A 57,671-nucleotide genomic window follows, 5' to 3' on the forward strand; every position below is an offset into this window, starting at 1 on the left:
AATTGCGCGCAACAACGGTTCAAGTCCATTTTCGCGCGCAATCATAGCACGGGTGCGTCGTTTGGGTTTATAGGGTAAATAAATGTCTTCCAGCGCAGATTTCGTATCGGCACTTGCGATGAATTTGGAAAGTTCCGGCGTGAGTTTGCCTTGCTCTTGAATTGACGATGCAATGGCACTGCGCCGTTTTTCAAGCTCGCGCAAATAGGTCAACCGCTCGGCCAAATTACGCAATTGCGTATCATCTAAACCACCAGTGGCCTCTTTGCGATACCGCGCCACAAACGGCACAGTCGCGCCGCCATCCAGCAAATCGGTCGCTGCGACCACCTGATTGGGGGCTGCCCCAATTTCAGTGGCGATGGTGCGGGCAATCTTTGTTGCGGTCTGATCCAAATCAACTCTCCTCATGACATCGGAAGACTGTGATAACCGCCCCGTTGCAGCGCGCCAAGTCGATTTTGTCTTTATGCTATAGGGACACGCGCAAGTTCACGCATCAATTTTGGCACATAAAGCACCAAGCAGCATTGCCTGACGTGGCTGAAATGGTGCGCTTGTGACCAAATGCGCCGCGCGGCACAAGTATCCCCTTTGCCCTCTTGCACAAATTGGGGCAACCTTCGACAAAACGCGGCACCAGACCGCGATTGAGGCAAAACCATACGGTTAAGGGAGAGCGGGCAGTGCACGAAACAAGTGATGAAACCCTGATGCTTGCAGTGGATCTTGATGGGACCTTGCTCTGCTCAGATATGTTGCATGAAACATTTTGGAATGTCGCTTCAAAAGATTGGAGCTCTGCCATCACTGCAGTGCGGGCGTTGCGCGACGGCAAAGCGGCGCTCAAACACCAGCTTGCGCAAGCCAGTGATGTGGATGTGACCACCCTGCCCTATGATGGTGACGTTTTGGATTACATCTCTGATTGGAAAGAAAAAGGTGGAAAAGTCGCTTTGGTGACCGCCGCAAACCATGAAATTGCAAGCAAAATTGCCGCACATTTGGGCGTATTTGATGCGGTCCACGGATCAACTGAGAGGCTCAATCTCAAGGGGCCAAATAAAGCGGAATTTTTAACCGAGACCTATGGCGCAGATGGGTTTGCGTATATGGGCGACACAGATGCGGATCTGCCTGTCTGGTCTGCAGCGCAAAAAATCATCACCGTGAAAGCCCCAAGAAATCTGCGCGACAAGGCAGAGGCCATGGACAAAGACACCGTGCACTTGGGAAGCGTAAAGGTCGACTACACCCCCTATATAAAAGCCCTGCGTCCGCACCAATGGGTGAAAAATATTTTGATTTTTGTGCCGATCTTATTGGCACAGCATCTTGATTTAACGACACTATTCATGGGGCTTTTGGGGTTCATTGCATTTAGTTTAGTTGCATCGTCTGTCTATGTTATCAATGACTTGCTTGATCTTGACGCAGACCGCGCCCACCCTCGCAAATGCAAACGCCCCTTTGCGGCTGGCACAGTCCCTATCCAGCATGGCACCGCAATCGCCGCCGTTCTTTTGGGGCTTGGCACAGCCGTTTCACTGTGTGTTGGGCCTGTCTTTTTGCTAACTTTAGTATTCTATTTTGCGGCAACAATAGGCTATTCACTTTATTTCAAACGCCGCATCATCATCGACATTTGTGTTTTAGCGGGACTTTACACAATGCGCATCATCGCAGGTGGAGTCGTGGCGAACGTCATGATTTCGGTTTGGCTGTTGGCTTTTTCCATATTCTTTTTCTTTGCTTTGGCCGCCATCAAACGCCAAGCTGAACTGGTAGACAACGCCAAAACAGGTAAGTTGGCCCCCTCAGGGCGCGGCTACCGCGTGACAGATTTACCTGTCGTGTCGCAAATGTCCATCGCCTCTGCCTATGTGTCTGTTTTGATTTTGGCGCTGTACATAAACTCGCCGACGGTCACCAGCCTTTATGCCAATCCCCCTGCATTGTGGGGTATTTGCCTCGTGCTGTTGTTTTGGGTTTCATGGATTTCCATAACCACGCATAGAGGGGAAATGCATGATGATCCTATTGTTTTTGCAGTCAAAGATCGTATCAGTCGCATATGTGGTTGCTTTGTTATTGTCTTTGGGTTGCTCGGAACTATCGCACTTTAGCCTGATAAATCGCACAAGATCCCGTCTCAGAGTAAAAAGGTGAGACATCGTGCTTGACGCCCCACCCCCTATGAAATAATCACTGAACTCACAGAGCGGGCGTTGTGTAATGGTAAGACCTCAGCCTTCCAAGCTGATGACACGGGTTCGATTCCCGTCGCCCGCTCCAGTATCCCCAGTGATAATATTCAAGCTGATCGAAATGCCATCAATGCTGGATTTTTTACCTGTGGCTAAACTGGTGCAATCAAGTGCGGGCCAAACGCGCGATTTGAATTTACATCTTTGCTGACACGGTGAAACTGCATGACGGATTCTGCCGCTGGTCGCATCAACGCGGCAGCACCGTGACCTTGTTCGCCCAGCCACAACCCCCAGTCTTTTTGCGCCAAAAACACTGGCATACGATGATGGATTTTGCCCATCGCGGCGTTGGCCTGTGTTGTTACCATAGCGCAGGTTTTCAGCCGTTCGCCGCCAAAGTTCCAATCTTGCCAAATGCCCGCGAAAGCGAACAGATCGGCTTTGGCCGGGCTGATATACCATGGTTGTTTTTCATCACCGGACCGATCCCATTCATAGAACCCAGACATCATAATAACGCAGCGCTGTGTGCGGCAAGCATCGCGAAAGGCGGGTTTATCTGCGATGGTTTCTGCCCGCGCATTGATCAACAAAGGCCCATCATTTAGCGCCTTGTACCAAGAGGGTGCAAACCCCCAACGCATCGCGCCAAGGCGGCGAATATCCCCCGCGCTGTAAACCACATGTATCTGATTTGTTGGGCAAACATTGAAGTTCGGCACGTCAGGTAAATCGTTTGATGCCACGGCGCCAAACATCTGGCACATGGTATCATTGCGCTGCGTGATAGAGAAACGGCCACACATGTTTCAACGGGTGAATTGTTTGCGCGCGATGTCAATCTTGGCTTCCATCATCGACATCTCTTTCATAATTTCGTGGCGTCTTGTGCGATCACCCGTCTCACGTAATTCTGCGCGCATCTGGGCCAATTCACGCCCCAAAACAACAAACTCTGGCGCACCACCATGATTGCGCACAACCTTTGAAAACAAGATGTTTTCCGGGTCATCGCAAGGTTCAAGCGGCTTGCCCATGCCCACCAAATTGTCAAAAGCACCCTCTTTTTGAGCCTCAACAATTTTGGCTTCGATTAGATCTTCTAACGGGTGTTTCATCGATCATTCCAAACAAAAAGCCCCCACAGTGTAGCGGGGGCTTGATCGTGTTTCTAGTCCGTAGCATCAGGTGATTATTTCACCGTGATACGACCATCCAAGTAAGGTGTGTAAGGCGCATGTGCTGCAAGATATTCAGCAGTCACATCAGCCAGATCAGGGCCAAAATCATATACATTTTTAGCTTCGCGGAACATTTTGTAACCATCACCACCTGAGCGCACAAAGTTGTTGGACACGACGCCGTAGTCTTTGGACAAATCAAGTGGTGTCCAAGTGCCGTCCATGTCGATCATGATCTCAGTCACACGTTCGCCCGTGGCATTGCCACTTTGGACAACGTATTTGATGCCTGCCACCTGAGGGAAACGACCATCATCTTCTGGATCGTCGAACTGCGCCATGCCATTTTCAAGAGCAGCTTTCAACGTCGCCCCATCCACTTGGAAGGTCGCCAAAGTGTTTTGAAATGGCAACACTGTCAGCACTTCGCCTTGAGTCACTTCGCCTGCATCGATAGACGCACGCAAACCACCACCGTTGGCCAAAGCCACTTGGATACCCTGTTCTTTCACACGTGCAAGCATCGCGTCAGCGACAAGATTGCCCATTTGGCACTCTGTGTAACGACAATTTTCACGTGATCCATCAATGGCTTCAGCTGTGTTTGCCACGATTTTGTTACGGATCTCATCCAAAGGCAGCGCAGCCTCTGCGATGCGTGCAACAGTTCCTTCGTCTTCATGAACATCTGCGTCCATGATGATTGGCTCGCCCACGGCCTCTGTGACAACACCGTTATCATCAAAAGTCACATTCAGCTCGCCCAAGAATTTACCATAAGCGTATGCGGACAGAATTTGAGTTCCGCCCACGACAGTCGGGTATGGTCCTGCAGCGCGTTCATTGGTGTTAGACAAAAGCGTATTGGTGTGACCGCCAACGATCACATCGATGCCATCAACGGCCGCTGCGATTTCTTGGTCTTTGTTATAACCCAAGTGGGACAACACGATAATCTTGTTCACGCCCATTTCGGTCAGTTTGGCAACTTCGCCTGCAACTGCTTCGATAGGATCAGAAAACACGACGGTGTCACCAGGTGATGACAATTCAGCAGTGTTTTGTGGCGTTGCTCCAATCAGGCCAAGCTTTTCGCCACCACGTTCAATCACAGTGGATTTCGCCAATTTGTCGTGCAAAAGCGGTTCACCTGACACGTCCGCATTGGACATAAGCACAGGGAAATCAACAGCATCCATAAAGCCGCGCAGCACTTCAGGGCCATCGTCAAATTCGTGGTTGCCGACAGTCATGCCATCGTAACCCATTTTGTTCATCATCTCAGCGGCAAGTTTGCCTTTATAGTATGTGTAGAACAGCGTACCTTGGAATTGGTCCCCGCCATCGACAAGGATGGAGTTGTTGGACCGTGTGCGTGCTGCTTCTACAGCAGTCACCAAACGTGCAGAACCGCCGAAACACTTGCCTTCAGTATTATCCTCAGCTGAACAGCCGGAATCATACTTTGAAACAGGTTCAAAGCGGGCGTGAAAGTCATTGGTGTGCAAAATCGTCAGAGAATAGTCGGCCGACGCGGCCCCTGCAGACAGAGCCAATGCAGCGGATGTGGTAAGGATTCGTTTGAGCATAAAACTGCCCCCCTAGTTGATTGATAGTGTAACCTTCGGCAACTCTGACCTTTGAGTCAAAGATTCCATTGCGGCAACGTCTCGCACAATTCGGCAACGCTTATATGACAGGCACCTATCTGCCCTTCAAAATGCCAGAGGCGACAATCCGCGCAAGATCAGCTCCTTTGGCATCAAGTCGATCTATCAAAAGGTGCTGCCAAGCCAAGGCGATGATGACCTCAGCAATCTGCTCGGGGGCAATATCATTACTCAATTCCCCTCGCGCATCCGCCCGCTTGAGCACAACCAACCAGTCATCAATCCGATCGCAACGATATTGACGCAAAGCCTCTGCAACTTCGGCATCGCCCTGCGCTTGCGCAATGATCTGCGCAAAGACACGCCCCGCATCCCCTTGCCAAAAAGCGAATACATGGTCGAAAAACGCTGAAATATCAGTTTCAAGTTGCCCTGTGTCCGCATGGGCATGAGGGCCCTTGATGCGTCCATATATTGCCAAAAGCAAAGCACCGCGTGTTGGCCACCATCTATATATAGTCGCTTTTCCCGCTTTGGCCTTGCGCGCCACGGCATCCATTGTCAGCCCCTTGGGCCCCTTTGTTAGCAAAAGATCTAAAGCCGCATCCAGAATAGCGGATTCCGTGTCTGGGTTTTGGCGTGCCCCTATTGAGCGACGCGATGTCCCATCTGTCTTTATATTTTGCGACATATATTGGCCCTTTACCTAACGAAACGAATCGTTCATATAGATAGAGACGATCCGTTCCATTAAGGGTATCCCATGACAACGCACCTTCGTAAACCCTCCCGTATTCGATTTTCCGGCTTTGTGTTTCTCTTTGTCTATCCGCTGGTCACAGCATTTTCTTATGGCCTCAGCCCCCTCACACAAGGCTGGCCTATCTGGCTTCGCACCTTGGTCATGGTGCCCTTCATTGTTGGGGCGATGGTCTATTTGATCATCCCACTCATCCAAAGACGCCTAACCAACTGGCTCTGATTTATATTGACCCCTTTGCTGCGCACTGGCATCACGCAGTCATGTTGATTTACAAAATATTTCGTGCAGACGAATGGGCCGCAATGCAGGCGCAAGGCGAAACTGCAGGGGCCCCCGTTGATCTGGCCGATGGCTATGTGCATTTTTCAACGGCAGACCAAGCCGTTGAAACAGCAGCCAAATGGTTTGCAGGGGCTGAGGGGCTTGTACTTTTGGCCTGTGAAACAGACCGCATGGGCGCAGACCTAAAATGGGAACCATCACGCGGCGGGGCCTTGTTTCCACATCTATACCGCGCCTTGAACATGCGCGATGTGACTTGGTCCAAGCCTTTGCCCCTCGACGCGGGCACACATGTTTTTCCAAAGGAAATGCTATGAGCCTGACAGAACAACTCGGCCTCAAGGTTTTACGCAAAATCAATCCCGAAAAAGCACATCACTTGGCGCTGACTGCCTTGCGCGCGGGCCTTGCGCCCTTACCCGGGCCGATCACATCCTCGCGCCTGAAAACCACATTTGCAGGACTCGAGATGCCCAACCCAATCGGGCTGGCCGCTGGGTTTGATAAAAATGCTGAAGCCATCGCACAGCTGTCGCGCGCGGGGTTTGGTTTTATCGAAGTGGGTGCTGCCACCCCACATCCGCAGTCGGGCAATCCAAAACCGCGCCTATTTCGCCTAACCGAAGACCGTGCTGTGATCAATCGGTTCGGGTTTAATAACGAAGGCATGGAGGCCATTGGCGCGCGTTTGAAAGCAAACAAGCCAAGCACAGGAACGCGGGCTGTCCCTGTTGGGCTCAATCTTGGGGCCAATAAAGACAGCAATGACCGCGCTGCCGATTTTGCTCGGGTTTTTTCTCATTGCGGCAATCATATCGACTTTGCCACCGTCAACGTGTCATCACCCAACACGGAAAAGCTGCGTGACCTGCAAGGTCCAGAAGCGCTCGAAGCACTGCTTCTTGGTGTTTTGGATGCGCGCAAAGCACTTGACCATAAAGTGCCTGTCTTTTTAAAAATCGCACCTGATCTTGAACAATCAGAGATCGCAGAAATTGCAGAAGTCGCCAAGATATCTGGCATCGATGGCGTAATCGCAACCAACACAACACTGTCGCGAACAGGTTTGAAAAGTGCAAGTAAAGGCGAAATGGGCGGGCTTTCCGGTGCGCCTTTGTTCGAAAAGTCCACTAAGGTGCTGGCGCAATTATCGCATATTTTACGCGAAGACGTGCCGCTGATTGGCGTTGGTGGCATTTCATCTGCGTTGGATGCCTACACTAAAATCCGCGCAGGCGCATCGGTGGTTCAGCTTTATTCTGCCATGGTCTATGGCGGACTTTCTTTGGCCCCGCGTATTGCACAAGGGCTGGATAACCTGCTCAAAGCCGATGGGTTTGACACCGTGTCAGATGCGGTCGGCACGCGACGGGACGCTTGGCTTTAAGCCGCCTTAAGCGTGTTTTAATCTCAAGAAAATCAGCTGCGGTGCGCGTCGCGTTCTAATGCAGGGTATTTCCACGCAAGCGTCGCTCCGCGAGCAATGTAACTGATCAACAGCGCCGCCCAAAGCCCATGCGCGCCAAACCGCGGCATCAACACATAAACCGCAGCCAAATACACAACCAAGCTAACGACACTCATATTGCGCATATCGCGCGTGCGCGTCGCACCAATGAAAACTCCGTCTAACATCCAAGCGGCCAGCCCCACCAGCGGGACGCTGACCATCCATGGCAAAAAGCGCCGCGCTTCGGCTTGAACATCTGGTGCTGTGGTCATGATGTCAACAATCACCCCGCCAAACACAGCGAATGTTACGGCCAAAACTGTACAAACCAACAGCCCCCAAAATGATGCCATCAATGCGCCACGGCGCAACGCCAATGCAGACCGCGCGCCCAAAGCTTGCCCCACCAAAACTTCTGCCGTGAACGCAAATCCATCCAGCGCATAGGCCGTAATTTCAACGAATTGCATCAAGATATGATTGGCCGCCAAGGTCAGATCACCAAAGCTCGCGCCAAAAAAGGCAAAACTCACCATTATCGCCAAAAGCAAAATAGACCGGATCATAATATCCGTATTCACACGCGCCATGTTGAGCAAACGCGCAGGATCAAACACCTTAGGCCAAGCTTTCCAAGCGGGATGCGTCAGCGCAGAGCGGCATAAAAATAGGCCAAGCCCAGCCCCCGTCACTTCCGCAATCACCGTGGCAATGGCAACGCCTTCAATCCCCCAACCGAGCCCAAGCACGAACCACAGGTCCAGTAAAATGTTCAGTCCGTTCATCCACAACTGCAACACCAATACAGCGCGGGTGCGTTCACCCGCAATCAGCCAACCAGTCAAACCAAACCCCGCAATCGCAAAAGGCGCGGACCAAATGCGAATGCCAATATAACTGCGCGCGAGAGTTTCAACTTCGGCAGATGCAGGCGCGAGTTTGAACGCCGCCCAAAGAATCGGCACTTGCAGCGCAATAAGCGCCACGCCAGCCACAACTGCGATCATCATCACACGCGTCAATAGCGCAGAGACTTCGCCCAGATCCCCTGCCCCACGCGCCTGCGCCACCAGCCCTGTTGTGCCCATCCGCAAAAAACCGAACAGCCAGTAGACGGAGGCCAAAATGACGGCTCCGATGCCCACGGCCCCAATCGGCGCAGCAAGACCAAGCTGGCCAACAACACCCGTATCAACCGCGCCAAGGATCGGCACCGTTGCATTCGACAAAACGATTGGCACGGCGATGGTTAAAACCCGTTTGTGAGTGATTGTATCTTTGGAGTGCATCGTTTTAGCCATTATTTTGCATCAAGAAATGTCCCGTCGCCATTGCGATGGGTCGGGCGTGATTGTCTTGCCACGCTTCAACTTGAACGGATGCAAACCGACGTCCTGCGCGCGTCACTTTGGCCCGTGCATAGGTATCGCGCGGCAGGCCTGAACGCAGGTAATCTACAGTAATATCAATCGTTTTAGGCAAAGCAGGCAAGGTTTCAATCGCGCCTTCCTGTTCAAAAATCGGCCAAATCACGGACCAACTCAGCGCCACCTGCGCGGTCACTTCGAGAAAGGCAGCAATCGCGCCCCCATGCAGAGCCGGCAAAATGGGGTTTCCCAGTAAATCTGCACGAAACGGCATCGTCGTAGTTAATTCGTCGCCACGCCGTTCAAAAGAAACCCCCAAATACTCAGCATAAGGCACGCGTGCTTTGAGCGCCAACAAAGCGGAATCTCGGCGCGTTTTTACGACATCAACGGGTTCAGGCGAGCGTCGTGTCATATTGTGCGCTCCACAGCAAAGGTTCCAGTTGCGGTTGCCACAGGGGTGTCTGACGTCCCATCTGTCGCAGTGGCGCGCACAAAGGCGACGGAACTAGAGACGTGATAGCACTGTGCTGTCGCCGTGATTGTAGCTTTGGGCACGGCAGCGCGCATGTAATCGATGCGCAAATCTATGGTGGCCGTGGCCAAGCCTGCTTTGGGATGCGACATAACGGCTGCACCACAACAGGTATCCATCATAGCGGACACCGCACCACCATGAATAACGCCTGTTTCAAGATCTCCAATCAGCGCGGTGCTATAGGGCATTGAAATCTGAGCTTTGCCGGCCCCGATATCATCAAGCACCAACCCCAAGGCTTTGGCGTGCGGCAGCGCCAATATAAATTGGCGGGCATTGTCTATGATATTTTGTGTCATTTAAACCAATTCATATTTTAAGCATATCTATCAGTAGAGTACGAGAATAGCAGATCGCAAACGCCAATTCTGCACAAGTCCTGTAACGTAACAGCAAGAAAGTGTCGGATGACCGCTTATGACGCATCCACAACCGCACAATGATCACCAAACCAAGTTGCCAGACAGAGCTGAAGGGTTTAGATTCCCATCAAGGAGAACTTGCATATGACCACTGAGCGCCTGACCTTCAAAGAAATGTGTTCCACCTTTGATGTGACACCGCGCACATTGCGTTATTATGAATACATTGAACTTCTGTCCCCTGAAAAGGAAGGGCGGACACGGTTTTATACCACTCGCGAGTTGGGGCGGATGAAACTGATCCTGCGCGGGCGAAAATATGGATTTTCGCTTGAGGAAATCCGCCAATGGCTACTTTTGTACAATGAAGAAGGCACGCAAGCACAGTCTGATGCGTTTGTTGCTTTGGCCGATCGCCAGCTTGCCGCATTGAGCAAGCAAAAAGCAGAAATCGAATCTGCGATTCTAGAACTCACTCATCTACGCGAAGACGTCACTAAAAAACCGTAAGCCCATTTGGCCGTACGATATGACATCGCACCCCACACATCAGACGCGAAAGACGCAACGTCTTGACGCGTTATGTCTGTATTCTCCCCGCAATTTCGACACCCCGGCAGAGCAATTCCGAAGAGTGTTTGCATTTGACGAGTCAATCGCGCCAAAGCGCTTTGATGGCTTAAAATAGGGGAAAAATCCTATTTATTCCCCGCAAAAATCAAATCGCTTTTGTTTACGAGAGGGGAATAATATGTCTCGTGGTCCCTACGTCAGGGGTCGATAGTTTTACAAAACCCGAGATGACGCCACGTTACATTTACATGTATGTGCGCTGAGCTTGTAGAGTTGGGGTGAAGAACTCATTTCGCTCGGTACAACGGCACAAGCCGACCTGACGCACAGCCGAACTGGAGTGAATTCAAAATGACAAACGAGGTGATGACCATTCGCCAAATGTGTGACGCGTACGATGTAACACCACGCACTTTGCGATTCTATGAAGCGAAGGAGCTTCTTTTTCCCATCAGAGAGGGACAAAAGCGGCTTTTCACGCGACGCGACCGAGCGCGATTAAAACTTATCCTTCGTGGGAAACGTTTTGGATTCGCCTTGGAACAAATTCGCCAACTTTTGGATCTTTACGATGTTAAAGACTCCGGAAGAAAACAACTTCAAGGCACGCTTGCCGCTTACAAGGCGCGCAAAAAGAACTTGGAGCAACAGGTCCTAGATCTTCAACAGATCATGGCTGAGTTGGATGTACAAATGGAGTGGGTGCAGAGCGCACTCATTCAAAAGACCGCGCAGGGAGAGCTCAACGAACTCTCCCACACATAAAGTTTAAGGGAGAGCCCAATGCCAAGCTACACAGCACCAAACAAGGACGTCCAATATGTCCTACATGACGTTTTGCAGATTTCCGAAGCCACAACCCCGGGTTACAGCGATCTCGATGTTGAGTTTACAGACGCCATTCTTGAGGCTGCTGGCGCGCTTGCCTCCGACGTGTTGGCCCCGCTGAATGCCGTGGGCGACAAAGAAGGCTGCACCTTAGAAAACGGTATCATCACAACGCCTACAGGCTTCAAAGCCGCGTTCGAGCAAGTCAAAGAGGGCGCGTGGCCCGGTCTTGATATGCCCGAAGAGTTCGGCGGTCAGGGGCTTCCTTATGTGATTGGGACTGCCGTTGGTGAACTGTTTTCTGGCGCGAACCAAGCCTTTACCATGTATCAAGGGCTGACCCACGGTGCAGCGTCTGCGATTTTGGTGCACGGCACGGACGACCAAAAAGCCACCTACCTGCCAAACATGGTGTCTTGCGAGTGGACAGGCACGATGAACCTGACCGAGCCTCACTGCGGCACCGATCTGGGATTGATGCGCACCAAGGCTGAACCACAAGACGATGGGTCTTACAAACTTTCAGGCCAAAAGATTTTCATCTCTGCTGGCGATCACGACATGTCGAGCAATGTCATTCATCTTGTGCTGGCGAAGGTCCCCGGTGGGCCAGACGGCATCAAAGGTGTGTCGCTCTTTATCGTTCCGAAATTCAATGTGAATGATGATGGCAGCCTTGGCACCTCAAATGGCGTGTCTGTTGGCTCCATCGAGGAAAAAATGGGCATCCACGGCAATTCAACTTGCGTGATGAACTACGATGACGCGACGGGTTATTTGTTGGGTGATCTGAACAAAGGCATGCGTGCCATGTTCACGATGATGAACGAAGCGCGTATTGGCGTGGCGATGCAGGGCTTGGCGCAAGCGGAAGCCGCCTACCAAAACGCAGTGATTTACGCGAAAGACCGCTTGCAAGGGCGCGCTGTCACAGGCGCTGAAAACCCGAATGGCCCAGCTGATCCTTTGATCGTACACCCTGACATTCGCCGCAACTTGATGGACCAAAAATCATTCATCGAAGGCGCGCGTGCGTTCATGTTGTGGGGCGCATCCTTGATCGATGCGGGACATCGCGGTGGCGATAAAGACGCCGAAGGTCTGATTTCTTTGATGACCCCTGTGCTCAAAGGTTTCTTGACCGACAAAGGCTATGAAGCGACTGTGAACGCGCAGCAAGTCTATGGTGGTCACGGCTACATCGAAGAATGGGGCATGTCTCAATTCACGCGTGATGCCCGCATCGCGATGATCTATGAGGGCGCAAACGGCGTTCAAGCCCTTGATCTTGTTGGCCGTAAATTGGCACAAGATGGCGGGAAGCATGTGATGGCCTATTTCGATATGGTCAAAACATTCTGCAAAACCTCTGATGCGCCCGAGATGGAAGAGTTCACAACACCTCTCAAAGCCGCATCAAAAGATTTGCAAGCTGCAGGTATGTACTTCATGCAAAATGGCATGAAAAACCCCAATGCTGCGCTGTCTGGATCGTATGATTTCATGCATCTGTTCGGCTATGTGTCACTTGGTTTGATGTGGGGCCGCATGGCGGATGTGTCGTTGAAAGCACTGGCAAATGGTACGGATGATCCAGAATTCCATAAAAACAAACTGATCACCGCACGCTACTACATGGCCCGTCAACTGCCGATGACAGGCGCGCTTTTGAAACGAATTGAAAGCGGTGCTGATCCTGTGATGGCCTTGTCTGCCGAAGCATTCTAAACTGACGCAACCTCGCGCAATTGGCCCTTCGCCCCATTTGTGGGCGGAGGGCTTTTTTGTGACCAAACCAGAAAAGCTTTTACACTTATGACGGAGCGTAATCATGCCCAAACGTTTTAGAATGACGCGGCGTTTTCCTGTTTCGATGACAGAAGAAGGCTATCGTCGTCTCAAATCATTCTCGCGGGAGGCGGGTCTTGATGAGGGCGAGGCGCTGTCTTTCCTTTTCGAGAATTTCTCTTCCGTGACGCATCAAGAAAAACTGGAACACCGCTTGCGGTTGTTCAATTCGGATTTGGAAAACAGGAAAAAATGACACATTCCGCGCCCCACACCCTGCAATCGGTACAAGCACTTGGGGCGCGCCGCATCTATTATCGCCAAACTCAATACAGTCTCTTAAAAGCACAGTGTTTTTTCTTGACGCAAAACACTGCAACGCGCGCTATCGTCCCTATGTATTATTCAACGGAGGAAACGATATGACGGCGAAACTCTATTGCTTTGGCGAAAGTGGCAATTCTTACAAAGCTGCGCTGACGCTCACTTTATGCGACATCGACTGGACGCCTGAGTTCGTCGATTTCTTCAACGGCGAAGCGCGCTCAGACACCTTTCTCGCGATGAACGTCATGGGCGAAGTGCCGTTTTTTATCGATGGCGACACCCAGCTTAGCCAATCTGGTGTGATCCAACTTTATGCCAGCGACATCTCGGGCAAGCTGGGCGGCACCACGGCAGACGACACACGTGAAATTTTGCGCTGGGTGCTGTGGGACAATCAAAAGATGTCCGGCCAAGCGGGACCAACACGGTTTTTGAACAACTTCCTAGACCCATCCAAACGCCCCACCGAAGTGATCGGGTTCAACATGGGACGCGTCAGAGCAGCGCTGGCCGTTTTGGACCGCGCCCTTGAGGACCGTGACTGGCTTGTGGGCGATAGCATTACCATCGCAGACACCGCGTGTTGCGGTTACTTATTTTACCCCGAACCCTTTGGGTTTGAGCGGGCCGATTGGCCCAATATTGATCGCTGGCTTGGCAATATCGAAACCCTGCCAAACTGGAAACACCCCTATGATATGATGCCCGGATCCCCTGCGGATCGGGCCTGAGGAGGAAAAAGATGACTGAGGCATATATTTACGACGCGGTGCGCAGCCCGCGCGGCAAAGGACGCAAGGACGGGAGCCTACACGAGGTCACCGCCGCACGTCTGTCAGCGCAGATGCTAAACGCCATCAAAGAGCGTAGCGGACTTTCGGGTCATGCGGTCGAAGATGTGATTTGGGGCAATGTCACCCAAGTCGGCGAACAGGGCGGCTGCCTTGCGCGGACTGCCGTTTTGGCCTCAGATCTTGATGAGCGCATTCCTGGCCTTGCGATCAACCGTTTTTGTGCCTCGGGTCTTGAAGCCGTAAACCTTTCCGCCAACCAAATCAAAGGCGGCGCGGGCATGGCCTACATCGCCGGCGGCGTGGAAATGATGGGCCGCGTGCCCATGGGATCAGACGGCGCAGCCATTGCGGTTGACCCAAGCATCGCCATGAACACCTACTTTGTGCCCCAAGGGATTTCTGCTGATATCATCGCCACCGAATATGGCTTTAGCCGCGATGACGCAGATGCGCTGGCCGCGGAATCACAAAAACGCTCTGCTGCGGCATGGGCTGACAACCGCTTTGCCAAATCCATTGTTCCTGTGCTCGATCAAAACGGCCTGACCATTTTGGACCGCGACGAATACATGCGCCCCGGCACTGACATGGCAGCGCTTGCCAAGTTGAAACCGGCATTCAAAGACATGGGCGAAGTGATGCCCGGCTTTGATAAAGTCGCCTTGATGAAATACCCGCACCTGGAAACGATCAACCACATCCACCACGCAGGCAATTCCTCTGGCATCGTTGATGGATCAGCTGCGGTTTTGATTGGCAACAAAGAGTTCGGTGAAAAATACGGGATCAAGCCCCGCGCCCGCATTCGCGCCACCGCCAAGATCGGCACAGACCCCACAATCATGCTGACGGGCCCCGTACCTGCGACGCAAAAAATTCTGGCTGACAGCGGCATGAGCATTTCAGACATCGACCTGTTTGAAGTGAACGAAGCTTTCGCATCTGTGGTCTTGCGCTTCATGCAAGCGTTTGATGTGGACAGCTCGAAAGTCAACGTCAACGGCGGATCGATTGCCATGGGTCACCCACTGGGTGCAACAGGCGCGATCATCATCGGTACCCTGCTGGATGAACTTGAACGCACAGGCAAAGGCACAGGCCTAGCCACGCTTTGCATCGCCTCTGGCATGGGCGCTGCAACAATTATTGAGCGGATGTGAGGACACTGACATGACTGATTTTACATATGAAGTAGACGCAGACGGCGTGGCCGTTATCACGTGGGATGTCACCACCAAAAGCATGAATGTGCTATCGCTTGAGGGCTTAGCCGAACTAGACGCCCACATCGATACTGCGCTGGCGGATGAGGCTGTCAAAGGTGTCGTTTTGACCTCTGGCAAAGATACATTCGCTGGCGGGATGGATTTGAACATCATCGCAAAAATGAAAGACAGTGCAGGCGACAATCCAGCACAAGGTCTGTTTGACGGCATTATGGGCATGCACACCACGTTGCGCAAAATTGAACGCGCTGGCATGGATGCAAAAACCAACAAAGGCGGCAAACCGATTGCAGCCGCCTTGCCCGGCACAGCGCTTGGCATAGGGTTGGAAATTCCACTGTCGTGTCACCGCATTTTTGCCGCCGACAATGCTAAAGCCAAAATTGGCCTGCCCGAAATTAAAGTCGGCATTTTCCCCGGTGCTGGCGGCACCACACGTATTTCGCGCAAACTCGGTGCGATGGCCGCTTCGCCCATTTTGCTTCAAGGCCAAATGATGGACCCGAAAAAGGCGAAATCCAGCGGCGTGATTGATGAAGTCGTCCCTGCAGATGAGCTGTTGAGCGCTGCGAAAGCTTGGGTTCTTTCTGCCAAAGATGCTGACATTGTGAAACCTTGGGACACCAAAGGATGGAAAATGCCCGGCGGCGCGCCTTATCATCCGGCTGGTTTTATGACATTTGTCGGCGCCTCCGCGATGGTCAATGGCCAAACCCAAGGCGTCTATCCTGCTGCAAAAGCATTGCTGTCGTCTGTCTATGAAGGCGCGCAAGTGCCGTTTGACACGGCCCTCAAAATCGAGGCGCGTTGGTTCACCAATGTATTGATGAACCCATCGTCAGGCGCGATGATCCGGTCTTTGTTCATCAACAAGGAAGCTTTGGAAAAGGGCGCAAACCGTCCCGATGTTGCTGATCAAACTGTCAAAAAAGTCGGCGTGATTGGCGCAGGCATGATGGGGGCTGGCATCGCTTATGTGTCGGCAACTGCAGGCATCGACGTGGTGTTGATCGACGCGAAACAAGAAAGCGCCGACAAAGGTAAATCTTATTCCGAAGGCATCTTGGACAAGGGCATATCACGCAAAAAAGTGACGCCTGAGAAAAAAGAACAGGTGCTGGCACGGATCAATGCCACGACAGATTACGCCGCTCTTGCGGATTGTGATTTGATTGTCGAAGCTGTGTTTGAAGACCCAAGCGTCAAGGCCGAAGTCACCGCCAAAGTTGAGGCTGTCGTGGGCGAAACATGCGTGTTTGCCACCAACACCTCAACGCTACCGATCACTGATTTGGCCAAGGCGTCATCGCGCCCAGAACAGTTCATCGGCATTCACTTTTTCAGCCCTGTCGACAAAATGCTTTTGGTGGAAATCATCAAAGGCAAGCAAACGGGCGATGTGGCTGTGGCCAAAGCGCTTGATTTCGTGCGCCAAATTCGCAAAACGCCGATTGTCGTCAATGACGCGCGGTTCTTTTATGCCAACCGCTGCATCATTCCCTACATCAACGAAGGCGTGCGCATGGCGGCAGAAGGTGTCGAACTGCCTTTGATCGAAAATGCTGCAAAGTTGTTGGGCATGCCTCTTGGACCACTGCAATTGATCGACGAAACGTCTGTTGATTTGGGCGTCAAAATCGCCAAAGCCACCAAAGCGGCCATGGGCGACGACTACCCTGACGCGGCTGTGGACGAAGTTGTGTTTTGGTTGGCAGAAAAGGGTCGTTTGGGCCGCAAAGTAAACGCGGGCTTCTACGATTACGACGAAAAAGGCAAACGCGGCGCACTTTGGACAGGGTTTGCTGACGAATACGCAGTGGCCGAAAGCCAACCTGAGTTGGACGAAGTGCAACACCGTTTGATTATGGCGCAGGTTTTAGAAGCCGTTCGCGCGCTTGAAGCTGGTGTTTTGACAGACATTCGCGAAGGCGATGTTGGCGCGATCCTTGGCTGGGGCTTTATGCCGTGGTCTGGCGGGCCGTTCAGCTGGCTTGACATCATCGGCGCGACGCAAGCTGTGGATATGTGTGACAAACTGACCGCAACGCATGGTCCACGGTTTGAAGCGCCCGCATTGCTGCGTGACATGGCTGCTGCAGGCGAAACTTTCTATGCACGGTTTGGATCAGGCAAAGACCAACGCGCAGCGTAAATCTTTGCAACGTAAACTTAAAAACCCCCGCGCCCAAAAGTGCGGGGTTTTTTGCATTGAAAACCAAATATGCGCCGACCTACAGATCGTCTAAAGGGTCTCACGCAGACCAGAGGGTGTGAAATCATATCCGAATTGAGCGATATCCGTAGCACATAATTTGGCGACTGTGTCTTGATCCGCGTCAGTATAATAGCCCCGAAAATCGCGCGCACGTTTCGACGTATTGACCCGCGCGATAGGCCCCAGATTAAAACCAAGATGGGTCCAAAGCGGGGCCAAATCTGCCTCTAATGTTTCGATCCGCATATAGGCTGTACTGCGATCCCGCCCGGCACCATCTTGCATATAAAAGGCAGACGGCACGGACAAAGAACGCAAGGTTTCAGGCGTATTTAGGAAGTTGCTGAAATCCTTAGATTTCGCCAAATGCACTGCACTGTGATCCCAGTTTTGCAACTGCAGCCAGTGATAATAACTGACGATGCGATCCCAAGGGTTGCGCACCAAAGTGAAGATAAAGAAATCCTCAAACGCATCCCGTGCAACAACGCCTTCGATATCGGCCAAGCGTGCGTGTTTCCAAAGCCGCCCAGCGGATTGTAGTGTTTTCACCCGCGCCCGTCGTTGCACCGCTTTAGGTGTATCGCCAATCAAAATATCATCTGCCATGGCACGCGTCTCTAGCGCCAAACTGAGCGCCGAGCCCCCCGTCTTGGGGATATGAACAAAGATGTATTTGCGGCCATGCGATATGATCATGCGACCACGCTACTAGAGCTGCGCCGTGTCGAAAACAGGCAATTCAATTTTTACAGGTGCAAAGAGGTGCCGCGAAGATTGTGAAACCCTACAATTCAAGATAGATTGCGGTAAAGAAACAACAAAGAGCAGCCCGCGCATGACAGCGCTATCCGAATATGACCGACTTGAGGCTTCTGCGCTTTGGCGTCCTGAGGGGGAAACCCAAAGGATCGAAGTTGTGCTGTCTATGGGCAAGGCCACTCTTATTATCTCTGACACCAATGATAAAACACTCTCGCATTGGTCGTTGCCCGCCATCGAGCGGGTGAATGGCACCAACGAACGTTTGGCCATCTATGCCCCCAGTCTCGACACAGACGAGCGACTTGAAACCGAAGACGAAACGATGATTGCCGCCATCTTGCGCATTCAGCGTGCTATTGAACGCGGCACACCACGCCCCGGGCGGCTGCGCGGCGGCATCTTGGCTGCTGCCTGTATTGGCGCTTTGGCACTTGGGGTGTTTTGGTTGCCCGGTGCGCTTGTCAGCCAAGCGGTCACCATTGTGCCCGGTGTGACGCGTACTCAAATTGGCGAGGCTTTGCTCACCCGCATTGAGCGACTATCGGGGAAACCTTGTGACACCGTGCATGGCGCGCGTGCGCTTCAAGCCCTTAAATCGCGCCTGTTGGCCTCCGGCGTTGGCGATATTATTGTGTTGCGCAGCGGTGTTAACAGCACACAGCACTTGCCCGGTGGAGTCATCTTGCTCAACCGCAGCATCATCGAAGACTATGAAGATCCCGACGTGGTGGCAGGTTATATATTGGCAGAGCAACAACGTGCGGCTGAGGTTGATCCGTTGGAGCATCTCTTGCGCAGCGCTGGGTTCATGACCTCTATGCGACTGCTGACCAGCGGGAAAATTCCAAAAGACACGCTTGATACCTACGCAGAAGACCTGTTGCGACAAGCCCCTGCCCCAGTTGACATAGATCTGTTGATCGAACGCTTTGCTGCAGCCGAAGTGCGCCCCCTGCCCTATGCCTATGCCAAAGACATCACGGGCGTCACGACCTTGCCCCTGATCGAAGCGGACGCGATCCGCCTGCAATCGGCCCGCCGCGTTTTGGCGGATGGGGATTGGGTGGCCCTACAAGACATCTGCGGCACCTAAGCTTCCCACGATATCTTAAATCTGCACAGTCTAAAAAGACGAAAGCCCCCAGATACCTGAGGGCTTTGTTAATTTCATATGTTGTCAGATCAAAAGTCTGACTTTATTTTCGCGCAAATGCATCACCGTATCCAGCAGAGCGTGCTTGCGCCAACGCCTGCATCGTTTGCTGTGAGGTCGCGAAAGGCCCAGCAAGAACCATCTTAAGCGGCTTGCCATTATTCCGCATCATCTGTGCGGAAACTGGCAACCCCAAAGATGACAGGCGGGCAATGGATTTATCTGCATTGGCAGGCACGCCAAAGGTGCCAACCTGCACATAACGCAGCCCCTGTGCAGGCGCAGTTTGCGATACCACAGGGGTGCTTACAGGCGTAACAGATTTTGTCGACACACGCGCCGGAACGTTTGCCTGTACCGCGACAGGAACCGCAGCGCGTGTCTGCGGATGAGAGCCAAACAATTTCTGCCAAAACGTCAAATGTGGTTTTTGATCAACGGCATAGGCTGGTACTGTATTGGTCCAAATCTGCGCCTGCTGATAATCACCTGTCAAAGTCCGCGGACCGCGATTTGGGTTCAAACGACCATCATCGAATGTTCGGGTATAGCCTTTTGGGGTGCGTACTTGTTTTGGTGCGATGTAAGCAACCCCAAGCTCGCGCCCAGTCTGCATCGTTTGGGAAATGGTCGTATTGGCCTGTGCTGCACGTTGGTTTTGACGTTGTATATATGCTGATGGATGCTCAACTTGCGGCCCGCAGCGCACGACAAAACGATTTGAAGTTGCCATGTATTGCGCGGTATTTGGGCTCAAGCCAGTGCAGTTTGCGACACCAGCGGCCTGATCCACAACGCTGCGCGGTGCAATTTGGGTCGGAGGCGTTACAACAGCAGACGCTGTGCGTGATGGTTTGATTGCAACACGTACCAAAGTTGGTTCCGTTGTCGTCAAAATGCCACCGTCTGCTTTGCGCACAGTGATGCCCGCAGGCAGACGTTTCAAAATATAATCAGCGGGCTGCGTCGATGTCGGCGTACAGCGCACAGAGCGTCCCGCAACACCGGTGCCACAGGTTTGACCAACGATTTCAGCATCCGCAAGCGTTGGACCGTTCCCTTGAAGTGGTTTCGATGGCACAGACTTAGGCACAACTTTTGCGGGCGTCGCAGTGATACTAGCAACAGTGTCAAGCGGCGCGTTGGTCTGTGCTGGCAGAATTGGATCTGGGGTCACTGGCAGTTTGGTTTGAGCCTGCACCAATGAGGGTTTGAAACCGCATAAAACCTTGCGATCACGCGATACACGCGGCACCCAAGTCACACTACCATAGCCGCCGGTACGCACATAGGCACAGCCTTCGCTGTCCACATATTGCGCGGCTTTATAGGTCACGGGTGGAAATTCGGCAGGCGCACTCGCATCGCGCATGGATGTCTTTGCAGATACACTAGAGATACTGAGCATCGCAACCAAAGCCGCGACAGAAATTGTTTTAACAGTTGGCATGAAGTGCCCCCACGCAAAATATAGGCCCCAAGGGTAACCCAGAACCGTACTTTTGCCTAGGGGCAAATCGCCTATTTTGTGCCAAACATGCGGTCACCCGCATCCCCTAGTCCTGGAACGATATATCCTTTGTCATTGAGCCGTTCATCGACAGACGCCGTAACGATAGGCACATCAGGGTGCGCAGCTTTCATTGTCGCGACCCCTTCAGGTGAGGCCAAAAGACACAAGAAACGAATGTTCGTTGCTCCAGCTTTTTTCAACAAATCAATTGCAGCGACCGATGAATTGCCCGTGGCCAACATCGGATCGACGGCAATCACCAGCCTGTCGTCAAGCGACTCTGGTACCTTGAAATAATACTGAACGGGCTCAAGTGTCTCTTCGTCGCGGTACAGGCCGACAAAGCCAACACGCGCAGAAGGGATCAACTCAAGCACCCCATCAAGCAAGCCGTTACCGGCCCGCAAAATTGAAATCAACGCCAGCTTTTTACCTGCCAAAACAGGGGCATCCATTGGCTGCATTGGGGTTTCGATCCGCTTGGTCGTCATCTCAAGACCACGCGTGACCTCATACGCCAACAACTGCGAGACCTCGCGCAAAAGTTTGCGGAATTCAGCAGTCGACGCGTTTTTATCGCGCATCAGTGTAAGTTTGTGCTGCACCAATGGGTGCGTGACAACGGTCAGGTGTTCAAGCATCGGGGAGTTCCAATTTCTGTTTCAGTTCTGCACGCGTTGCCGCATCGCAAAAAGCGGCATCCAGCGCGGTTTGATTGAGGGCTTTAAAATCTTGCGCATCCCAGTCAAATGTCTGGGACAAATCGTCGAATTCTTTGCGCATTGTGGTGTGGAAAAAAGGTGGGTCGTCGGTTGAAACCGTGACTTTGACACCGCGTTCGCGCAGCTTGGCAATCGGGTGATCGCTCAAATTTTTATAAACTTTGAGCGCCACATTCGAGCCAGGGCACACTTCAAGCACCACGTCTTTTTCCAAAATTTCTTGGATCAAAGCGTCATCTTCAATCGCACGCACGCCATGCCCAATGCGTGTTACGCCCAGATCACGGATCGCATCGCGCACGCTTTCGGGTCCGCCCCATTCCCCAGCATGGGATGTCAATTGCAGCTTAGCTTCGCGCGCCATATCAAAGGCATAGGTGAAATCACCCTGCCGACCAAACGCTTCATCACCGCCCATGCCAAAACCAGTAATAAAACTGCTGGCTGTTTCCGATGCACAAATCGCTGTCTTTTTGGCCTGATCCGGTCCGAAATGGCGCACACAAGTCGGTATGCCTTTGAGAATGATACCCGTCTCGTCACGCATTTCAGTTGCAGCTTGCTCAATGGCCGCCAAATAGTCTTTCCATGCAATCAGATCACCGCCACCACAAAAATCGGGCGCCAAAAATGTTTCGGCATAGATCACCTGATTGGCGACGCATTCTTCCAAGACCGCGCGGGTCAGGCGGTAGAAATCTTGTGGGCTTTGCAGCACCGTTGTGGCCGCTTCATAGACTTTGAGAAAATCCCAAAAATCTTTATATTTATACGCGCCTTTTTCATCGAAAATACCGCTGATATCAATCTTTTTCTCTTTGGCCAATCCGCGAATAAACGCAGGTGGAGCAGCGCCTTCGAGGTGCAAGTGCAACTCAATTTTTGGTAGGTCTTGTACAGTCATAGGAAACTCCTTCCGGGGCCTTGCGCCGGTACGCCAAGATGGTGCGCGATGGACGCAGCGACATCTACGAAATTCACGTCTCCTATGGACTTTACACCAATTCCTGTACCCAAAACAGGTACTCTTTCGCGTGTGTGATCCGTGCCAACCCAAGTGGGGTCATTGCCGTGGTCAGCCGTCAGCATGATAAGGTCACCGTCTTTCATCAACGGCAAAAGACGCGCGATTTGCGCATCAAACCATTCCAAATGCCGCGCATAGCCCGACACATCGCGACGATGCCCATACAGGCTGTCAAACTCAACAAAATTGGCAAAAACAAAAGCTCCATCAGGCGCTTCAACCATCACATCACACAGGTGATCAAACAACACAGCATCATTGCCTTTGCGCAAATCATCCACACCGCGCATCGAAAAAATATCACCTATCTTTCCAATGGCATAGGTCTTGTGCCCTGCCTCTTGCGCCCAATCCAAAAGCGTAGGACTTGGTGGGGAAATCGCGAAATCTTTACGGTTTTGTGTGCGGGTAAATCCATCCTGCGCTGAGCCTGTAAACGGGCGCGCAATCACACGTCCAACTTTCATACCATGCAGCAAGGGCGACAAGTCTTTGCACAATTTCAACAAGCGCTCTAACCCGAAATGGGTCTCATGCGCCGCGATCTGCATGACGCTGTCAGCCGAGGTGTAAATGATAGGCCACCCAGTTTCGACATGCTCTGCGCCAAAGCGTTCGATCACTTCGGTGCCAGAGGCATGACAATTCGCCAAGGTGCCGCCCGCGTTACACAATTGTGCAGCCTTCAGCATGATATCATTTGGAAAAGCGGGCATTTCATCGGGGAAATAGCACCACTCCCACGGCACGGGCACGCCGGCAAGCTCCCAATGCCCCGAAGGCGTATCTTTGCCGCGCGAGACCTCGGTCGCAGTGCCGTATAGCCCTTGGGGAGGGGTATTATGATCCCCTAAGTCCAATCCACTTTGTGCCATAGCAGCGCCAAGCCCCATGGCCTCAAGATGCGGCACCTTTAAGGGGCCTGAGCGCCCTTCTTCAGCGCGACCATCACGGCACGCTTGCATGATATGCCCCAAAGTGTTGGCACCGGTATCAGGCACATCGCCATTGAAAAACGTATCCGCATCCGGCGCGCCACCGATGCCAACAGAATCCACCACAATCAAAAATGCACGCGTCATGCCGTTACCTTTTCTAATATCAATTCTGTTTTGGTTGGGGCTGTATCGTTAATGGAAATAGCCCCAAGCAACGCCGCTTCGGCTGCATCCGCATCACTTGATGTGCGCGCATGGATCGTGGCGATCAAGACATCTGAACCGACAGGATCGCCAAGATGACAAATGTTTGAAAGCCCAACAGCGGGATCAATGCGTTCACCGCCCTTGGTGCGCCCACCGCCAAGATGCACAACCGCCATGCCCATCGCCTGACCATCCATTGCAGCCACAAAACCTGCACGCGGCGCCATCACATCGCGCACCACAGGCGCAGATGGCAGACGATCACGCCAATAATCCACAAAATCCGAGGGGCCGCCAAGCGCGCTGACCATTTGCCCAAACCGCTCCGCCGCAGAACCATCTATCAGCGTATCTCGAACCGCCCAGCGCGCTGCATCTATATCATCTGACAGACCGCTTAAAACCAACAGTTCCCCACCCAATGCGCAGGTTAAGTTGCACAAATCATTGTCAACTTCGCCAGAGGTCAAGGCCTTCATCACCTCCATCACCTCAAGCGCGTTGCCCATCGCATCGCAGCATGGCTGGTTCATATCGGTGATCAAAGCGGATGTTTTGCACCCTGCCCCGTTGGCTGTGGTCACAAGGCTTTGCGCTAAAACTTGCGCCTCGCGCAATGTTGTCATGAACGCACCAGAGCCGCATTTGACATCTAAAACCAACGTATCCAATCCCGCAGCCAGCTTTTTTGATAGGATGGATGCAGTTATTAAATCGATGCTTTCAACCGTGCCCGTGACATCGCGGATTGCATACAAACGCTTGTCAGCTGGCGCGATGGCCCCTGTGGCTGACACAATCGCGCACCCTACTTTGGTGACAACATCGCGAAATTTATCCTCGGACACTTCTGTTTTTAGGCCCGTTATGGATTCCAATTTGTCCAGCGTCCCGCCCGTGTGGCCAAGCCCCCGCCCAGACACCATAGGCACATAAGCCCCCAACGCCGCCAATGCAGGCGCCAAAAGCAACGACACACAATCACCAATGCCCCCAGTGGAATGCTTATCAATCGTGGGGGCAGGATAATCCCAATGCATCACATCTCCGCTGTCACGCATCGCAAGCGTCAAAGCCACGCGTTCGGGGTCAGACATACCATTGAGCAACGCGGCCATGGCAAAAGCCCCAGCCTGAGCATCGCTCACAACACCAGATGCCAACCCAGCGGCGAACCATCTTAACTCATCCGCACTCAGCTCACGTTTGTCGCGCAGCTTTGCAATAATGTCGCGCGCATCCGCCATGGTCACATGTCCAATTGGTCTTTGCTAAAGGCGCCGGGTAACAATTCGGCCACGGTCATTGTCACCTGTTCACCGCTTAAATTTGCCATAGTCACCACCACATCCGGCGCTGAAAATTCTTTGAGCTTTTGACGACATCCCCCGCAAGGTTGCACGGGCGTTGGTGCATCTGCAATCACCGCGACTTCGGCAATTTGAGTGTCGCCAGCGGCAATCATCGCAGCAATCGCGCCAGCTTCGGCACATGTGCCCTCAGGATAAGCCGCATTTTCGACATTCACGCCGACAAACACAGCGCCAGAAGTGCTACGCAGCGCAACCCCAACCTTAAACTTCGAATAGGGTGCATAAGCTTGTTCGCGAATGTCGCGCGCTGTTTCCAATAGGGACATCTGTCACCTCATAAATTTGACTGTTTGGTCTAGAGTGCGCTGGAGCTTAAAGGGATGCAAGAGAGATGCGTTGATTTGCAAGGCACTTGGAAGCAAATTACACGAGTTTGCTCGAAATCGACAATCGTTTGCGCTAACATGAGGTAAATTCAACCTCTAGGGCTTGATCGTAAGTGTCGAGCAGGCGTAGAGCCATGATCGAAGATGTGGCGCATATGCGTCGCGATAAAATTAGTTTAACGCTAAACTAAAGTTTTTGGAGGCACATATGGCGGACAATACACGTAAAGAGGCGCTGCGCAAAGCGGCGCTACATTACCACGAATTTCCAAAACCTGGGAAACTGGAAGTCCGCGCCACCAAACCTCTTGCCAACGGGCGCGATCTATCTTTGGCGTATAGCCCCGGCGTTGCTGAAGCTTGCTTGGAAATCAAAGCAGATCCAAGCACTTCCAGCCGCTACACCTCTCGCGGAAACCTTGTGGCAGTTGTGTCAAACGGTACCGCAGTTTTAGGACTTGGCAACATCGGCGCTGCGGCTTCAAAACCCGTGATGGAAGGCAAAGCTGTTCTGTTCAAAAAGTTCGCCAATATCGATTGTTTTGACATCGAAGTGAATGAAAGCGACCCTGAGAAACTGGCTGATATCGTCTGCGCGCTAGAGCCGACCTTTGGCGCGATCAATCTAGAAGACATCAAAGCGCCAGATTGCTTTATCGTTGAACAATTGTGCCGCGAGCGCATGAACATCCCCGTGTTTCACGATGATCAACACGGGACAGCCATTGTTGTTGGTGCTGCTGCGACCAATGCTTTGCTGGTACAAAAGAAGAAATTCGAAGACATTAAAGTCGTGTCCACAGGCGGCGGAGCTGCAGGGATTGCCTGTCTCAACATGCTTTTGAAACTTGGTGTGAAACGCGAAAATGTATGGCTGTGCGACATTGCTGGGTTGGTTTATGAGGGCCGCACCGAAGAAATGACGCCACAAAAAGCTGCCTACGCGCAAAAAAGCGACCTGCGCACGCTTGATGATGTGATCGATGACGCGGACCTGTTTCTCGGCCTGTCTGGCCCCGGTGTTTTGAAACCTGAAATGGTAACGAAAATGGCAAAAGCGCCGATCATTTTCGCGCTGGCCAATCCGAATCCTGAAATAGACCCCGCTGATTTGGCCGAGGTTGCCCCTGATGCAATCATCGCGACAGGCCGCTCTGACTACCCGAACCAAGTGAACAACGTGTTGTGTTTCCCGTTCATTTTCCGCGGGGCTTTGGATGTCGGAGCATCAGAGATCAACGACGAGATGAAAATCGCCTGCATCGAAGGCATCGCGGCTCTTGCGCGCGCCACAACATCTGCAGAAGCCGCCGCAGCTTACAGCGGCGAACGTATGACGTTTGGCCCAGAGTACCTGATTCCAAAACCATTTGATCCGCGCCTTATGGGCGTTGTTGCCACGGCTGTTGCGCGTGCTGCTATGAAAAGCGGCGTGGCGGCTCGCCCCATCGAAGACATCGAAGCCTACAAAGCGTCACTTGATCAATCGGTCTTTAAGTCAGCCATGATCATGCGCCCCGTTTTCGCTGCAGCGTCACAGGTTGAACGCCGCATTGCCTTTGCCGAAGGCGAAGACGAGCGCGTTTTGCGCGCCGCGAATGCGATGATCGAAGAAACCACAGACATGCCGATCTTGATTGGTCGCCCTGACGTGATTGCGATGCGGGCCGAACGGGCTGGTTTGAAAATTCGCCCCGGCGTTGATTTTGAAATCGTAAACCCCGAAAGCGACAGCCGATACAAACAATACTGGCAGGCTTATCACGGGCTCATGCAGCGCAAAGGCGTCACACCTGATTTGGCCAAAGCGATCTTGCGCACCAACACCACGGCAATTGCAGCCATCATGGTTCAGCAAGACCATGCAGACAGTTTGATTTGCGGCACTTTTGGTCAATACCTTTGGCATCTCAAATACTTGAGTGAAATTTTGGGCACGCCAGACCTACACCCTGTAGGGGCGCTGTCTTTGATGATTTTGGAAGATGGCCCTCTGTTCATCGCCGACACTCATGTGCATCCAGAACCGACCCCGCAACAAATTGCCGAAACCGTGATTGCAACAGCGCGCCACATTCGACGCTTTAGAGCAGAGCCGCAAATCGCGCTGTGTTCCCATTCACAGTTTGGCAATCTTGATTGCGACACTGGTCGCCGTATGCGAGCAGCGCTTGAAATCTTGGATTCCCAACCCCGCGATTTCTTATACGAAGGCGAAATGCATGTTGATGCCGCTCTCATCCCTGAACTTCGCACCCGTATTTTCCCGTCATCCCGTTTAACGGGTTCCGCGAATGCTTTGGTGTTTGCCAATGCTGATGCCGCGTCTGGCGTACGCAACATTTTGAAAACCAAAGGCGGCGGGCTTGAAGTTGGGCCCATTTTGATGGGCCTCGGCAACCGCGCGCATGTGGTGACACCGTCCATCACGGCACGTGGTTTGTTGAACATGTCAGCCATTGCGGGCACACCTGTGTCACACTACAGTTAAGCTATCAGCGTCTTCTGTGCGGATCGTCGTACAGAAGATGCCACGCCTTCCAAGGAAGGACATGCACCAGTTTTGTGCAAAATAGTGGCCCATTTATGTGCTGAAATCCGCCACGCCCCGCGAACTGCAAAGTTTGCAAACCGCTTTGCTACACAGATTTGCAGAATTTCCATCAACATTTTGGCTCGTTTTTGCTAAGACTGTCTCAAGTGCAGCGAGCACGCGATAAAGTTTGATCCCTGAGGAGGGCACCAGTGGCCTATTGTGACCGCTGAGCGAGACAACTTTTTGCGACTCCACATCTGTGCACAGCAGCGAGGAGAGACAAGATGGACCACAAGGGCAGCTACGCGGACGTTTATAACGCTTGGAAGGCAGATCCTGAAGCTTTTTGGATGACCGCAGCACAAGACATCCACTGGTACAAAGCACCAAGCAAAGCCCTATTTGACGAAAACGCACCAATATACGAGTGGTTTTCAGACGGTCTCACAAACACCTGCTACAACGCCGTCGACCGGCACATCGAAAACGGACGCGGCACGCAAACTGCCGTGATCTATGACAGCCCCGTAACAGGCACCAAGCGTGCGATTTCTTACAATGAGTTGCGCAATCGTGTGGCTGGATTGGCTGGCGCTTTACGCGCAAAAGGCGTGGAAAAAGGCGACCGCGTGATCATTTATATGCCCATGGTCCCCGAAGCGCTGGAAGCCATGCTCGCCTGTGCGCGTCTGGGAGCTGTGCATTCGGTGGTATTTGGGGGCTTTGCCGCAAGCGAGCTTGCCGTGCGTATAGACGATGCTAAACCCAAAGCGATCATCGCGGCATCCTGCGGGATCGAACCAAACCGCGTAGTGCACTACAAACCCTTGCTCGACAGCGCCATCGCGCAGGCCACACACAAACCCGATTTCACAGTCATTTTTCAACGTGACCAAGAAGTTGCGCACTTATCAGAAGGCCGCGATTTTGATTGGCACGGATTTCAATACGGTACAGACCCCGCTGACTGTGTACCAGTTGAGGGCAATCACCCAGCTTATATTTTGTATACCTCTGGCACGACAGGCGCCCCCAAAGGCGTGATTCGCCACACTGGCGGACAGCTGGTTGCGCTAGAATGGACCATGACGAATATTTACAACATAGCCCCCGGCGATGTGTTTTGGGCCGCATCAGATGTGGGCTGGGTCGTAGGGCACTCGTATATTTGTTACGGCCCGTTGATTCACGGCAACACCACTGTGGTGTTCGAAGGCAAGCCCGTTGGCACACCCGATGCCGGCACATTTTGGCGGGTGGTAGAAGAACACAACGTCAAAGTTCTGTTCACAGCCCCCACCGCACTGCGCGCAATCAAACGCGAAGACCCCAAAGGGCTATTGGTCAAAGACTACGATCTCAGCGGTTTACAGGCTCTGTTTCTAGCTGGCGAACGTGCCGACCCAGATACAATCGAATGGGCGCAAAAGCTTTTGAACAAACCGGTGATTGACCATTGGTGGCAGACTGAAACAGGTTGGGGCATCGCGGCAAATCCGCTTGGCATCGAAGCACTGCCCGTCAAAATCGGTTCGCCATCTGTCGCGATGCCCGGCTATGACATCCATATTTTAGACGAAGCGGGCCACGAAGTTCCCGCTGGTGAACTTGGCGCGATTGCCATCAAACTGCCATTGCCACCGGGGACATTTCCAAATCTTTGGAATGCCGAAGATCGATTTAAAAACAGCTATTTAAATCAGTTCCCTGGCTTCTACGAAACTGGGGATGCGGGGATCAAAGACACCGATGGATACCTGTACATCATGGCGCGTACAGATGACGTGATCAATGTTGCAGGCCACCGTTTATCGACGGGCGCTATGGAAGAGGTTCTTGCATCGCATCCCGACGTCGCGGAATGTGCAGTCATCGGGGTTGCTGATGCCCTAAAGGGACAAATGCCGCTTGGTCTCTTGTGCCTCAACGCGGGCGTTGATCGCCCCCATGACAGTATCGTACGTGAAGTCGTAGCGGATGTACGTGCAAAAATCGGCCCTGTCGCGGCCTTTAAATTGGCCTGTGTCATTCAACGTTTACCAAAGACGCGCTCAGGCAAAATTCTGCGTGCGACCATGGTCAAAATTGCCGATGGCACAGAGTTCAAAATGCCCGCGACCATTGATGATCCCGACGTTTTGACCGAAATCAAAACAGCCCTTCAAGAAATCGGATACGCCAAATGATAAAATTTTAACTTCAAGGCCTGTTTTAGTCCGCGCAACTGGTTAAAAAAGTACTAACCAGAGAGGTCAATCTGTTCATCAGGTGCCCTCGTTGCTTAGGAATAAAAGCGTCGTGACAGAACAGACAAAAAAACCAGAACAAACCACAACCGTGCAAGTCGCGGACGCGGGTATGTTCTCATTCCTTTCCCATGACATTAGATCAGCCTTTTCCGAAGTCTCAGATGGCCTGAGCGCGCTATCTCAAACATCGCAAGACCCGCAATCGCGTGAAGCCGTGCGCAGAATGATTGCAGCAAATGATCACTTGGGACGTCTCTTGCGAGATGCATTAACGCTGGTGGTGGGGGAGCACGCCATCCAGCCGCAAGAGTATTCTGACACAAATATCAAAGATTTCTTGACCGTTCTCATTGCGCGATGGGGTAAAACCGTCGCAACGCAGGGCGCAGCGCTTGAATTCAAGGCAGAGACATCATTACCCGAAGTCATTCAAATTGATGTTTTGGCGCTGGAACGTATTTTGTCCAACATTGTGTCGAACGCCGCGCGCCATGCGAATGGCAAAAAGATCGAAGTGGGCGCGACCTATACCCCATCGCAAGGTTTGTGCGTGCACGTGCGCGATCACGGTGCGGGGTTTTCACAGGAACAATTGCCCATACTATTCGATTTCCCCCCTGCCCCTGTTGGAGCGGGCGAACCTGGGTCAGGCTACGGGCTGCGCATTGCCTACAGTTTGAGCCAGCGTATTGGCGGCACATTGACCGCCGAAAACGCCGCTGATGGCGGGGCAATTTTAACGCTCGAAATCCCGCTCGAAAAAATGCTAGAGCAGTCCCCGCTGATGGCTGTTGAAACGCTACAAGTGCTGCTCAAAGGACGCAAAGCCTTGGTCGTTGATGACGGTGCGGTACACCGGATTGCATTGCGGGCTCAACTTGAGGCGATAGGCGTGAGTGTTACAGAGGCTGACTGTGGGGCAGACGCGATAGAGGCCCTTGAGAACCAGCACTTTGATTTGCTTTTTCTCGACATTGAAATGCCTATTATTTCAGGCTTAGACCTTTTAAGAATTCTAAAAGACCGCACCATTCCTGTGCCGCCGACAATCGGTGTCACATCGCACGCCTTTGAGCGCAATCACCGTGTTATCAAAGATGCTGGGGCTTTCATGGTGTTGAACAAACCCGTGTCCAATGCTGCCTATTTACACAGCACAATTTTATCAGCTTTGCACCTTGGCGCAGCTCCTGATGAAAGCACATCGTCCGCAGAGATCCTTCATCAACAACACGACCCAATCTCTGGTCTCAAAACATTGGTTGAAACGCTAAACCCCAGCGTTCGCAAGCCTTTCTTAGAACAACTGGACACCGATTTAACCATGCGTTTGCAAGATGCCACGGCTGCGGCGTCCCATAATTTGTCCCAACGCGAAAGGATTGAGTTGGCCCGAACCGCACATGCGCTCGCGGGGCTATTTGCCACCTGCTATGCCCATGAAGCACATCAAATGGCGTTAACATTAGAATACATCGCCCTGACAGAACCACGTGCTGAGGTCATTGCGCTTTTATCCTTACTCAGCCAAGATGCCGAACATATTAAGAAGAAAATTCATTTACTCAAACAAGAGAAATAGGTTGGGATGCCACACACGCCAATTTTAATCATTGATGACAATGAGAGCCACATTATGTTGTACGGCTCTGTCCTAAATGATGCAGGTTTCTCTACGATTTGCGCACGCACCAGTGCGCAAGCAATAGAACTTGCACGTCAGCACAATCCTCAAATTGCTTTGGTTGACTTAGTTTTACCTGATGGCACAGGGAATGATCTGGTGGCAACTTTACGTGACCAAAATCCAGAGCTTAGAGCAATTGTAATCACGGCCTATGCTTCTGTTGACCGGGCCGTTGCTGCGATGCGTTTGGGTGTATCTGACTTTCTTGTGAAACCTGTCGATCCGCAAACCTTGCTCAATGCCGTGACCAATGCGCGATCGGATAGGAACCATTCTCTTGACCCGTCTTTGATGACCCGTGACGCCCCGCCTCTTGGTGGCTTGATCGGATCAAGCAGGCCCATGAAACGCGTTTATGCCACTATCAGAGCTGTTGCTGGCTCTGTGGCAACCGTGTTTGTAACAGGGGAAAACGGCACAGGCAAAACCCAATGTGCCGAAGCTATTCACGCACTTTCAAGTATTTCTGATGGACCATTTGTGCCTGTAAACTGCGGCGTACTGTCTCAAGGTGATCTTGGTTCTGCAATATTTGGCTATGCTTCCGATGCCCAATCTGAGCGCGATCAAGAAAAAATTGGCGCCGCTCAAATGGCAAATGGCGGCACCTTGTTTCTGGATGAGGTCTGCGAACTTGATGCCATGTCACAAGCGCGACTTTTGCAATTGCTTCAAACCTCATCTGTTATTCCTTTCGGCAGCGTCGACGCACATCCTGTCAAAATTCGCATTATATGTGCCTCGTCCACTGATCCATTAGAACAAGTGAAATCGGGCAAGTTTCGGGCTGATTTATATTACAGGCTGCATGTGGTGCCGATCCATCTGCCCGCTTTGCGCGAGCGAGGAACGGATGTGATCGAAATTGCTGAAGCCATGGTGATTCGTTATGCAGCGAAAGAAAAACGGCCCACACGCACCCTATCGCATGACACGAAAACATTGCTGCAAAACTACACATGGCCAGGCAATATTCGTGAACTGATGAACTTGCTGTGGAACTGCGTTATGGTGAGCGATGGACGCGCCATCGAACCGCACCATTTGCCAACGCACATGCGTGAAAATATACCGCTCGCGCCCATTCATACCCCACAGATCTCGCTTCCAACCAGTTTGCAGGACTATTTACAAGGCAAAACCTTGTCCCAAATCGAACGCGAAATCATTGAAGTGGCAATTGCGCAAGCCAATGGTTCGATCCCCCAAGCGTCATTGGCTCTTGGCGTGTCACCATCGACCATTTACCGAAAACTGGAAACATGGGGCCTTCCAGCGCGCAGATCGCGAAAAGTATAGACCTTTGATCTAAAGTAAAAAATAACTCTTTAGACAAATTGCTCGGTCAAAAGTCGTTCTTCAAGACCGTGACCTAGATCGAAAAGGATGCGGTGTTTGATCGTGGGGTCCGAGACAATCTCGACCCAAGATACATTGCGCACCGACCGGCTGTCAGCGTCAGCCATAACGGGGCGCTTGGCGTGTTCCAGCACATCAAATCGCACCTTGGCCTTTTTGGGCAACAAGGCCCCCCGCCACCGTCGAGGTCGAAAGGCGGCCAAAGCGGTGAGCGCCAAAACATCAGATCCGATGGGCAAAATCGGCCCTCGCGCGGAATAGTTGTAAGCCGTCGATCCCGCAGGTGTCGCCACCAAAGCCCCGTCACAGACAAGCTCTTCCATCCGAACCTTGCCATCAACAGACACGCGCAATTTGGCCGCTTGCGGGCCCGCGCGCAGCAAAGACACTTCGTTGATCGCCAACATTTCATGGCGTTGACCGTCCACATCTTGGGCGACCATAGACAGCGGATTTATGACTTCTTCTTCTGCCGCCATAAGGCGGGCAGGCAAATCGTCTTCGTGGAATTCATTCATCAAAAAGCCGACAGTGCCGCAATTCATCCCGTAAACGGGCGTGTCCAAATGCATGGTGCTGTGCAGCGTGTTCAACATAAATCCATCCCCCCCCAAGGCCACAATGACGTCGGCCTCTTGCGCCGGCACGTTTGGGTACTGCGACGTCAGACGTTCATAAGCGCGTTGGGCGATTTGAGCATCGCTGGCTGCAAAAGATATTTTGACCATGGGGTGTGTATCCGTTTTCAAACTGATCTGTAACAGACCTTAGATCGTGCCTAACAAATCACGGCCAAGGTTTCACGTGGTTTATTAATCGCATGCGCAGGTCCGTGTTCAGCGTGTGATCTGCATCGCCTGACGCAAAAGGCAATATTCATCTGAAATTTCGGCCGTCTGCGGGGCGTCAATAGGGCCTCTGTGCGATTTTCATTATCATTATGCGCATGTCGAGGGTTCCCCAAGTGTAACGATTTGGCTAAACATTCTGCAACATTCCCCTGCTGCCAAGGAACACACCATGACAACCAATGTCCGCGACGCCGGTTTTTTCACTGAAACCCTGTCTTCCCGTGACCCTGAGCTTTTTGGCTCAATGCAACAAGAACTCGGGCGTCAGCGCAGCGAGATTGAATTGATCGCCTCTGAGAACATCGTCTCAGCCGCCGTCATGGAAGCTCAAGGTTCCGTTCTCACCAACAAATACGCCGAAGGCTACCCCGGACGCCGGTACTATGGCGGGTGTCAATATGTCGACATTGCAGAAAATCTTGCCCGTGACCGCGCCAAAGAACTGTTCGGTTGTAAGTATGTGAATGTACAGCCAAATTCAGGATCTCAAGCCAACCAAGGTGTGTTCACAGCGCTCTTGCAACCCGGTGACACGATCCTCGGTATGTCTTTAGACGCAGGTGGTCACCTGACGCACGGCGCCAAACCAAACCAATCCGGTAAATGGTTCAACGCCATTCAATACGGCGTGCGCATGCAAGACCAGCGCATCGACTACGATCAAATCCAAGAGCTTGCCAACGAACACAAACCCAAGATGATCATCGCGGGTGGGTCTGCTATTCCACGTCAGGTTGATTTTGCCAAATTCCGTGAAATCGCCGATTCCGTTGGTGCGATCTTGATGGTCGATATGGCCCACTTTGCAGGTCTCGTGGCAGGCGGCGAACACCCCTCGCCCTTCCCTTATGCAGACGTGGCAACAACAACGACCCACAAAACTCTGCGCGGACCACGTGGTGGCATGATCCTGACCAACGATGTTGAAATCGCCAAAAAGGTCAACTCTGCGATTTTCCCCGGCATCCAAGGTGGTCCCTTGATGCATGTGATCGCGGCCAAAGCTGTGGCCTTTGGCGAAGCTCTGCGCCCAGAATTCAAAGTCTATGCCAAACAAGTAATCCTCAACGCGCAAGCGCTTGGCGATCAGTTGATGAAAGGTGGCCTTGATATCGTCACTGGCGGCACCGACACGCACGTGTTGCTCGTCGATTTGCGCCCCAAAGGGGTGAACGGCAAGATCACAGAAGCCGCCCTTGAACGCGCGCACATCACCTGTAACAAAAACGGCATCCCATTTGACCCAGAACCACCGATGATCACATCTGGCGTGCGTCTTGGCACCCCTGCGGGCACCACACGCGGCTTTGGTGAGGCCGAGTTCCGCTTGATCGGTGACTGGATTGTCGAAGTCGTCGATGGCTTGGCGGCCAACGGCGAAGAAGGCAATGCAGAAGTCGAAGCGGCCGTGCGCGCCAAAGTTAAAACACTGGCTGATAAATTCCCGCTTTATCCAAACCTATAAACCACAGAGTTTACGATATTATTAAAGGGGCCTACGGGCCCCTTTTTCATGTGACCACCATCTCAAAACAGTCTTAAAGCAATCCGCGCCACACCAGAATCGCCACGCTCGTGCCAAAAATCACAACTGCGATCAGCGCGAGCAATGCCAAAAAGTCGAGAAACCGTCCCATACGCCGCTTAAACGGATCAATCGCTTCAAAATGCTGCGTCAAGTTTCGCACAGCCCTATCCACACCTTTATGATCGATCCTTAGCGATAATTTCGGGTGCGTTTCCAGTGCCATAGCCCGAACAATCACGGCACCATCTCTACGAGCCCAACGCGGTAAAGCGCGCCCCGCCTTGGCCAATTTCGCCTCAAACCCAGTGCCTGCATGAATGCCAAGTCGGTCGGCCATAAGCGTGGCTAGATGTTCGGATTTTTGGGTCACACTGTTTTCCATATGCTCGTTTTAGGGGGTTTTCGTCACCTCGCCAAGCTTGTATCAACAACATATGTTAAACACTGTATTGACCGGACAACCTACTGATAAAACACCGCTTTTAATTGTGCATGGACTATTTGGATCTGCGCGCAACTGGGGCGTTATTGCCAAACGCATGTCGCAAGATCGCCAAGTGATCGCCGTAGACATGCGTAATCATGGCACAAGTTTTCGCGCAAATTCAATGTCTTATGCTGATTTAGCTGGCGATTTGGCCGAGGTACTAGAGAGCCACGGCACACCAAGCGACGCTGGCGGCACCCATGTTTTGGGGCACTCAATGGGCGGCAAGGCGACGATGATGCTGGCATTGATGCGACCCGAACTTGTTAAGTCATTGATTGTTGCGGATATTTCGCCTGTCGCCTATGACCACACCAACAAACCTCTGATTGATGCGATGCAAGCTTTGGACCTGTCGAAAGTCGATAAACGATCCGATGCGGATGCAATGCTCGCCGCCGATGTTTTTGATGCAGGCGTGCGCGCGTTCTTGCTGCAAAGCCTTGTTGTTAAAGACAAAAAATGGCTTTTAAACCTACAGGTTTTGGAAGATGAAATGCCTAAAATCGTGGGCTGGCCAGACGATGTGAACGCCGTTTTCGACAAAGACACGTTCTTTTTGTCAGGCGCCGAGAGCAGCTATGTGTCGCGCGACCACCGCGCAGCGACCAAAGCATTGTTCCCAAAGGCAAAATTTGCATCCCTACCCGATACAGGCCACTGGTTGCACGCCGAAAAACCACGCGAATTCGAAGCCGCGCTGCAGGCTTGGCTGGCCCGCTACGACGCCTAAAACCCCTGTCTGCGACCCGTATGGCGGACGTATGGCACGCGTCTGGCATGTGTCGGCTTTGCGTCTGACAAACTCACAGCACAGATCACGCGCCTAAAGTTGATCGACGATCTTTTTCGACACGATCCACGTCACAGGAATGGCCACAACAAAGCCAATCGCCGCCGCGATCAAAATCGGGTTCAGCGTGTCATTGCCAGACACCAACGCGATGATGATGCCAATGCCCATCAAACTTGTAGAAATAATCGAAAACAAAATACCAGCCAAACGGGTCATCGGACGCTCCTTATATTCAGATGTTTGAGTATAAATATCGCCCCCGCCCCACCCGCGCTTTGATCTGGGTCATGAGCGGCGTTTGTAACGTGAGCGGGTCTGTATGAGCTTGGCAGGCGGATCTTTAGGAATTGCTAAGGTCAGCGACTGACCCTGGGTGGAGGCGTAAGCGCCCTCCCGTGGGGAGGGTCAGGCGCTGGCCGACGGTGTTGGGCTAAAGCAGTTGTACTTTGTGAAGATCAGGTTCAACGCCATCGGTGTGCCATTTTTCGACAAAATCATGCGTGTCACAATCAAAGTCAACACTATGACGCTTGAAAACTTTGAAGCCAAATTCACCAACCGTTTCAGTTTCCTCGTCCGCAAAAAACAACTTTTTAAGTTCCCTTAAATATCGTTGCTCTGGAACCCCGAAGTTTGCTGCTGAAGAGTTTATCGCGGCAGCTACTGAAAAAGCCGTTAAATCTGCAAATGACAAAAGCTCATCATCATGTTTTCCAAGAGCTGAAATTCGTTGTGGATCAATAGGAGCAAGATAGAATCCAAGCCGAACATCAAGAGGTGTGCGTTTTATTTTAGAAATGTAATTTCTGAGTTTGTCGTAATCGTGGTTATCTCTCTTTTCAAATACGATATCCACACACTCACTTGGAATTTTATTCTCCAGCATAAAGTTGCCTAGCCGTTCCAAAAAATACGAAACGCACTTATTATAGTATCTTTGATCTTGTCCTTTGCCTTCAATGCTTTTCCTATAATCACCCATTGTTGATTTGTGAGAGACAAAGCCAAATAGCTTTATACGAGCTTGGTCACGGACCATCCTTGCGTATTTTGCCGTGCGTATATGGCTTAGGTCTGAGCAATGCAGCTCATCTTTCCCGACCTCAGTTTTCACCTTGGACAATAAAACGCTCAACTCTTTTTTTCTTGAGTTAGGAATAAGACATCCGCCCAGCACAAGAAAAGGAGACGCTCCTCGCTCCTTGACGCCTGAACGAATTTTATTGAGGCCTGTGTCGCCAGTTTCATCAATATAAAAAGTATATTGGGACATAAGTATCCCACCCTCTAAATAAAAAAATCCCCACCAGCATGGCGAGGATTTCTCTAAGCGTCCAGCGCTAAACTTAATACCCATCCCAGTTCTAAAAGCCCCCACCGCTCTCGCCAATTTTCTTGCAGAAAAAAGGCTGCCACGGTGGGGTCTTTCGCCTCGAAAATGGACGATTAACGTAGTTAATCGTCCATTTTCAATGCGTTAATAAACGCTTGTTGTGGGATTTCGACGCGGCCGAATTGGCGCATCTTTTTCTTACCCTTTTTCTGCTTTTCTAGCAGTTTTTTCTTACGCGTTGCATCGCCGCCGTAACATTTGGCGGTCACGTCTTTGCGCATGGCGGCCAAGGTTTCGCGGGCAATGACTTTGCCGCCGATGGCCGCTTGGATCGGAATTTTGAACATGTGACGCGGGATCAGCTCTTTCAGCTTTTCGCACATCGCGCGACCGCGTTGTTCGGCCCGTCCACGGTGGACCATAATTGACAAGGCATCGACGGGTTCGTCGTTGACGAGGATCGACATTTTGACCAATTCGTCTTGTTGATAGCCGTGCATCACGTAATCGAAAGACGCGTAACCTTTTGTTACGGATTTTAGGCGATCATAGAAATCAAACACGACTTCGTTGAGCGGCAGATTGTAGACGACCATGGCGCGGGTGCCCGCGTAGGTCAGATCGATTTGCACGCCACGACGATCTTGGCAGAGTTTTAGAACATCGCCCAAGTATTCATCGGGCACCATGATCGTGGCTTTGATGCGGGGTTCTTCGATGTGATCGACATAGGTCATGTCGGGCATGTCTGCGGGGTTGTGCAGGTCGGCTTCTGTCCCGTCTTTCATGTGCACATGATAGATCACGGACGGCGCGGTTGTGATCAGATCGATGTCGTATTCGCGCTCTAGACGGTCGCGAATAACTTCGAGGTGCAACAGGCCGAGAAAGCCACAACGAAAGCCAAAGCCAAGTGCGGCAGAGGTTTCCATCTCGTAGCTAAAGGACGCGTCATTCAGGGCGAGTTTTTCAATGGCGGTGCGCAGATCTTCGAACTCGGCGGCATCGACGGGAAACAGCCCACAAAACACCACTGGCTGCGCGGGCTTAAAGCCGGGCAAAGGCGTTTCGGTTTGGCGTTTGTCATGGGTAACAGTGTCGCCGACGCGCGTGTCGCGCACCTGTTTGATCGACGCCGTAAAGATGCCGATCTCGCCGGGGCCAAGCTCTGCGATGTCGACCATTTGCGGTTTGAGCACTGACAATTTGTCGATGCCATAGGTTGCACCAGCGCGCATCATGCGAATTTTGTCGCCCTTTTTGACCACGCCATCAATCACGCGGATCATCACGACGACGCCAAGATAGCTGTCGTACCAACTGTCGACCAGCATCGCTTTGAGCGGCGCATCGCGGTCGCCTTTGGGCGCGGGCAAACGGGTGACGATGGCTTCCAAAACATCAGGAATACCCAGCCCCGTTTTGGCCGAAATTTCAACAGCGTCAGAGGCGTCGATGCCAATCACGTCTTCGATATTTTGGCGCACACGTGCGGGTTCTGCGGCAGGCAAATCGATCTTGTTGAGCACGGGCACGATTTCGTGGTCGGCATCCAACGCGTGATACACGTTGGCCAATGTTTGTGCCTCAACCCCTTGCGATGCATCGACGACCAACAATGACCCCTCGACCGCTTGCATAGAGCGCGACACTTCGTAGGCGAAATCCACGTGACCGGGGGTGTCGATGAGGTTGAGAATATACAATTCGCCGTCTTTGGCCAAATATTCGATCCGTACAGAGTTGGCTTTGATGGTGATGCCACGTTCGCGCTCGATGTCCATGGAATCAAGCATTTGCGCTTTCATATCGCGCTCGGCCACTGTGTTTGTGGACTGGATCAACCGATCCGCAAGCGTCGATTTTCCGTGGTCAATATGCGCCACGATAGAAAAGTTACGGATCAGATTTAAGTCGGTCATTTTGACAGGGCCCACATGCGAGAATTAGCCTGTGTCTATGAGGGAAATGGGGGGGATTGTCTAGGGTTGAATGAACTTCGGGAAAGCTACAATATCAAACCAAATATTAGGAATTGAACCATTATGTCGAGCTACCAGAAGCTGAAAAAACTAGGATGGCTGTCTGCTTACTCTCGGCAAGTTCTGCTGACTCGTTACCTGGCGAGAACGTGCGCTGACCGCGGCCGTGATCGATTTGAAAAAAATGCTCCGAACGAATCTTTCCTATTTCTTGCTTTCAAGCTCTGTGTTCGTTGCCCACAATCGAATATTGGTGCCGATTCAAAACTGAGCGCACCTTACCAACCAAGTAATAGGCCCGATACCTTCACACTAAAATCAAAACACTCGAACAACTTGTTTATGTCATTGAAAACTTCACCCGCCGACAAAACAGATTTTTTTCTCAATGAGGGTTACGACCCTAACCAATTTTCTTGGATCCCAAAACCGTCCGAGCGCGCCTTGATCAACAAGGGCCGTACCAGCTTCGGGGATTCGGCGGGGTCAAAAACTTCGCGACAACACGATTCCTATCTTTTTGACGAAGTGTCCCGTGTTGGAAAAGGCATTTCTCTTAGCAACAAAGCCCTTGCGGACACTCGATGCGAAAACCTGTGGCGTGAAGGATTATTTAGGAAAATGCCACTTTCCGTTGAGGTCCGCGAATTCATTAAGGCCCTAGAGAGCCACCCAAAGGATTCATTCTTATCGTTATTTCTAACATGGTACAAAGGCCTGATTGACGGGGTTGTTGACTGGGAATTATGGCAAAACCTGTCTGAAATTCCTGAAGACATTTGGGAGGCCGGTCCCGCGGCCTTGGTGCGCGAGTTTGAAGTCATTCAAGCAAAACTGCTCGCAAAGCGTGCTGGCCAAGCCACAGATGTGGTGTTTGATAGTACTGCCAATAAATTTCGGCTTGAATACTCAGCCCCTAACAAGCCCGATCTATTGGGCGCGACCCTGGACCAGATTTCTGATGCTCTTGATGATGCTTTGGCCAACCCCAGCAACGGGTTGCATGAACGGTCACGTGAGACAAAGGTTTTGTGGCGTGCTCTGGCTAAATATGCCAACAACGCTCAACGCTTGGAAATGGATTTCACTTCAGTACATGACAGCATAACGCGCCAAATCGCCAACGAAGAACTGCCCCCATCAGAAGAAAACTTAGCCCTTTTAAAAGCAACACAAGAGGGCGCTCAGGGCATCCGAGCGACACATTCAGACATTGCTGAAAACCGCGAAATACTGACAAAACGTGCCCTTGCAGAGTTAACCATAGAGCAAGTTCAAGCAGTGTCAGACGCAAAAGCTATTTTGCTAGACATCTCAATCGACGAACTGGCCGATGATTTTGCCCATGATATTGATGAAATTATCGAACAAGAAGCCGAAGCCGTGGCGTATCGCAGCTTAGGCGGACAAGAACGCAATCCAGCCTCTGTCGCACGTGATGAAAAAGTGCGCCTGTTTAGCTATGCGGCGAAAATATTGCTTCTGATCAGGAAGACACCTCAAGTCATTGACAAGATCGTCAATTCTAGGGCCGCCAAACTTGCTAGTTTGGGTACAGTTGTAGAAACCTTTGCACCAGGAGCAATAGTGGACACCTTAAAACGGCTCGTTGAAATCGGCATTTCATTGTTTTAGCGGCGTACGAGGTCGTAGGCCATCCTTTGCCTGCCCTTATTCAACCACCTAAACTCAAAATTGAAATCCAAAAAAAAATCAGGCATACTGGACTTTAGGTTAACCATACGCAGACCCCGCGCAAAGACGGGGCGGTATTGGCGAAAAGGCAGAGATATGAAAAAGACAGTTTTGATTTTGGCGGTGTCCATCGCATTTTCGGGGCCAATGATGGCGCCTTCCACAGCCTCCGCAGGCGTGATCGAGCGGGCATGTAATGCCTCAGATCGCAAGGCATCCAGTCGCGCACTATGTGGCTGCATTCAGCAAGCTGCTGATTTAACGTTGAAAAACTCAGACCAACGCAAAGCGGCAAAGTTTTTCAAAGACCCCCACAAAGCGCAAGAACTGCGCCAAGCTGACGGGCGTGCGAATGAAACCTTTTGGTTGCGTTACAAGAATTTTGGCACCACGGCCGCACAGCATTGCGCCAGCTAGATGACTGTGCTGTACGAGCCGCTTGGCACGCTCAAGCAAATCGGCCCTGAAATTTGGATCGCAGATGGCCCGCCCGTACAGTTTTATGGTGTTAACTTTCCCACGCGCATGACCGTGATCCGCATCACTGCGAGCACGGGTGACGTCGGGCTGTGGGTGCATTCGCCCATTGCGATTGACGCCAATTTGCAAACCGAACTTGACGCGCTTGGCCCTGTGCGTTGGCTGATTGGGCCAAATCCGCTGCACTATGTGTCTTTGGCTGAATGGAAAAAACACTACCCGTCCGCCGACGTTTTCGCGGCCCCTGGGGTAAAAGCACGGGCGAAAAAGTATAACATTTTTGTGCCACAGCATCAGGTTTTAAGCGACGAAGCCCCTCAAGATTGGGCCCAGTCTATCGACCAGCGCGTGGTGCATGGGCACAAGTTTTTGCACGAAGTGGTGTTTTATCACGCCTTGTCCAAAACGTTGATTTTGACCGATTTGATTGAAAATTTTGAGGCGCATAAAGTCGGTAAATTCAAAGCCTTTATGTTCAAACTTGCGGGCAATCTTGACCCTGATGGCAAAGCCCCAGCGGATATGCGGATGACGTTTAAGAGCAAAGCTAAAGCCCGAAAAGTGATTGAGGAATTGATCTCTTGGGGGCCAGAAAAAATTATTATTTCGCATGGTCGTTGGTATCCTGAAAATGGTGTGAGCGAATTGAAACGCGCGTTTCGTTGGCTGGGGCTTGAAGCCGCTCAGCCCCCTTCACAAAGTTCCAAGACAGAATGATAGGCGGCATTTTCATACTCTCTGGCGCAGGGTTGTCCGCCGAAAGCGGATTGCGCACATTTCGCGCTGCAGATGGGCTATGGGAAGACCACCGTGTCGAGGATGTGGCCACGCCTGAAGCGTTTGTACGCGACCCAGAATTGGTACAACGATTTTACAATGAACGGCGTAGGCAAGCGAAAGAGGCACAGCCCAACGCAGCGCATAAGGCGCTGGCAAAGCTACAAAAAACTCATAGCGCCCCAGTGTATTTGATCACGCAAAATGTCGACGATTTGCTGGAACGTGGCGGTGCGACACAGGTGATTCACATGCATGGAGCGGTAAAAGATGCGCTTTGTGCCGCGTGTTCGCATCGCTGGGCCGCGCCGATGGAAATGCGGGTGAGTGACGCCTGTCCCTCATGTGGTGCGATGAAAACACGGCCCGATATCGTCTGGTTTGGTGAGATTCCCTATCATATGGATGTCATTCAGGACGCTTTGGAAGCCAGCGATCTGTTTGTATCGATCGGGACATCTGGAACGGTCTATCCTGCAGCGGGATTTGGTCAAATGGCGCGTCAGTTTGGTATACGCACGTTGGAATTGAATCTTGAGGCGTCAAACGCGCCTTTTGATGAAATGCGACAAGGGGCGGCCAGTGATATTGTGCCCACGTGGGTGGATGAAATCCTCGCCAATTCACCTAGCCTCTGAACGCGAAACGGCGCCCCGATTGGAACGCCGCTCTCTTGTATTTCAGGTGGATTTAGTGATCCATTTTAGAGTGATCGACAGCGCCTTTTTCGGCCCCCATTTTCATCGTGCCCTCTTCTGGCGTGCGATCCAAATCAACAGGGACTGTCACAGTGATGTCACCAGCATGTTCGAACGTCAAAGTCACATCAAAGGATTCGCCCTGAACCATCGGACCATTTAGCCCCATGAACATCACGTGATCCCCGCCCCGTTGCAACGCATGCATACCCATGGCCGGAACTTCAAAACCGTCTTCGTCGCGGCGCATTTTCATCACGCCATCGTCGCCATGAATGTGTGTGTGCAGTTCGACCAACTTGGCAACATCTGACGATGCGCCGATCAAACGGTCTTGGTCATGGCCAGTATTTTTGATCACGAAAAACGCAGCGCCTGTTTTGGCGGATGGGCCAGAAGAGCGTGCATAGGCGTCTTCGATGGTGATATCTGCGAAAGCTGGCAATGCAAAAAGAGTGGCTGCAAAACCGCCCAAGAGTGTGGATTTGAGAGACATGGTATCATCCTAATATGTTGAATTATCTTTGAAATTTAAAGAGAGATTCAAACAAAAGGTGGATCTCGCGCTGTCGATAAAAGCGCGAAATGTGGTACGATCACGCTGTTTTGCGAGATAAACTGAACTTGAGAGACGGCAACATCAGGCACCGGTACAGATGCACCTGTCGCAACAGCCATCAAAGCCCCCAGCGCGCATTCAGGACAATAATGCATGGGGCCAATGGGTTGTCCCTCTGCGTCCACCTGAACCGAAATCAGCCCTGTGCCCGTGCACAAGATGATCTCGCCAGAGGCATCAACAGCCATGCCACGCGCAGAGGCCATGGCCCCCGAAGTGGCAATGATCGTGACGGCAAAGACAAAGGCCAATATGGGTTTAAGCAAACGCATACCGTTTGATACCGCTGTTCACCGATGAAAGAAAAGCGACATTTTGCAGCGGGTTCCTCCAAAGCCAAACGTCGCCGAACAAATACACAGCACACATAAGAAAACCCCGCAGGAAAAATCCGGCGAGGTTTTAATCAGTCACAGACAAGAAATACTTAAGCGGCTGCTTGAGCTTTCGCGATGTCTTTTTTGATTTTCAATGCGTTTGCAGAGAGCTCTTCGTCTTTCGCTTTCGCGAGGAACGCGTCAAAACCACCACGGTGATCGACGGAGCGCAGCGCAGCTGCAGAGATTTTCAATTTAAATGTGCGACCGAGCGCTTCCGACATCAGCGACACGTCGTTGAGGTTCGGAAGAAAACGGCGGCGGGTACGGTTTTTAGCGTGGCTGACATTGTTGCCAGACATTGGGCCTTTACCAGTCAATTCGCAGCGGCGTGCCATGGGGTTATCCTCGTTTGGTACCAAGACGCGAAGCGCCCTAGCTATTGCTCTTAGTCTATATCATTCGCGCCCGTATGACGGTTTGGCAACAAAGGTGCAAGACCTTGTGGTCAAAAGCCGACAAATAAGCCTGATTTCAACAGATAAGGCACCCCAAAATAGCGGCGCCCGAAATTCAGTTTCGGGTGAATAGGGGGAATCGAAAGAGTCGTCAATACCCAACGCGACACCAGCGGTACCTTTTGCCTTTTATACCTGCCCCGACAGAAATTGGAACTTGGCACGTATAAACTACACAATAGCACACAAAGGCCCCCAATGATCGCACATCACATCACGCGCGCCTTAACAATCGCAACGCTCGTCGGGCTTTCGCCGCCTGCGCACAGTGAAACCTTTATCACAGATGTATGGACCGACACTTGGCTTGCTATGTCTGTGAACGGCGCCCAAGTGTTCCAAGACCATAGTTTGTTTCCCACAAAGCGTGCCTTTAATGCAGAAAGCTTTCGCTTTGAGGCGCAGCGCCCTTTCGTCATCGGGATAACCGCGACAGGTTTTCAAAAAAGTGGTTTGGGTATTGAAAGCACGAGCCGACAGAACATGAGCGATGGTGGCGTGATGTTGCAAATCAAAGACGCAAACGGCACTGTGGTGACGGCCAGCAACGCAAACTGGACCTGCCTTGTCACCCGCGAAACCCCTTTGCAAAACTCTTGTGGCAATGCCCCTGATCCAAGCCAAGGCGCTTGTGCCTTTGACATCACTGACACGCCTGTGGGCTGGGACACTGCAGATTTTGATGCATCTGGCTGGCAAACCGCATCGGTATGGAACGAAAGCGATGTACGCCCGAAAGACGTCGATGATCGCATCACATGGGACAGCGCCGCGCAGCTAATTTCGGGGGAAAATTTAGACACCAACAACATCGTTTTGTGCCGTATAGAAGTCAACTTGTAGGTTAGTCTTTCACCAACATACCCCGATCCAGAAGGCCCTAACTTATACCCCAAAAGGCGTGGAAAAAAGGCAATCGAGCACGATTATATCACAGTCGTTTCCATCGACACGACCGAAACAGTGTAGTCTTTAAAGGCCAAATTCCGCGTGGGAATAATATTTTGGTAGGCCTCACTTTCAAACAGCTCCTGTACCGCTTCATAGCTTGGGTAATCGATGATCATCACGGACCTTGCGGGCATGCTTCCCACCACTTGGCCTTGCACTGTAAACCGTTGAGTAATTGAGCCACCGACAGCTTCCAAGAGAGGCAACGTAGCTTCAAGATAGGCCGCTAAAGCACGAGGTTGGTCATCATTAATTGTAACAAGAGCAATGACTTTAACAGGCATCTGGCCTCCAAAACGTTCACATGTTTAAGGGCGCCATATCGCGTAAACAGTTTGGATTAAAGAAAAATAATCTAGGTAAACAGATCGTGATTATATTTGGCCCGTGGTGGCTTTCAATGCAGCCAGCACTTGGGCGGCAGCGCGGCTCGCTGTTATCTCTCCTTGCTCAACACGCTTGGCATATTCGGCAATCGCGGTTTTCAAAGGCTCAGTTTCAAGTTGGCGCAACAACCCGTTACGAATGTCTTGGGCAAACCAATATTGCGCCTGCTCCATGCGGGTCTTGGCGAGATATCCGTGCTCTTTGCGCCATGCGACAAGCTGTTTTATATCGGCCCAAGCCTCAACCAGCCCCTTATCTTGTAGTGCTGATACCGTGGTCGCTTTTGGAAACCCTTGTGGGTCTTGTGGACGCTTGCGCAGCAAATGCAGAGCGCCCGCATAATCGGCGCGCGTGCGTTGTGCAGCCGCTTCAAGATCACCATCGGCTTTGTTGACCAAAATCAAGTCAGCCATTTCCATGATGCCACGTTTGACCCCTTGCAATTCGTCCCCACCAGCGGGTGCCAGCAACAGCAAAAACAGGTCAGACATTTGCGCCACAACCGTTTCAGATTGCCCCACGCCAACAGTTTCGATCAGCACCACGTCATAGCCCGCGGCCTCACACAAAAGCGTCGCCTCGCGGGTGCGCCGCGCCACACCGCCCAATTCGGTTTGCGACGGAGACGGTCTGATAAAGGCATTTTTCTCACGCGTCAGAAGTTCCATGCGGGTTTTATCGCCCAAAATTGAGCCACCCGTGCGCGCAGATGACGGGTCGACGGCCAAAACCGCGACCTTCAATCCCTCATGGACCAACATCATGCCAAAGCTTTCGATAAACGTGGATTTGCCCACGCCCGGCGTGCCGGACAAGCCCAAACGCAGCGCCTCACGTCCAGCGCTTTGCACGCGCTCCATCAACTCAATCGCTTGAACACGGTGGTCGGCGCGCCCGCTTTCCACCAAAGTGATCGCCTGCGCCAAAGCCCGCCTGTCGCCTTCAATCAGGCGCATTGCCAAATGTTCTATGTTCATAAACTCTTCCAGCCGCCTGCGCGCAATTTTGCAAACTGTGCCCTGTTCGTTGGGGGACTGTCCAGTCTGGACTGGCCATATGCGGCAATTGATCAATCTTCGCAAAGCGCCCAAAGCCTCAGCGCGATTGCCCTCTTTTCGCAGCGGCTGTGATGGCCCATAAAGAGCCATGATCAAACCAGCTCAACCAACTGTCATGCACCCCACCCTGCCCATTGATGCTGTCCTAGGCGACCTCGTCAGTGCCGTCGAAAAACATGGCCAAGCTGTGCTGATGGCCCCGCCCGGTGCAGGTAAAACCACACGCGTACCTTTGGCTTTGCTGAACACCATCCATGGCAAAATCATTATGCTAGAACCGCGCCGCTTGGCCGCGCGCTCTGCTGCTGAACGTATGGCCGAAACTTTGGGCGAACCTGTTGGGCAGACCGTTGGTTACCGTATGCGTGGCGCGCACAAATCGAACAAAAACACACGAATTGAAGTCGTGACTGAGGGCATACTTACGCGAATGCTGCAATCGGACCCCGAACTCACAGGTGTCGGTGCGGTCATTTTTGATGAATTTCACGAACGGTCTTTGAACGCTGATTTGGGGCTTGCGTTGATCTGTGAAGTGCGCGGTGCGCTGCGTGATGATCTGGCGCTGATCGTGATGTCTGCCACGCTTGATGCGGCCCCCGTGGCCGAACTTTTGGGCGGGGCACCGATTGTGCACTCCAAAGGCCGCGCCTTTCCCGTAGAAACCCGCTGGCTTGACACACCAACCAAGAAAACCCGCCGCTTTGAAGAAGCCATAGCGGATTTGGTTGTTGAAGCGGTCAGTCAAAACACCGGATCAGCGCTGGTTTTCTTACCCGGTGAGGGCGAAATTCGCCGTGTCGAACAGCATCTCAAAGGTCGCATCCCCAAAGACTGCGCCATACGGCCCCTGTTTGGCGCTATGAAATTTGAGGCCCAGCGCGCTGCGATTGCCCCCTGCACAACGGGGCGCAAAATCGTACTGGCAACAGCCATCGCAGAAACCTCACTCACCATCGAAGACGTACGCATTGTGGTGGATGGCGGGCGGTCGCGCCGTGCCCGGTTTGACCCCGCCTCAGGCATGTCGCGCCTTATAACGGAACGCGCATCAAAAGCCGAAGCCGAACAACGCCGTGGCCGTGCGGGGCGTGTTGCGGCGGGCTTGTGTTATCGGTTTTGGACCAAGGGCGAAGAGGGCGCGATGCCGGCATTCGCCCCCGCAGAAATTGAGGCGGCTGATCTCAGTGGTCTCGCGCTTGAACTTGCACTTTGGGGGGCAAATGAGACTGATTTGGCCTTTTTAACCCCACCGCCCCACGGCCCGTTAAGTGAAGCGCGCACATTGCTGCAAGGACTGGGGGCGTTGGACAAAAGCGGGTATATCACACCCCACGGGCGCACCATTTCCACCATGCCGCTGCATCCACGACTTGCACATATGCTACAAAAAGTGGGACCAAATGCGGCAAACCTAGCCGCTCTTTTGAACGAACGCGATCCGTTGCGCGGTGCAGGGGTTGATCTAACGATTCGGATTAAAGCTCTTAAGACCTTTGATCCACGCGCGGATCGCGGCGGGCTTGAGCGGATCAAACTGGATGCAAAGCGCCTGCGTACTGGCCTTAAATCCGACACATCATCTGGCTCTCAATATTCACTCGCTGAGATGGCAGCTCTTGCATACCCCGACCGTATCGGACTGCGCCGAAAAGGCGATCAAGCCCGCTATATCATGTCTGGCGGCAAAGGCGCCGTGATGGACAATGGTGACGCTTTGGCCAATACGCGGCTGATTGTGATCACCGACACCGATGGAGCCCCACGTGAAGCAAAAATCAGGCAAGCCATTGCGATAACAGAAAGCGAATTGCGGGGCCTGTATGGTGATCAAATCGCTTGGCACGACATTTGCCAATGGGACAAACGGGCCCGCCGCGTCGTGTCACTCAACCGAGAAATGTTTCAAGCGCTGATCTTGGATGAACGTCAATGGAATGATGCTCTGCCAGAAGCGATCGCATTGGGCGCATTGGACGGTTTACGCCAAATAGGTCTGCCGTGGACACCTGCAGCACAGCGTTTTGCGGCCCGCGTTGCATTGATGTCTGACGACTATCCAGACATGTCAGAGACCGCATTGCTAAGCACCTTAGAAGACTGGCTTTTACCCTATCTCAAAGGCGCCCGCACTGAAGGCGCGCTGCGCAACTTGGACATCACAGAAGCCCTGCGAAACATGCTGGACTGGGCTCAAATGGCACGCTTGGATCAAGAGGTGCCCGCAGCTTTTGTCAGCCCTATGGGGCGAAATTTACCCATTGATTATTCTGGCGAGCACCCTGAAATCACAGCGCGTATCCAAGAGATGTTTGGCACCACGCGCCATCCGACCGTTGGGCCAAAACATGTACCTTTGAAAGTGGTTTTAACCTCGCCCGCGCATCGCCCGATGCAGGTCACGATGGATATTCCTAACTTTTGGAAAACATCCTATTCCGATGTCCGCAAAGATATGCGGGGGCGATATCCGCGCCATCCATGGCCCGAAGATCCGACAGTTGCAAACCCGACTCTGCGCGCCAAACGGCGCGGAACTTAAGGGTTTGGTAAAGACTGTGACAGCCAAATTCATTTGAATATGACAGTGCTTTAAGAGTTTTAACCCAGTTTGTGACAGCCTCTTAAAACATATTAAGAGAGCCTAATTTGAGAGAGGCAGTCACAAAAAAAAGCGCGAGGTTGCCCCCGCGCTTTGATTTTTGATGATGTAGCAACGCTTAGGAATGCGCGATGTCTGACGCCCATGGTCCGTGCTGATCTGTCTCGCCAGTATCGACCCGGACAAAGCCATGCGCGCCAAAGAAATCACGTTGACCTTGGACCAAATCAGTTGTCCCGCGGCCTTGGCGCATTGTGTCAAAGTAAGCCAAAGCAGCAGCAAAGGCTGGCACAGGCAGACCTTGCAGCGCAGCAGAGGCCACAACGCGGCGCAGGGCAGAAGACCCTTCAACGATGCGCTGTGCAAAGCGCGGTGCAAAAATAAGATTACCATGCGGCAAGCCTTCGCGCACGGCAGATGCCATTTCGTCAAGCATAGTTGATCGAATGATACAGCCTTCGCGCCATACCTCGGCACAGCTGGCCAAATCAAGATCCCAGTCGTATTCCACAGACGCGGCGGACAAAAGATTAAGTCCTTGATCATACGCAATGATTTTCGCGGCCAAGAGCGCTTTTTCAAGATCGTCTTCTGAAATGGGTGCGGCACCTGTTTCAACTTTAAGCCCTGCGAAAAGAGCTTCGCCAGCGATACGAGTATCTTTGACAGCCGACCAAGACCGCGCGGCCACGGCGGCCTCGATCGTGGATGGGGATTGACCCAATGACAAAGCTTCGATCGCAGTCCAGCGGCCTGTGCCCTTTTGGCCCGCTTTGTCGACGATGATATCAACAATCGGTTGACCCGATTTTTCGTCAACGGTTTGCAAAACTTTTCCTGAAATCTCAACAAGGTAAGATTTCAAAGGACCTTTGTCCCAAGTTTCAAAAAGCTGGCCGATGTTTGCAGCAGAGCGGCCTTCGCCATCGCGCAACAGCCCGTAAACTTCGGCGATCATTTGCATGTCGGCATATTCGATGCCGTTGTGCACTGTTTTCACGAAATGGCCCGCACCATCTGGCCCGAAATGATCGGCACAAGGCGCACCATCGTGTTTGGCAGAAATTGCTTCGAGAATGTCGCGGATCACCTCGAAAGATGATTTATCGCCGCCGACCATAATCGATGGTCCGTTACGCGCGCCTTCTTCGCCACCAGACACGCCCATGCCGATGAAATTCAAGCCAAGATCAGACAAAGCGGCCTCGCGGCGGCGCGTGTCATGGAAGTTGGCATTGCCCGCATCGATGATCATGTCGCCTTTGTCCAAAAGCGGTGTCAAACCTTTGATAACGGCATCCACAGCGGCCCCAGCTTGCACCATGATGATGATCGCGCGCGGTTTGGTCAGCGCGCCAACAAGTTCTTCAAGTGTTTTGGTCGGCACAAGATTGCGGGCCAGATCACCAGCCGATGCGATATAATCATCTGTGACAGACCCAGTGCGGTTAAAAACCGCGACAGGGAATTCATTTTCCGCAATATTTAGCGCAAGATTTGCGCCCATAACGCCGAGGCCGATAAGACCGATGCGAGCTTGTGCCATATGTCGTTCACTTTCTTACTTGTCCTGCACGGGCTGTGTATACCGCTGCGTACATTTATTATGAGGCAGGTGTTAGCGCATGACAATGCGGATTGCTATGCCGAGAGCGCGGCCTTGGCTGAAAATTGGGCTGCACATGCCGCACACCTGCAAATATAATTATTTAATCTGCGCGGCGAACCTAGCGGGACATCGGGGGAAAAACCACAGATTCTTGATTCTTTTGCTAAGTAAGGCTATATATAGTCAAATAATAAAAAACAGGCACATAGTTCACAAATGGTTTCAATGTTTAAATCCGCATGGTCTGGGGTGATTACCCCCTTGATCAGACGCCCCAATAGAGTGCAATCTGCGGCCCTTTGTTTTCGCAAAGGCAAAAAAGGTGTCGAAGTTCTCTTGATCACATCTCGGGAACGCGGCCGTTGGATTTTGCCCAAAGGCTGGCCCATATCGGGTCTGGATGGTGCGGGCACAGCCGCCCAAGAAGCATGGGAAGAGGCTGGCGTTAAGCCACGTAAAGTGAACAAAAAAGCCTTGGGTAAATTTCACTACGACAAGGTCTTGGGCAACGGTGCCTCTGCCCCAGTTGAAGCAAATGTGTATTCGATTGAGGTCAAAAATCTGGCTGAATCCTATCCAGAAGCAAGCGAACGCAAACGCAATTGGATGGCCCCAAACGAGGCGGCTGAGCTTGTGGAAGAACCAGAACTTAAGGCCATTTTGCGCGCGTTTTAAAACCTGCGCGATGGTCTAAATTTTGCCAGACGTCAAACACTGTCCAATGCCTGCAGAGGCTGCGCACGTGCTTTTCACCCAACCAATCGATCAAAGAGCGCACCACAGCCAGTTGGTGTGCCTAAAAAGCACGGTTTATCCTTATTACGCACCAAAAAGCTTGATCCGAAAGGCAGGCTTCGTTAGCGCTGCGCGGACTGTAACACATTTGTAAACCATCAGGGACAGCCTCATGAGTGCGCCAAACGGCAATCAGTGGAAAACACTGGACAAAGATCTTAATCGCATCAGCCAAGTGGAATATGCACAAGCCTATGTCGCGCGCCCCATGGTTGGGCTGGGCGTTGCCTTGGCCTTTATCATCATCGCCGCTTTGATCGCCGGATTGATTTTCGGTAGTCAACCTGGCTCGATGATCATTGTCGCGGCGGCGGCACTTGGTGCCTATATGGCGATCAATATTGGCGCAAATGATGTTGCCAACAACATGGGCCCCGCCGTGGGGGCCAAAGCCCTGACCATGGGCGGCGCTATTGTTATTGCCGCATTGTGTGAAAGTGCTGGCGCGCTTTTGGCAGGCGGCGATGTGGTATCGACCATTTCCAAAGGCATCATTGATCCCGCATCTTTTTCAGATACACGCATCTTTATTTGGGCGATGATGGCGGCGCTGCTGTCCTCTGCGCTTTGGGTCAATCTTGCTACGTGGATCGGCGCACCTGTGTCGACCACGCATTCGGTTGTGGGCGGCGTCATGGGCGCGGGCATTGCTGCGGCAGGGTTTACTGCGGTGAACTGGGCCTCGATGGGCATGATTGCCGCGTCTTGGGTCATTTCACCTTTGCTGGGCGGACTGGTTGCCGCAGGTTTTCTAGCGTTGATCAAGGCTAAAATCATCTATCAAGACGACAAAATCGCCGCTGCGCGCACGTGGGTGCCGATCCTTGTGGGCATTATGATGGGGGTGTTTTCCACCTATCTGGCCATCAAGGGTCTTAAAAAGATCATCTCGATAGACATCCCAACCGCACTTATAATCGGAGCGGCAATTGGCGCACTGTCATATGTCGCCTCTGCCCCCTTGATACGACGCCAATCCGAGGGCTTGGAGAACCGCAACAAATCGCTCAAGGTTTTGTTCGGCCTACCCTTGGTGATTTCTGCTGCGTTGTTGTCGTTTGCTCACGGAGCCAATGATGTGGCCAATGCGGTTGGACCGCTGGCGGCGATTGTCCACGCCAATGAGTTCGGTGAATTTGCAGGCAAAGTGAACATTCCGCAGTGGGTGATGATCATTGGCGCGTTTGGTATTTCGTTTGGTTTGCTGTTGTTCGGACCAAAGCTGATCCGCATGGTGGGCAGTCAAATCACCAAACTCAACCCGATGCGGGCCTATTGTGTGGCGCTGTCTGCGGCGATCACCGTGATCATCGCCAGCTGGCTTGGCCTGCCTGTGTCGTCAACACATATCGCGGTGGGTGGCGTGTTCGGGGTTGGATTTTTCCGCGAATGGCATCACGAGCGCAGACTTAAATTGTCCAGCGCACAAAAGCCGGTTGAAAAGCGCATCGCCAAAGAAGAGCGCCGTCGCCGTAAATTGGTGCGCCGCTCGCATTTTATGACCATCGTCGCGGCTTGGATCATCACTGTGCCCGCCGCTGCACTTTTGTCAGCGCTTATGTTCTTTTTGCTCTCAACGCTGTTTCACTAAGCGCAGAACATCAACATTATACGCAAACAAAAGGGGCGTCTGGATCAAACCGGACGCCCCTTTTGTATGTCTCATTTCATTGATCTCAATCGTGAAAGCGACTTAAGACACGCACCAGCCCATGATGGCTTTTTGCGCGTGCAGACGATTTTCAGCCTCATCAAAGATTACCGACTGCGGCCCATCCATCACGTTGTTTGTCACTTCTTCGCCGCGATGTGCAGGCAGACAGTGCATGAATACGGCGTCAGGATTGGCGTGTGACATCAGCTTGCGGTCCACACGGTAAGGGCGCAGCATGGAATGGCGGCGCTCACGCGCGGATTGGCTGTCATGCATCGAAAGCCACGTATCTGTGACGACCAAGTCGGCACCTGAAACGGCTTTTTCAGCGTTGCGTTCAATTTCGATTTTCACGCCTTTTTTGCGCGCTTCTGTGATGAATACACTTTCGGGGTCAAGATCGCTTGGCCCTGCAAAGGTAAAATCAAATCCGAACTGACCAGCCGCATGAATAAAGGACGCAGCGACATTGTTTCCGTCCCCACACCAGACAACTTTTTTGCCTGCAATCGGTCCGTTGTGTTCTTCGAACGTCAAAATATCTGCCATGATTTGGCATGGGTGCGTGCGATTGGTTAGACCGTTGATCACAGGCACGCTGGCGTATTCGGCCATTTCCAACAGTGTGGATTCTTCAAACGTGCGGATCATGATCATATCAACATAGCGAGACAAAACGCGGGCCGTGTCGGCAATGCTTTCACCATGCCCCAGCTGCATATCAGCGCCAGACAGCACCATGGTTTGTCCGCCCATTTGGCGCACGCCCACATCAAAAGACACGCGGGTGCGGGTGGATGGCTTTTCAAATATTAGCGCAACCATTTTACCATCAAGCGGCAGGTTGGCATCCAAGACAGCTTTGGGTTGGCCCGCGCGCGCCTCTTTGGTGGCCCGTGCCGTGTCAATAATGCTGCGTAAATCTGCAGCGTCCGTGGTGTGGATATCAAGAAAATGTTTCATAAGATGTTCGTTTCTATCAGCAGATCAAAGGGAGGACGCGGCGGCATCGAGACGTTTCACAGCCTCAGCGATGTCATCGTCAGAGATATTCAGCGGCGGCAGCAAACGCAGCACATTGTCCGCAGCAGGTACGGTCAATAGATCTTGCGCATAGGCAGCATTCACCACATCAATCGGCGCAATTTTGCATTTCAACCCTATCATAAGCCCCTGCCCGCGTTGACTTTCGAACACGTCAGGATGGGCTGCAATCAGGCCTTCAAGTTTTTGCGAAAACAAGGCAGCTTTGCGGTTCACTTCAGCCAGAAAATTAGGATCGGTCACAATTTCCATGACCTTTAACCCCACAGCGCACCCCAAAGGATTGCCGCCATATGTGGACCCATGCGTGCCCGCGACCATGCCGCTTGCTGCCGCTTCTGTGGCCAAAAGTGCGCCCAACGGGAACCCACCACCGATGCCTTTGGCGATCATCATAATGTCTGGCGTGATACCGGCCCATTCGTGGGCAAACAGTTTGCCTGTGCGCGCAACACCACATTGAACTTCGTCGAAAATCAACAAAATACCATTGGTATCACACAACTCGCGCAACGCCTTGAGGTCTTGATCAGGCACGGGGCGAATGCCGCCTTCGCCCTGAATAGGTTCAATCCAAATCGCAGCGGTTTTGTCGGTGACTGCCGCCTTGACGATGTCCAAATCAAAGAAAGGCACCGTGACAAATCCTGGCATCAAAGGTCCGAAACCGTCGACCATTTTAGCAGAACCTGATGCTGCAATCGCGCCAGTAGAGCGGCCATGGAAACAGCCCTCAAATGTGATAATTTCGGTGCGCTCAGGCTGTCCATTGGCGGAAAAATACTTGCGCGCCATTTTGATCGCCAGCTCTGCAGTTTCTGTGCCGGAGTTGGTGAAAAAACAGGTGTCGGCAAAGGTGGTTTCGACCAATTTATCCGCCAGCTTTTGCTGCGCAGGAATTTGATACAGGTTCGAGACATGCCACAACGTGTCGGCTTGGTCCTTGAGCACCTGAGCCAACTCAGGGTTTGCGTGCCCCAAAGTGTTCACAGCAATCCCAGCGCCCAAATCCAAAAAGCGTCGCCCGTCAGCCTCGATCAGCCAAGAGCCTTGGCCTTTGACAAAAGAAAGAGGTGCCCTGTTGTAGGTCGGAAGTACGGACGAAATCATAGTCGTGGTCCTTTAAAGGGGTGCAGGCCGCCTGCGAAAGATCAATGGGTGACCTGAGCACGCGCGGCTGTCAACAATGTGGGTTTGATTTTTGTGAGTGAGGCGGGATTTTCGCCAAATATGTGCCGCAATCGGCACGGATGAACGGACGGGAACCGGTTTATCGGCCTCGTCGGGACTCAAGTGTGTATGTGAGTGCGTTGTTCATGCAGTCGATCTAAGCGTGCAAACGGCCGCTGTCAAATGAAACTAAAGGCGGTCTTAGGCAAAAACCAGACCGCCCCAAACAGATTAAGCTTTCGCCACAGGTGGCAAGCCGTTTTTGAATTCGACGACTTGATGCGGGTATGGGATTTCGATGTTGTTGTCTTTAAGAGCATTCCAGATCAGGAACAACACATCAGAGGTGTATTTATTGTCCCCCTCATCCAATCCGTTGACCCAAAATTCTACGGCGAAATCAATACCGCTGTCGCCAAAGCCGCGCAGCTCGCAATCGGGGGGGTATGGCGCATCTAAAATATCGGGATGTTTGGCCACAGCCGCGTTGATCAGGTCGGGAATGGTATTGATATCGGTGTCATAGGACACAGAAAACGCGGCTTCGTAACGATTGGCAGATCCACTGTCAGAATAATTCACCACGCGGGTGGTGATGAAATCTTCGTTGGGGACCACAATCCAACGCCCATCATAGGTTTCCAAAATCGCGGCCCGCGCAGTCATTTTGACGATTGTGCCAGCTTCGCCACCGTCAAGTTCGACAAAATCGCCCACCGTGGCCTGACCTTCGAGCAACAAAATCACGCCTGAGATAAAATTGGACGCAATGCGTTGCAGACCAAATCCGATCCCAACACCAATCGCACCGCCCAAAACCGCAAGCGTCGACAGGTCCATGCCGATGATGTTCATCAGCAACAAGAAAGACAGGCCGAAGATGGCAATCTCAGCCGCTTTTGATGCCAGTTCGCGAGTGGCGGGGCGCATAGTTTCTTGGGCGACAATATA

The 57,671-nt window shown here is 52.2% G+C and carries 55 protein-coding genes and 1 tRNA gene (2 of these 56 running past the window's edge); 27 read left to right on the forward strand and 29 right to left on the reverse strand.

Going from position 1 to position 57,671, the window contains the following annotated elements; genetic code table 11:
- Positions 1–396: the beginning of a Tex family protein gene (locus BM025_RS02090; protein WP_090875138.1), read on the reverse strand. Its footprint begins 1,965 nt before the window's first position; only the first 396 of its 2,361 coding nucleotides appear in the window; its start codon is at positions 394–396; its stop codon lies off the left edge, out of view.
- A gap of 290 nt (positions 397–686) precedes the next feature.
- Between BM025_RS02090 and BM025_RS02095 the strand changes: the two genes are divergently transcribed.
- Together BM025_RS02095 and BM025_RS02100 are read left to right on the forward strand one after the other, a co-directional pair.
- Positions 687–2,126, forward strand: a complete 1,440-nt coding sequence (locus BM025_RS02095; RefSeq protein ID WP_244515391.1) for a UbiA family prenyltransferase — start codon at positions 687–689, stop codon at positions 2,124–2,126.
- A 95-nt stretch (positions 2,127–2,221) separates the two neighbouring features.
- Positions 2,222–2,295: transfer RNA gene (locus BM025_RS02100), tRNA-Gly, on the forward strand.
- Between the two features lie 64 nt (positions 2,296–2,359).
- On the opposite strand, the gene BM025_RS02105 is transcribed toward BM025_RS02100, so the two are convergent.
- From BM025_RS02105 to BM025_RS02120, 4 genes are all read right to left on the reverse strand, one after another.
- Complete coding sequence (locus BM025_RS02105) at positions 2,360–3,016, reverse strand: SOS response-associated peptidase (protein WP_085847138.1); 657 nt, start codon at positions 3,014–3,016, stop codon at positions 2,360–2,362.
- A 3-nt stretch (positions 3,017–3,019) separates the two neighbouring features.
- Positions 3,020–3,328 (reverse strand): DnaJ family domain-containing protein, encoded by a 309-nt coding sequence (locus tag BM025_RS02110; protein ID WP_085847137.1) that lies wholly within the window; start codon positions 3,326–3,328, stop codon positions 3,020–3,022.
- A 74-nt stretch (positions 3,329–3,402) separates the two neighbouring features.
- Positions 3,403–4,980 carry a bifunctional metallophosphatase/5'-nucleotidase gene (locus BM025_RS02115; RefSeq protein WP_085847136.1) on the reverse strand — a complete coding sequence of 526 codons (1,578 nt, stop codon included), beginning with the start codon at positions 4,978–4,980 and terminating at the stop codon, positions 3,403–3,405.
- A 115-nt stretch (positions 4,981–5,095) separates the two neighbouring features.
- Positions 5,096–5,692 carry a TetR/AcrR family transcriptional regulator gene (locus BM025_RS02120; RefSeq protein WP_085847135.1) on the reverse strand — a complete coding sequence of 199 codons (597 nt, stop codon included), beginning with the start codon at positions 5,690–5,692 and terminating at the stop codon, positions 5,096–5,098.
- A 72-nt stretch (positions 5,693–5,764) separates the two neighbouring features.
- On the opposite strand from BM025_RS02120, the gene BM025_RS02125 reads away from it, so the two are divergent.
- Genes BM025_RS02125 through BM025_RS02135 form a run of 3 tightly spaced genes read left to right on the forward strand, consistent with a single transcriptional unit; the run spans position 5,765 to position 7,433 of the window.
- Entirely contained in the window at positions 5,765–5,983 is a 219-nt protein-coding gene (locus BM025_RS02125) for a putative antibiotic biosynthesis monooxygenase (protein WP_085847134.1), read from the forward strand.
- A 41-nt stretch (positions 5,984–6,024) separates the two neighbouring features.
- Complete coding sequence (locus BM025_RS02130; RefSeq protein ID WP_085847133.1) at positions 6,025–6,363, forward strand: DUF952 domain-containing protein; 339 nt, start codon at positions 6,025–6,027, stop codon at positions 6,361–6,363.
- Positions 6,360–7,433, forward strand: a complete 1,074-nt coding sequence (locus BM025_RS02135; RefSeq protein WP_085847132.1) for a quinone-dependent dihydroorotate dehydrogenase — start codon at positions 6,360–6,362, stop codon at positions 7,431–7,433. Before BM025_RS02130 ends, BM025_RS02135 begins: the two co-directional genes overlap by 4 nt.
- Before the next feature lie 32 nt (positions 7,434–7,465).
- Here BM025_RS02135 and BM025_RS02140 read toward each other — a convergent pair whose 3' ends face one another.
- Genes BM025_RS02140 through BM025_RS02150 form a run of 3 tightly spaced genes read right to left on the reverse strand, consistent with a single transcriptional unit; the run spans position 7,466 to position 9,700 of the window.
- A complete protein-coding gene (locus BM025_RS02140) occupies positions 7,466–8,785 on the reverse strand; it encodes an MATE family efflux transporter (protein WP_306455970.1) in 1,320 nt (439 codons plus the stop codon).
- Between the two features lie 4 nt (positions 8,786–8,789).
- The gene (locus BM025_RS02145) at positions 8,790–9,278 is read right to left on the reverse strand and encodes a PaaI family thioesterase (RefSeq protein ID WP_085847130.1); all 489 of its coding nucleotides are present in this window, start codon (positions 9,276–9,278) and stop codon (positions 8,790–8,792) included.
- Positions 9,275–9,700, reverse strand: coding sequence for a PaaI family thioesterase (locus BM025_RS02150; RefSeq protein ID WP_085847129.1), 426 nt, complete (start codon positions 9,698–9,700; stop codon positions 9,275–9,277). Before BM025_RS02150 ends, BM025_RS02145 begins: the two co-directional genes overlap by 4 nt.
- Positions 9,701–9,907: 207 nt before the next feature.
- On the opposite strand from BM025_RS02150, the gene BM025_RS02155 reads away from it, so the two are divergent.
- From BM025_RS02155 to BM025_RS02185, 7 genes are all read left to right on the forward strand, one after another.
- Complete coding sequence (locus BM025_RS02155) at positions 9,908–10,273, forward strand: MerR family transcriptional regulator (protein WP_085847128.1); 366 nt, start codon at positions 9,908–9,910, stop codon at positions 10,271–10,273.
- Positions 10,274–10,687: 414 nt separating this feature from the next.
- Positions 10,688–11,101: a MerR family transcriptional regulator gene (locus tag BM025_RS02160; RefSeq protein WP_085847127.1), complete on the forward strand. Its 414-nt coding sequence runs from the start codon at positions 10,688–10,690 to the stop codon at positions 11,099–11,101.
- Positions 11,102–11,119: 18 nt separating this feature from the next.
- A complete protein-coding gene (locus BM025_RS02165; protein WP_085847126.1) occupies positions 11,120–12,892 on the forward strand; it encodes an acyl-CoA dehydrogenase C-terminal domain-containing protein in 1,773 nt (590 codons plus the stop codon).
- 103 nt (positions 12,893–12,995) lie between these two features.
- Entirely contained in the window at positions 12,996–13,208 is a 213-nt protein-coding gene (locus tag BM025_RS02170; RefSeq protein ID WP_085847125.1) for a hypothetical protein, read from the forward strand.
- Positions 13,209–13,374: 166 nt separating this feature from the next.
- Positions 13,375–14,010 carry a glutathione S-transferase family protein gene (locus BM025_RS02175; RefSeq protein WP_085847124.1) on the forward strand — a complete coding sequence of 212 codons (636 nt, stop codon included), beginning with the start codon at positions 13,375–13,377 and terminating at the stop codon, positions 14,008–14,010.
- Between the two features lie 11 nt (positions 14,011–14,021).
- Positions 14,022–15,233, forward strand: coding sequence for an acetyl-CoA C-acetyltransferase (locus tag BM025_RS02180; protein ID WP_085847123.1), 1,212 nt, complete (start codon positions 14,022–14,024; stop codon positions 15,231–15,233).
- A gap of 10 nt (positions 15,234–15,243) precedes the next feature.
- The gene (locus tag BM025_RS02185) at positions 15,244–17,451 is read left to right on the forward strand and encodes a 3-hydroxyacyl-CoA dehydrogenase NAD-binding domain-containing protein (RefSeq protein WP_085847122.1); all 2,208 of its coding nucleotides are present in this window, start codon (positions 15,244–15,246) and stop codon (positions 17,449–17,451) included.
- A gap of 90 nt (positions 17,452–17,541) precedes the next feature.
- Here BM025_RS02185 and BM025_RS02190 read toward each other — a convergent pair whose 3' ends face one another.
- Positions 17,542–18,213, reverse strand: coding sequence for a sulfotransferase family 2 domain-containing protein (locus BM025_RS02190; RefSeq protein WP_085847121.1), 672 nt, complete (start codon positions 18,211–18,213; stop codon positions 17,542–17,544).
- Positions 18,214–18,352: 139 nt separating this feature from the next.
- Between BM025_RS02190 and BM025_RS02195 the strand changes: the two genes are divergently transcribed.
- A complete protein-coding gene (locus tag BM025_RS02195; protein WP_085847120.1) occupies positions 18,353–19,372 on the forward strand; it encodes a hypothetical protein in 1,020 nt (339 codons plus the stop codon).
- A 103-nt stretch (positions 19,373–19,475) separates the two neighbouring features.
- Here the strand turns inward: BM025_RS02195 and BM025_RS02200 are convergent, their stop codons facing one another.
- The 6 genes from BM025_RS02200 to cdd form a co-directional block, all read right to left on the reverse strand.
- Entirely contained in the window at positions 19,476–20,882 is a 1,407-nt protein-coding gene (locus tag BM025_RS02200; RefSeq protein ID WP_085847119.1) for an SPOR domain-containing protein, read from the reverse strand.
- 71 nt (positions 20,883–20,953) lie between these two features.
- A complete protein-coding gene (upp, locus tag BM025_RS02205; protein WP_085847118.1) occupies positions 20,954–21,586 on the reverse strand; it encodes a uracil phosphoribosyltransferase in 633 nt (210 codons plus the stop codon).
- Positions 21,579–22,571, reverse strand: a complete 993-nt coding sequence (locus tag BM025_RS02210; protein ID WP_085847117.1) for an adenosine deaminase — start codon at positions 22,569–22,571, stop codon at positions 21,579–21,581. The genes upp and BM025_RS02210 overlap by 8 nt, the downstream gene beginning before the upstream one ends.
- The gene (locus BM025_RS02215) at positions 22,568–23,776 is read right to left on the reverse strand and encodes a phosphopentomutase (protein WP_085847116.1); all 1,209 of its coding nucleotides are present in this window, start codon (positions 23,774–23,776) and stop codon (positions 22,568–22,570) included. Before BM025_RS02215 ends, BM025_RS02210 begins: the two co-directional genes overlap by 4 nt.
- Positions 23,773–25,086: a thymidine phosphorylase gene (locus BM025_RS02220; RefSeq protein ID WP_085847115.1), complete on the reverse strand. Its 1,314-nt coding sequence runs from the start codon at positions 25,084–25,086 to the stop codon at positions 23,773–23,775. The genes BM025_RS02215 and BM025_RS02220 overlap by 4 nt, the downstream gene beginning before the upstream one ends.
- A 2-nt stretch (positions 25,087–25,088) precedes the next feature.
- Complete coding sequence (gene cdd / locus BM025_RS02225; RefSeq protein WP_085847114.1) at positions 25,089–25,478, reverse strand: cytidine deaminase; 390 nt, start codon at positions 25,476–25,478, stop codon at positions 25,089–25,091.
- A 268-nt stretch (positions 25,479–25,746) separates the two neighbouring features.
- Here cdd and BM025_RS02230 point away from each other — a divergent pair, with 268 nt between their 5' ends.
- The 4 genes from BM025_RS02230 (at position 25,747) to BM025_RS02245 (ending at position 33,309) form a co-directional block, all read left to right on the forward strand.
- On the forward strand, positions 25,747–28,029 hold the full coding sequence (locus BM025_RS02230; RefSeq protein ID WP_085847113.1) for an NADP-dependent malic enzyme: 2,283 nt from the start codon (positions 25,747–25,749) through the stop codon (positions 28,027–28,029).
- Positions 28,030–28,358: 329 nt separating this feature from the next.
- Positions 28,359–30,260: a propionyl-CoA synthetase gene (locus tag BM025_RS02235; protein WP_085847112.1), complete on the forward strand. Its 1,902-nt coding sequence runs from the start codon at positions 28,359–28,361 to the stop codon at positions 30,258–30,260.
- A 112-nt stretch (positions 30,261–30,372) separates the two neighbouring features.
- Entirely contained in the window at positions 30,373–31,905 is a 1,533-nt protein-coding gene (locus BM025_RS02240; protein WP_085847111.1) for a hybrid sensor histidine kinase/response regulator, read from the forward strand.
- Between the two features lie 6 nt (positions 31,906–31,911).
- On the forward strand, positions 31,912–33,309 hold the full coding sequence (locus tag BM025_RS02245) for a sigma-54-dependent transcriptional regulator (RefSeq protein WP_085847110.1): 1,398 nt from the start codon (positions 31,912–31,914) through the stop codon (positions 33,307–33,309).
- A 29-nt stretch (positions 33,310–33,338) separates the two neighbouring features.
- On the opposite strand, the gene BM025_RS02250 is transcribed toward BM025_RS02245, so the two are convergent.
- Positions 33,339–34,097 (reverse strand): NAD kinase, encoded by a 759-nt coding sequence (locus tag BM025_RS02250; protein WP_085847109.1) that lies wholly within the window; start codon positions 34,095–34,097, stop codon positions 33,339–33,341.
- A 292-nt stretch (positions 34,098–34,389) separates the two neighbouring features.
- Between BM025_RS02250 and glyA the strand changes: the two genes are divergently transcribed.
- Positions 34,390–35,685, forward strand: coding sequence for a serine hydroxymethyltransferase (glyA, locus tag BM025_RS02255; protein WP_085847108.1), 1,296 nt, complete (start codon positions 34,390–34,392; stop codon positions 35,683–35,685).
- A 73-nt stretch (positions 35,686–35,758) separates the two neighbouring features.
- Here the strand turns inward: glyA and BM025_RS02260 are convergent, their stop codons facing one another.
- Positions 35,759–36,118, reverse strand: coding sequence for a hypothetical protein (locus BM025_RS02260; RefSeq protein WP_139204525.1), 360 nt, complete (start codon positions 36,116–36,118; stop codon positions 35,759–35,761).
- A 64-nt stretch (positions 36,119–36,182) separates the two neighbouring features.
- Here BM025_RS02260 and BM025_RS02265 point away from each other — a divergent pair, with 64 nt between their 5' ends.
- Entirely contained in the window at positions 36,183–36,968 is a 786-nt protein-coding gene (locus tag BM025_RS02265; RefSeq protein ID WP_085847548.1) for an alpha/beta fold hydrolase, read from the forward strand.
- A 93-nt stretch (positions 36,969–37,061) separates the two neighbouring features.
- On the opposite strand, the gene BM025_RS02270 is transcribed toward BM025_RS02265, so the two are convergent.
- From BM025_RS02270 to lepA, 3 genes are all read right to left on the reverse strand, one after another.
- A complete protein-coding gene (locus BM025_RS02270; RefSeq protein WP_085847106.1) occupies positions 37,062–37,247 on the reverse strand; it encodes a CTP synthetase in 186 nt (61 codons plus the stop codon).
- A gap of 214 nt (positions 37,248–37,461) precedes the next feature.
- Complete coding sequence (locus tag BM025_RS02275; RefSeq protein WP_085847105.1) at positions 37,462–38,388, reverse strand: DUF3800 domain-containing protein; 927 nt, start codon at positions 38,386–38,388, stop codon at positions 37,462–37,464.
- Positions 38,389–38,486: 98 nt separating this feature from the next.
- On the reverse strand, positions 38,487–40,286 hold the full coding sequence (gene lepA / locus BM025_RS02280) for a translation elongation factor 4 (protein ID WP_085847104.1): 1,800 nt from the start codon (positions 40,284–40,286) through the stop codon (positions 38,487–38,489).
- 123 nt (positions 40,287–40,409) lie between these two features.
- Here lepA and BM025_RS02285 point away from each other — a divergent pair, with 123 nt between their 5' ends.
- From BM025_RS02285 to BM025_RS02300, 4 genes are all read left to right on the forward strand, one after another.
- On the forward strand, positions 40,410–41,981 hold the full coding sequence (locus BM025_RS02285; protein ID WP_085847103.1) for a hypothetical protein: 1,572 nt from the start codon (positions 40,410–40,412) through the stop codon (positions 41,979–41,981).
- Positions 41,982–42,137: 156 nt separating this feature from the next.
- Positions 42,138–42,458, forward strand: a complete 321-nt coding sequence (locus BM025_RS02290) for a hypothetical protein (RefSeq protein ID WP_085847102.1) — start codon at positions 42,138–42,140, stop codon at positions 42,456–42,458.
- A complete protein-coding gene (locus tag BM025_RS02295) occupies positions 42,459–43,238 on the forward strand; it encodes a DUF4336 domain-containing protein (protein ID WP_085847101.1) in 780 nt (259 codons plus the stop codon).
- Positions 43,235–43,936, forward strand: a complete 702-nt coding sequence (locus tag BM025_RS02300; RefSeq protein WP_085847100.1) for an NAD-dependent deacylase — start codon at positions 43,235–43,237, stop codon at positions 43,934–43,936. Before BM025_RS02295 ends, BM025_RS02300 begins: the two co-directional genes overlap by 4 nt.
- 52 nt (positions 43,937–43,988) lie before the next feature.
- Here BM025_RS02300 and BM025_RS02305 read toward each other — a convergent pair whose 3' ends face one another.
- From BM025_RS02305 to rpmB, 3 genes are all read right to left on the reverse strand, one after another.
- On the reverse strand, positions 43,989–44,492 hold the full coding sequence (locus tag BM025_RS02305; protein WP_085847099.1) for a copper chaperone PCu(A)C: 504 nt from the start codon (positions 44,490–44,492) through the stop codon (positions 43,989–43,991).
- A 47-nt stretch (positions 44,493–44,539) separates the two neighbouring features.
- Positions 44,540–44,881: a hypothetical protein gene (locus BM025_RS02310; protein ID WP_139204526.1), complete on the reverse strand. Its 342-nt coding sequence runs from the start codon at positions 44,879–44,881 to the stop codon at positions 44,540–44,542.
- A gap of 161 nt (positions 44,882–45,042) precedes the next feature.
- Positions 45,043–45,330: a 50S ribosomal protein L28 gene (rpmB, locus tag BM025_RS02315; protein WP_085847097.1), complete on the reverse strand. Its 288-nt coding sequence runs from the start codon at positions 45,328–45,330 to the stop codon at positions 45,043–45,045.
- 318 nt (positions 45,331–45,648) lie between these two features.
- Between rpmB and BM025_RS02320 the strand changes: the two genes are divergently transcribed.
- Positions 45,649–46,293, forward strand: a complete 645-nt coding sequence (locus BM025_RS02320) for a PEBP family protein (RefSeq protein ID WP_211753540.1) — start codon at positions 45,649–45,651, stop codon at positions 46,291–46,293.
- Positions 46,294–46,376: 83 nt separating this feature from the next.
- On the opposite strand, the gene BM025_RS02325 is transcribed toward BM025_RS02320, so the two are convergent.
- Together BM025_RS02325 and meaB are read right to left on the reverse strand one after the other, a co-directional pair.
- Positions 46,377–46,685 carry a DUF1330 domain-containing protein gene (locus BM025_RS02325; RefSeq protein WP_085847096.1) on the reverse strand — a complete coding sequence of 103 codons (309 nt, stop codon included), beginning with the start codon at positions 46,683–46,685 and terminating at the stop codon, positions 46,377–46,379.
- Between the two features lie 90 nt (positions 46,686–46,775).
- Positions 46,776–47,765: a methylmalonyl Co-A mutase-associated GTPase MeaB gene (meaB, locus tag BM025_RS02330; protein ID WP_085847546.1), complete on the reverse strand. Its 990-nt coding sequence runs from the start codon at positions 47,763–47,765 to the stop codon at positions 46,776–46,778.
- Positions 47,766–47,934: 169 nt separating this feature from the next.
- Between meaB and hrpB the strand changes: the two genes are divergently transcribed.
- Positions 47,935–50,388, forward strand: coding sequence for an ATP-dependent helicase HrpB (hrpB, locus tag BM025_RS02335; protein ID WP_244515392.1), 2,454 nt, complete (start codon positions 47,935–47,937; stop codon positions 50,386–50,388).
- A 178-nt stretch (positions 50,389–50,566) separates the two neighbouring features.
- Here hrpB and gndA read toward each other — a convergent pair whose 3' ends face one another.
- Positions 50,567–51,994: an NADP-dependent phosphogluconate dehydrogenase gene (gndA, locus tag BM025_RS02340; RefSeq protein ID WP_085847095.1), complete on the reverse strand. Its 1,428-nt coding sequence runs from the start codon at positions 51,992–51,994 to the stop codon at positions 50,567–50,569.
- Positions 51,995–52,282: 288 nt separating this feature from the next.
- On the opposite strand from gndA, the gene BM025_RS02345 reads away from it, so the two are divergent.
- Together BM025_RS02345 and BM025_RS02350 are read left to right on the forward strand one after the other, a co-directional pair.
- Positions 52,283–52,732, forward strand: coding sequence for an NUDIX hydrolase (locus tag BM025_RS02345; RefSeq protein WP_370738048.1), 450 nt, complete (start codon positions 52,283–52,285; stop codon positions 52,730–52,732).
- A gap of 232 nt (positions 52,733–52,964) precedes the next feature.
- A complete protein-coding gene (locus tag BM025_RS02350) occupies positions 52,965–54,443 on the forward strand; it encodes an inorganic phosphate transporter (RefSeq protein WP_085847093.1) in 1,479 nt (492 codons plus the stop codon).
- 102 nt (positions 54,444–54,545) lie between these two features.
- Here BM025_RS02350 and argF read toward each other — a convergent pair whose 3' ends face one another.
- The 3 genes from argF to BM025_RS02365 form a co-directional block, all read right to left on the reverse strand.
- On the reverse strand, positions 54,546–55,469 hold the full coding sequence (argF, locus tag BM025_RS02355; protein WP_085847092.1) for an ornithine carbamoyltransferase: 924 nt from the start codon (positions 55,467–55,469) through the stop codon (positions 54,546–54,548).
- Positions 55,470–55,493: 24 nt separating this feature from the next.
- Positions 55,494–56,660: an aspartate aminotransferase family protein gene (locus BM025_RS02360; RefSeq protein ID WP_085847091.1), complete on the reverse strand. Its 1,167-nt coding sequence runs from the start codon at positions 56,658–56,660 to the stop codon at positions 55,494–55,496.
- 291 nt (positions 56,661–56,951) lie between these two features.
- On the reverse strand, positions 56,952–57,671 hold the 3' portion of the coding sequence (locus BM025_RS02365; RefSeq protein ID WP_085847090.1) for a mechanosensitive ion channel family protein. It continues 636 nt past the right edge of the window; only the last 720 of its 1,356 coding nucleotides appear in the window; its start codon lies beyond the right edge, outside the window; its stop codon occupies positions 56,952–56,954.

Origin of the sequence: Pacificibacter marinus (assembly GCF_900109555.1) — a bacterium.
GTDB lineage: Bacteria > Pseudomonadota > Alphaproteobacteria > Rhodobacterales > Rhodobacteraceae > Celeribacter > Celeribacter marinus_C.

Coding starts and splice junctions, on each gene's coding strand:
- BM025_RS02105 (WP_085847138.1), bottom strand. CDS start 3,016: ATGTGTGGCCGTTTCTCTATCACGCAGCGCAATGATACCATGTGCCAG.
- BM025_RS02110 (WP_085847137.1), bottom strand. CDS start 3,328: ATGAAACACCCGTTAGAAGATCTAATCGAAGCCAAAATTGTTGAGGCT.
- BM025_RS02115 (WP_085847136.1), bottom strand. CDS start 4,980: ATGCTCAAACGAATCCTTACCACATCCGCTGCATTGGCTCTGTCTGCA.
- BM025_RS02120 (WP_085847135.1), bottom strand. CDS start 5,692: ATGTCGCAAAATATAAAGACAGATGGGACATCGCGTCGCTCAATAGGG.
- BM025_RS02125 (WP_085847134.1), top strand. CDS start 5,765: ATGACAACGCACCTTCGTAAACCCTCCCGTATTCGATTTTCCGGCTTT.
- BM025_RS02130 (WP_085847133.1), top strand. CDS start 6,025: ATGTTGATTTACAAAATATTTCGTGCAGACGAATGGGCCGCAATGCAG.
- BM025_RS02135 (WP_085847132.1), top strand. CDS start 6,360: ATGAGCCTGACAGAACAACTCGGCCTCAAGGTTTTACGCAAAATCAAT.
- BM025_RS02140 (WP_306455970.1), bottom strand. CDS start 8,785: ATGCACTCCAAAGATACAATCACTCACAAACGGGTTTTAACCATCGCC.
- BM025_RS02145 (WP_085847130.1), bottom strand. CDS start 9,278: ATGACACGACGCTCGCCTGAACCCGTTGATGTCGTAAAAACGCGCCGA.
- BM025_RS02150 (WP_085847129.1), bottom strand. CDS start 9,700: ATGACACAAAATATCATAGACAATGCCCGCCAATTTATATTGGCGCTG.
- BM025_RS02155 (WP_085847128.1), top strand. CDS start 9,908: ATGACCACTGAGCGCCTGACCTTCAAAGAAATGTGTTCCACCTTTGAT.
- BM025_RS02160 (WP_085847127.1), top strand. CDS start 10,688: ATGACAAACGAGGTGATGACCATTCGCCAAATGTGTGACGCGTACGAT.
- BM025_RS02165 (WP_085847126.1), top strand. CDS start 11,120: ATGCCAAGCTACACAGCACCAAACAAGGACGTCCAATATGTCCTACAT.
- BM025_RS02170 (WP_085847125.1), top strand. CDS start 12,996: ATGCCCAAACGTTTTAGAATGACGCGGCGTTTTCCTGTTTCGATGACA.
- BM025_RS02175 (WP_085847124.1), top strand. CDS start 13,375: ATGACGGCGAAACTCTATTGCTTTGGCGAAAGTGGCAATTCTTACAAA.
- BM025_RS02180 (WP_085847123.1), top strand. CDS start 14,022: ATGACTGAGGCATATATTTACGACGCGGTGCGCAGCCCGCGCGGCAAA.
- BM025_RS02185 (WP_085847122.1), top strand. CDS start 15,244: ATGACTGATTTTACATATGAAGTAGACGCAGACGGCGTGGCCGTTATC.
- BM025_RS02190 (WP_085847121.1), bottom strand. CDS start 18,213: ATGATCATATCGCATGGCCGCAAATACATCTTTGTTCATATCCCCAAG.
- BM025_RS02195 (WP_085847120.1), top strand. CDS start 18,353: ATGACAGCGCTATCCGAATATGACCGACTTGAGGCTTCTGCGCTTTGG.
- BM025_RS02200 (WP_085847119.1), bottom strand. CDS start 20,882: ATGCCAACTGTTAAAACAATTTCTGTCGCGGCTTTGGTTGCGATGCTC.
- upp (WP_085847118.1), bottom strand. CDS start 21,586: ATGCTTGAACACCTGACCGTTGTCACGCACCCATTGGTGCAGCACAAA.
- BM025_RS02210 (WP_085847117.1), bottom strand. CDS start 22,571: ATGACTGTACAAGACCTACCAAAAATTGAGTTGCACTTGCACCTCGAA.
- BM025_RS02215 (WP_085847116.1), bottom strand. CDS start 23,776: ATGACGCGTGCATTTTTGATTGTGGTGGATTCTGTTGGCATCGGTGGC.
- BM025_RS02220 (WP_085847115.1), bottom strand. CDS start 25,086: ATGGCGGATGCGCGCGACATTATTGCAAAGCTGCGCGACAAACGTGAG.
- cdd (WP_085847114.1), bottom strand. CDS start 25,478: ATGTCCCTATTGGAAACAGCGCGCGACATTCGCGAACAAGCTTATGCA.
- BM025_RS02230 (WP_085847113.1), top strand. CDS start 25,747: ATGGCGGACAATACACGTAAAGAGGCGCTGCGCAAAGCGGCGCTACAT.
- BM025_RS02235 (WP_085847112.1), top strand. CDS start 28,359: ATGGACCACAAGGGCAGCTACGCGGACGTTTATAACGCTTGGAAGGCA.
- BM025_RS02245 (WP_085847110.1), top strand. CDS start 31,912: ATGCCACACACGCCAATTTTAATCATTGATGACAATGAGAGCCACATT.
- BM025_RS02250 (WP_085847109.1), bottom strand. CDS start 34,097: ATGGTCAAAATATCTTTTGCAGCCAGCGATGCTCAAATCGCCCAACGC.
- glyA (WP_085847108.1), top strand. CDS start 34,390: ATGACAACCAATGTCCGCGACGCCGGTTTTTTCACTGAAACCCTGTCT.
- BM025_RS02265 (WP_085847548.1), top strand. CDS start 36,183: ATGTTAAACACTGTATTGACCGGACAACCTACTGATAAAACACCGCTT.
- BM025_RS02270 (WP_085847106.1), bottom strand. CDS start 37,247: ATGACCCGTTTGGCTGGTATTTTGTTTTCGATTATTTCTACAAGTTTG.
- BM025_RS02275 (WP_085847105.1), bottom strand. CDS start 38,388: ATGGGTATTAAGTTTAGCGCTGGACGCTTAGAGAAATCCTCGCCATGC.
- lepA (WP_085847104.1), bottom strand. CDS start 40,286: ATGACCGACTTAAATCTGATCCGTAACTTTTCTATCGTGGCGCATATT.
- BM025_RS02285 (WP_085847103.1), top strand. CDS start 40,410: ATGTCGAGCTACCAGAAGCTGAAAAAACTAGGATGGCTGTCTGCTTAC.
- BM025_RS02290 (WP_085847102.1), top strand. CDS start 42,138: ATGAAAAAGACAGTTTTGATTTTGGCGGTGTCCATCGCATTTTCGGGG.
- BM025_RS02295 (WP_085847101.1), top strand. CDS start 42,459: ATGACTGTGCTGTACGAGCCGCTTGGCACGCTCAAGCAAATCGGCCCT.
- BM025_RS02300 (WP_085847100.1), top strand. CDS start 43,235: ATGATAGGCGGCATTTTCATACTCTCTGGCGCAGGGTTGTCCGCCGAA.
- BM025_RS02305 (WP_085847099.1), bottom strand. CDS start 44,492: ATGTCTCTCAAATCCACACTCTTGGGCGGTTTTGCAGCCACTCTTTTT.
- rpmB (WP_085847097.1), bottom strand. CDS start 45,330: ATGGCACGCCGCTGCGAATTGACTGGTAAAGGCCCAATGTCTGGCAAC.
- BM025_RS02320 (WP_211753540.1), top strand. CDS start 45,649: ATGATCGCACATCACATCACGCGCGCCTTAACAATCGCAACGCTCGTC.
- BM025_RS02325 (WP_085847096.1), bottom strand. CDS start 46,685: ATGCCTGTTAAAGTCATTGCTCTTGTTACAATTAATGATGACCAACCT.
- meaB (WP_085847546.1), bottom strand. CDS start 47,765: ATGAACATAGAACATTTGGCAATGCGCCTGATTGAAGGCGACAGGCGG.
- hrpB (WP_244515392.1), top strand. CDS start 47,935: ATGATCAAACCAGCTCAACCAACTGTCATGCACCCCACCCTGCCCATT.
- gndA (WP_085847095.1), bottom strand. CDS start 51,994: ATGGCACAAGCTCGCATCGGTCTTATCGGCCTCGGCGTTATGGGCGCA.
- BM025_RS02345 (WP_370738048.1), top strand. CDS start 52,283: ATGTTTAAATCCGCATGGTCTGGGGTGATTACCCCCTTGATCAGACGC.
- BM025_RS02350 (WP_085847093.1), top strand. CDS start 52,965: ATGAGTGCGCCAAACGGCAATCAGTGGAAAACACTGGACAAAGATCTT.
- argF (WP_085847092.1), bottom strand. CDS start 55,469: ATGAAACATTTTCTTGATATCCACACCACGGACGCTGCAGATTTACGC.
- BM025_RS02360 (WP_085847091.1), bottom strand. CDS start 56,660: ATGATTTCGTCCGTACTTCCGACCTACAACAGGGCACCTCTTTCTTTT.